Source organism: Streptomyces sp. NPDC037273 (assembly GCF_055603625.1).
Map to the genome: position 1 here is coordinate 513207 of NZ_JBVJVO010000004.1, position 56614 is coordinate 569820.

The 56614-nt window shown below is 72.7% G+C and carries 50 protein-coding genes (2 of these 50 only partly in view); 26 read left to right on the top strand and 24 right to left on the bottom strand.

Annotated elements, in window-relative coordinates; genetic code table 11:
* The 3 genes from ACZ7G1_RS14475 to ACZ7G1_RS14485 form a co-directional block, all read right to left on the bottom strand.
* On the bottom strand, positions 1–350 hold the beginning of the coding sequence (locus tag ACZ7G1_RS14475) for an ATP-binding cassette domain-containing protein (protein ID WP_470879674.1). 430 nt of this gene lie to the left of the window's left edge; the window shows 350 of its 780 coding nt (coding positions 1–350); it begins with the start codon at positions 348–350; the stop codon falls past the left edge of the window.
* A gap of 44 nt (positions 351–394) precedes the next feature.
* The gene (locus ACZ7G1_RS14480) at positions 395–1486 is read right to left on the bottom strand and encodes a substrate-binding domain-containing protein (protein ID WP_470879676.1); all 1092 of its coding nucleotides are present in this window, start codon (positions 1484–1486) and stop codon (positions 395–397) included.
* Between the two features lie 119 nt (positions 1487–1605).
* Entirely contained in the window at positions 1606–2367 is a 762-nt protein-coding gene (locus tag ACZ7G1_RS14485) for a hypothetical protein (RefSeq protein WP_470879678.1), read from the bottom strand.
* Between the two features lie 157 nt (positions 2368–2524).
* Between ACZ7G1_RS14485 and ACZ7G1_RS14490 the strand changes: the two genes are divergently transcribed.
* Complete coding sequence (locus ACZ7G1_RS14490) at positions 2525–2977, top strand: SRPBCC family protein (protein WP_470879680.1); 453 nt, start codon at positions 2525–2527, stop codon at positions 2975–2977.
* Between the two features lie 12 nt (positions 2978–2989).
* On the opposite strand, the gene ACZ7G1_RS14495 is transcribed toward ACZ7G1_RS14490, so the two are convergent.
* From ACZ7G1_RS14495 to ACZ7G1_RS14525, 7 genes are all read right to left on the bottom strand, one after another.
* Complete coding sequence (locus ACZ7G1_RS14495; protein ID WP_470879682.1) at positions 2990–4216, bottom strand: nitric oxide synthase oxygenase; 1227 nt, start codon at positions 4214–4216, stop codon at positions 2990–2992.
* A 93-nt stretch (positions 4217–4309) separates the two neighbouring features.
* Complete coding sequence (locus ACZ7G1_RS14500; RefSeq protein ID WP_470879684.1) at positions 4310–5554, bottom strand: cytochrome P450 family protein; 1245 nt, start codon at positions 5552–5554, stop codon at positions 4310–4312.
* Positions 5551–6780, bottom strand: a complete 1230-nt coding sequence (locus ACZ7G1_RS14505) for a cytochrome P450 (RefSeq protein WP_470879686.1) — start codon at positions 6778–6780, stop codon at positions 5551–5553. Before ACZ7G1_RS14505 ends, ACZ7G1_RS14500 begins: the two co-directional genes overlap by 4 nt.
* Positions 6777–7406 carry a GTP-binding protein gene (locus ACZ7G1_RS14510; protein ID WP_470879688.1) on the bottom strand — a complete coding sequence of 210 codons (630 nt, stop codon included), beginning with the start codon at positions 7404–7406 and terminating at the stop codon, positions 6777–6779. Before ACZ7G1_RS14510 ends, ACZ7G1_RS14505 begins: the two co-directional genes overlap by 4 nt.
* On the bottom strand, positions 7387–7740 hold the full coding sequence (locus tag ACZ7G1_RS14515) for a DUF742 domain-containing protein (protein ID WP_470879690.1): 354 nt from the start codon (positions 7738–7740) through the stop codon (positions 7387–7389). The genes ACZ7G1_RS14510 and ACZ7G1_RS14515 overlap by 20 nt, the downstream gene beginning before the upstream one ends.
* Positions 7737–8138, bottom strand: a complete 402-nt coding sequence (locus ACZ7G1_RS14520; protein WP_470879692.1) for a roadblock/LC7 domain-containing protein — start codon at positions 8136–8138, stop codon at positions 7737–7739. Before ACZ7G1_RS14520 ends, ACZ7G1_RS14515 begins: the two co-directional genes overlap by 4 nt.
* Complete coding sequence (locus tag ACZ7G1_RS14525; protein ID WP_470879694.1) at positions 8135–9739, bottom strand: sensor histidine kinase; 1605 nt, start codon at positions 9737–9739, stop codon at positions 8135–8137. Before ACZ7G1_RS14525 ends, ACZ7G1_RS14520 begins: the two co-directional genes overlap by 4 nt.
* Before the next feature lie 366 nt (positions 9740–10105).
* Here ACZ7G1_RS14525 and ACZ7G1_RS14530 point away from each other — a divergent pair, with 366 nt between their 5' ends.
* From ACZ7G1_RS14530 to ACZ7G1_RS14540, 3 genes are all read left to right on the top strand, one after another.
* Positions 10106–12112 (top strand): SpoIIE family protein phosphatase, encoded by a 2007-nt coding sequence (locus tag ACZ7G1_RS14530; protein WP_470879696.1) that lies wholly within the window; start codon positions 10106–10108, stop codon positions 12110–12112.
* A 91-nt stretch (positions 12113–12203) separates the two neighbouring features.
* On the top strand, positions 12204–14810 hold the full coding sequence (locus ACZ7G1_RS14535; RefSeq protein ID WP_470879697.1) for an MDR family MFS transporter: 2607 nt from the start codon (positions 12204–12206) through the stop codon (positions 14808–14810).
* Positions 14811–14935: 125 nt separating this feature from the next.
* Positions 14936–16009, top strand: coding sequence for a chitinase (locus ACZ7G1_RS14540; RefSeq protein WP_470879699.1), 1074 nt, complete (start codon positions 14936–14938; stop codon positions 16007–16009).
* Between the two features lie 25 nt (positions 16010–16034).
* Here ACZ7G1_RS14540 and ACZ7G1_RS14545 read toward each other — a convergent pair whose 3' ends face one another.
* The 6 genes from ACZ7G1_RS14545 to ACZ7G1_RS14570 all read right to left on the bottom strand — a co-directional run bounded on the left by ACZ7G1_RS14545 (position 16035) and on the right by ACZ7G1_RS14570 (position 23721).
* Positions 16035–17897, bottom strand: coding sequence for an ATP-binding SpoIIE family protein phosphatase (locus tag ACZ7G1_RS14545; protein WP_470879815.1), 1863 nt, complete (start codon positions 17895–17897; stop codon positions 16035–16037).
* Positions 17898–18045: 148 nt separating this feature from the next.
* On the bottom strand, positions 18046–19998 hold the full coding sequence (locus ACZ7G1_RS14550; protein ID WP_470879701.1) for an alkyl/aryl-sulfatase: 1953 nt from the start codon (positions 19996–19998) through the stop codon (positions 18046–18048).
* 57 nt (positions 19999–20055) lie between these two features.
* Positions 20056–20727: a TetR/AcrR family transcriptional regulator gene (locus tag ACZ7G1_RS14555; protein WP_470879702.1), complete on the bottom strand. Its 672-nt coding sequence runs from the start codon at positions 20725–20727 to the stop codon at positions 20056–20058.
* A 69-nt stretch (positions 20728–20796) separates the two neighbouring features.
* Positions 20797–21669 (bottom strand): DUF4436 family protein, encoded by an 873-nt coding sequence (locus tag ACZ7G1_RS14560; RefSeq protein ID WP_470879703.1) that lies wholly within the window; start codon positions 21667–21669, stop codon positions 20797–20799.
* 23 nt (positions 21670–21692) lie between these two features.
* A complete protein-coding gene (locus ACZ7G1_RS14565; RefSeq protein ID WP_470879704.1) occupies positions 21693–22856 on the bottom strand; it encodes an agmatine deiminase family protein in 1164 nt (387 codons plus the stop codon).
* Positions 22857–23136: 280 nt separating this feature from the next.
* Positions 23137–23721 carry a TetR/AcrR family transcriptional regulator gene (locus ACZ7G1_RS14570; protein WP_470879705.1) on the bottom strand — a complete coding sequence of 195 codons (585 nt, stop codon included), beginning with the start codon at positions 23719–23721 and terminating at the stop codon, positions 23137–23139.
* A 131-nt stretch (positions 23722–23852) separates the two neighbouring features.
* Here ACZ7G1_RS14570 and ACZ7G1_RS14575 point away from each other — a divergent pair, with 131 nt between their 5' ends.
* From ACZ7G1_RS14575 to ACZ7G1_RS14590, 4 genes are all read left to right on the top strand, one after another.
* Positions 23853–25421: a serine/threonine-protein kinase gene (locus ACZ7G1_RS14575; protein ID WP_470879706.1), complete on the top strand. Its 1569-nt coding sequence runs from the start codon at positions 23853–23855 to the stop codon at positions 25419–25421.
* A gap of 135 nt (positions 25422–25556) precedes the next feature.
* Positions 25557–26711, top strand: a complete 1155-nt coding sequence (locus ACZ7G1_RS14580; RefSeq protein ID WP_470879708.1) for an agmatine deiminase family protein — start codon at positions 25557–25559, stop codon at positions 26709–26711.
* Between the two features lie 100 nt (positions 26712–26811).
* Positions 26812–28233: a sensor histidine kinase gene (locus ACZ7G1_RS14585; RefSeq protein ID WP_470879710.1), complete on the top strand. Its 1422-nt coding sequence runs from the start codon at positions 26812–26814 to the stop codon at positions 28231–28233.
* Positions 28230–28889, top strand: coding sequence for a response regulator (locus tag ACZ7G1_RS14590; protein WP_470879711.1), 660 nt, complete (start codon positions 28230–28232; stop codon positions 28887–28889). The genes ACZ7G1_RS14585 and ACZ7G1_RS14590 overlap by 4 nt, the downstream gene beginning before the upstream one ends.
* Here ACZ7G1_RS14590 and ACZ7G1_RS14595 read toward each other — a convergent pair.
* The 3 genes from ACZ7G1_RS14595 to ACZ7G1_RS14605 are packed head-to-tail and all read right to left on the bottom strand — an operon-like array spanning position 28886 to position 31217.
* Positions 28886–29164 carry a hypothetical protein gene (locus ACZ7G1_RS14595; RefSeq protein ID WP_470879713.1) on the bottom strand — a complete coding sequence of 93 codons (279 nt, stop codon included), beginning with the start codon at positions 29162–29164 and terminating at the stop codon, positions 28886–28888. The genes ACZ7G1_RS14590 and ACZ7G1_RS14595 overlap by 4 nt on opposite strands.
* Positions 29164–30027 carry a sugar-transfer associated ATP-grasp domain-containing protein gene (locus ACZ7G1_RS14600; protein WP_470879715.1) on the bottom strand — a complete coding sequence of 288 codons (864 nt, stop codon included), beginning with the start codon at positions 30025–30027 and terminating at the stop codon, positions 29164–29166. Before ACZ7G1_RS14600 ends, ACZ7G1_RS14595 begins: the two co-directional genes overlap by 1 nt.
* On the bottom strand, positions 30024–31217 hold the full coding sequence (locus ACZ7G1_RS14605) for a 7TM domain-containing protein (RefSeq protein ID WP_470879717.1): 1194 nt from the start codon (positions 31215–31217) through the stop codon (positions 30024–30026). The genes ACZ7G1_RS14600 and ACZ7G1_RS14605 overlap by 4 nt, the downstream gene beginning before the upstream one ends.
* Positions 31218–31371: 154 nt before the next feature.
* Here ACZ7G1_RS14605 and ACZ7G1_RS14610 point away from each other — a divergent pair, with 154 nt between their 5' ends.
* Positions 31372–31950: a TetR/AcrR family transcriptional regulator gene (locus ACZ7G1_RS14610; protein ID WP_470879718.1), complete on the top strand. Its 579-nt coding sequence runs from the start codon at positions 31372–31374 to the stop codon at positions 31948–31950.
* On the opposite strand, the gene ACZ7G1_RS14615 is transcribed toward ACZ7G1_RS14610, so the two are convergent.
* Together ACZ7G1_RS14615 and ACZ7G1_RS14620 are read right to left on the bottom strand one after the other, a co-directional pair.
* Positions 31931–33142: a sensor histidine kinase gene (locus ACZ7G1_RS14615; protein ID WP_470879719.1), complete on the bottom strand. Its 1212-nt coding sequence runs from the start codon at positions 33140–33142 to the stop codon at positions 31931–31933. The two genes, ACZ7G1_RS14610 and ACZ7G1_RS14615, sit on opposite strands and share 20 nt — an antisense overlap.
* The gene (locus ACZ7G1_RS14620) at positions 33139–33795 is read right to left on the bottom strand and encodes a response regulator transcription factor (protein ID WP_470879721.1); all 657 of its coding nucleotides are present in this window, start codon (positions 33793–33795) and stop codon (positions 33139–33141) included. Before ACZ7G1_RS14620 ends, ACZ7G1_RS14615 begins: the two co-directional genes overlap by 4 nt.
* A gap of 197 nt (positions 33796–33992) precedes the next feature.
* Here ACZ7G1_RS14620 and ACZ7G1_RS14625 point away from each other — a divergent pair, with 197 nt between their 5' ends.
* The 16 genes from ACZ7G1_RS14625 (at position 33993) to ACZ7G1_RS14700 (ending at position 51526) form a co-directional block, all read left to right on the top strand.
* The gene (locus tag ACZ7G1_RS14625; protein WP_470879723.1) at positions 33993–34520 is read left to right on the top strand and encodes a hypothetical protein; all 528 of its coding nucleotides are present in this window, start codon (positions 33993–33995) and stop codon (positions 34518–34520) included.
* A gap of 2 nt (positions 34521–34522) precedes the next feature.
* Positions 34523–35650 (top strand): peptidoglycan-binding protein, encoded by a 1128-nt coding sequence (locus ACZ7G1_RS14630; protein WP_470879725.1) that lies wholly within the window; start codon positions 34523–34525, stop codon positions 35648–35650.
* Entirely contained in the window at positions 35647–36396 is a 750-nt protein-coding gene (locus tag ACZ7G1_RS14635) for an ABC transporter ATP-binding protein (RefSeq protein ID WP_470879726.1), read from the top strand. Before ACZ7G1_RS14630 ends, ACZ7G1_RS14635 begins: the two co-directional genes overlap by 4 nt.
* Before the next feature lie 101 nt (positions 36397–36497).
* Positions 36498–37691 (top strand): ABC transporter permease, encoded by a 1194-nt coding sequence (locus tag ACZ7G1_RS14640; protein ID WP_470879728.1) that lies wholly within the window; start codon positions 36498–36500, stop codon positions 37689–37691.
* A gap of 290 nt (positions 37692–37981) precedes the next feature.
* The gene (gene ureA / locus ACZ7G1_RS14645) at positions 37982–38677 is read left to right on the top strand and encodes an urease subunit gamma (protein ID WP_470879730.1); all 696 of its coding nucleotides are present in this window, start codon (positions 37982–37984) and stop codon (positions 38675–38677) included.
* The gene (locus ACZ7G1_RS14650) at positions 38674–40425 is read left to right on the top strand and encodes an urease subunit alpha (protein WP_470879731.1); all 1752 of its coding nucleotides are present in this window, start codon (positions 38674–38676) and stop codon (positions 40423–40425) included. Before ureA ends, ACZ7G1_RS14650 begins: the two co-directional genes overlap by 4 nt.
* Before the next feature lie 183 nt (positions 40426–40608).
* Positions 40609–41622, top strand: a complete 1014-nt coding sequence (locus ACZ7G1_RS14655) for an agmatine deiminase family protein (protein WP_470879733.1) — start codon at positions 40609–40611, stop codon at positions 41620–41622.
* 89 nt (positions 41623–41711) lie between these two features.
* Positions 41712–43388, top strand: coding sequence for an ABC transporter substrate-binding protein (locus ACZ7G1_RS14660; protein ID WP_470879735.1), 1677 nt, complete (start codon positions 41712–41714; stop codon positions 43386–43388).
* On the top strand, positions 43385–44344 hold the full coding sequence (locus tag ACZ7G1_RS14665; protein ID WP_470879737.1) for an ABC transporter permease: 960 nt from the start codon (positions 43385–43387) through the stop codon (positions 44342–44344). The genes ACZ7G1_RS14660 and ACZ7G1_RS14665 overlap by 4 nt, the downstream gene beginning before the upstream one ends.
* The gene (locus ACZ7G1_RS14670; protein WP_470879739.1) at positions 44341–45195 is read left to right on the top strand and encodes an ABC transporter permease; all 855 of its coding nucleotides are present in this window, start codon (positions 44341–44343) and stop codon (positions 45193–45195) included. Before ACZ7G1_RS14665 ends, ACZ7G1_RS14670 begins: the two co-directional genes overlap by 4 nt.
* Positions 45192–46187, top strand: coding sequence for an ABC transporter ATP-binding protein (locus ACZ7G1_RS14675; protein WP_470879741.1), 996 nt, complete (start codon positions 45192–45194; stop codon positions 46185–46187). Before ACZ7G1_RS14670 ends, ACZ7G1_RS14675 begins: the two co-directional genes overlap by 4 nt.
* The gene (locus tag ACZ7G1_RS14680; RefSeq protein WP_470879743.1) at positions 46180–46977 is read left to right on the top strand and encodes an ABC transporter ATP-binding protein; all 798 of its coding nucleotides are present in this window, start codon (positions 46180–46182) and stop codon (positions 46975–46977) included. Before ACZ7G1_RS14675 ends, ACZ7G1_RS14680 begins: the two co-directional genes overlap by 8 nt.
* Positions 46978–47110: 133 nt before the next feature.
* A complete protein-coding gene (locus tag ACZ7G1_RS14685) occupies positions 47111–48256 on the top strand; it encodes an agmatine deiminase family protein (protein ID WP_470879744.1) in 1146 nt (381 codons plus the stop codon).
* Positions 48257–48415: 159 nt separating this feature from the next.
* The gene (locus ACZ7G1_RS14690; RefSeq protein ID WP_470879745.1) at positions 48416–49867 is read left to right on the top strand and encodes a purine-cytosine permease family protein; all 1452 of its coding nucleotides are present in this window, start codon (positions 48416–48418) and stop codon (positions 49865–49867) included.
* Positions 49868–49914: 47 nt separating this feature from the next.
* Positions 49915–51084, top strand: coding sequence for an agmatine deiminase family protein (locus ACZ7G1_RS14695; protein ID WP_470879747.1), 1170 nt, complete (start codon positions 49915–49917; stop codon positions 51082–51084).
* A gap of 136 nt (positions 51085–51220) precedes the next feature.
* Complete coding sequence (locus ACZ7G1_RS14700) at positions 51221–51526, top strand: hypothetical protein (RefSeq protein ID WP_470879749.1); 306 nt, start codon at positions 51221–51223, stop codon at positions 51524–51526.
* A gap of 31 nt (positions 51527–51557) precedes the next feature.
* Here the strand turns inward: ACZ7G1_RS14700 and ACZ7G1_RS14705 are convergent, their stop codons facing one another.
* The 3 genes from ACZ7G1_RS14705 to ACZ7G1_RS14715 form a co-directional block, all read right to left on the bottom strand.
* Positions 51558–52358, bottom strand: coding sequence for a bestrophin-like domain (locus ACZ7G1_RS14705; RefSeq protein ID WP_470879751.1), 801 nt, complete (start codon positions 52356–52358; stop codon positions 51558–51560).
* A 201-nt stretch (positions 52359–52559) separates the two neighbouring features.
* Positions 52560–53576 carry a hypothetical protein gene (locus ACZ7G1_RS14710; RefSeq protein WP_470879752.1) on the bottom strand — a complete coding sequence of 339 codons (1017 nt, stop codon included), beginning with the start codon at positions 53574–53576 and terminating at the stop codon, positions 52560–52562.
* Positions 53577–53579: 3 nt separating this feature from the next.
* Entirely contained in the window at positions 53580–53939 is a 360-nt protein-coding gene (locus tag ACZ7G1_RS14715; protein ID WP_470879754.1) for a hypothetical protein, read from the bottom strand.
* 48 nt (positions 53940–53987) lie between these two features.
* Here ACZ7G1_RS14715 and ACZ7G1_RS14720 point away from each other — a divergent pair, with 48 nt between their 5' ends.
* On the top strand, positions 53988–56614 hold the 5' portion of the coding sequence (locus ACZ7G1_RS14720; protein WP_470879756.1) for a CHAT domain-containing protein. Its footprint extends 169 nt past the window's final position; 2627 of the gene's 2796 nt are visible here — the first part of the coding sequence; its start codon is at positions 53988–53990; its stop codon lies beyond the right edge, outside the window.

Consider the following 56614-nt stretch of genomic DNA (forward strand, 5'->3'; position numbering starts at 1 on the left):
ACCTCGTCCAGGACGCCGAAGCGCCGCAGTTCGCGTCCGAGGAACAGATTGGCGACCACGTCGAGGTTGTCGCACAGCGCCAGGTCCTGGTAGACGGTGGCGATGCCCAGGTTCTGGGCGTCATGCGGCCGGTTGATGGAGACCGGCCGCCCCTCCCAGGTGATGACGCCCTCGTCGGGCGGGTTCACTCCGGCGATCGCCTTGACGGCGGTGGACTTGCCGGCGCCGTTGTCGCCGACGAGCGCCACGACCTCGCCGGAGTGCACCTCGAGATCGAACCCTTTCAGCGCCTGGACCGCGCCGAACCGTTTGGAGATCCCCCGCAGTGTGAGCACGGGTGGCTCCGGCAAGGGAACCGCCTCCTCAACCAGCCCTGCGCGCCGGGCGCTTGTCGTTATTCGAGACCGGCCGCCTTGCAGGCCGCCGCGTACGTCGGAGTGCAGATCTCCTTGACCGTGTAGAGGCCGTCCTTGACGACGGTGTCCTTGATGTTGGTCTTGTCGACCACGACCGGGGTCAGCAGGTTCGCCGGGACCTTCTGGTCACTGCCGCTGGTGACGGTGGTGGGCGTCAGGTCGGACGGGAGCGGCTTGCCCTCGGCCAGGTTGACGGCCATCGTCGCGGCGATGTCGGCCTCCGGCTTGTACGGCTTCTCGACCGTGATGGTCTGGGTGCCGAGCAGGATCCGCTGGATCGCGTCGAGCTGGGCGTCCTGACCGGTCAGCGGCACGTTCATGCCGGCCGCCTTGAGAGCGGTCGCGATGCCCGCGGCCAGGCCGTCGTTCGCCGAGTAGACGCCGACGATCTTGTCCTTGCCCAGGGCGCTGATCGCGCCGGACATCTGCTGGTTGGCGTTGTTCGGGTCCCAGTTCGGCGTGTCGTACTCCTTGCCGATCTTCACCTTGCCGTCGAGGACCGAGTGCGCGCCGGCCTTGAACTCCGCCGCGTTCGGGTCGGTCGGCGAGCCGTTGTGCATCACGATCTCGCCGCTGTCGGCCTTGTCGCCCAGCGCGTCGAGGAGCGCCTGGCCCTGGAGCTCGCCGACCTTGCGGTTGTCGTACGAGACATAGGCGTCGACCGGACCCTGCGCGAGCCGGTCGTACGCGACGACCTTGACGCCCGCGTCATGGGCCTTCTGCACCGACGACTGGATCGACTTGGCGTCCACGGCGTCCAGGATGAGGACCTTGTCGCCCTTGGCGAGCGCCGTGTTGACCTGCTGCTGTTGGGTCGTCGCGCTCTCCGCGGCGTTGTAGTAGTCGATACGGGCCCCGGGGGCCAGCTCCTTGATCTTGGCCTCGATGTAGGGCCGGTCGAACTTCTCGTACCGCGTCGTCTTGCTCTCCGGCAGCAGCAGCCCGATCCGCACGTCGTCCTGCGCCGCCGATCCCGTGCCCGGCTGGGCCGCGCCGCTGGTCGCCACCGCGCCCAGGGAGAGCGCCGCGACTCCGGCCAGGGCTATCGCAGCCCGCAATGTACGGGTCATGGGAGGCTCCTTTCGTCCGCCCCCCTGGCCCTCACCGTGCCGCCTCGGCACCTGGAAGAACCTGTGGCCTCTCTATCGACACTAGTCGCAGTCTGAGGACCGGCAAGCGGGTGACGGCTCTAGGCCGCGGAGCCGTCCGCCGTGTCGGTGGCGCGCAGCAGTCTCAGGAAGGCCTTGAGGCCGGTGATGATCTCCTCGTTGTCGGTGAGCCGGTCCACCGTCGACTCGAACTCCCGGGCCAGGGCGGCGATCCGCCGGTCCGTGCGGTCGGCGCGCTCGTGGGCCGAGAGGGCGATCGCGTCGGTCGTGCGGCGCAGCTCGGCCAGCGCGCGGTACTGCTCCTCGGCCTTGCCGCCGAGGACCGACGCCCCGCTCTCCAGGGCGGCCACCCGGTCGCGCAGCGCCACCACGTCGTCACGCGGGTAGGTCACTTCCCTGAGCAGGGTGCCGAGTCTGCGCCTCAGCTGCCCGAAGTACGCCCCCGCCGGGCGGAAGAACGTGCTCAGGAGGAAGAAGCCGGCGCACCAGTAGCCCGCCGCGCGGCCCGTCGCCACGGCGGCCGCGAGCGCGGCGGCGGCGGTCGCCAGGTGCCCGGCGACGGCGGCCCGCAGCATCACCCGGGCGATCCGCCGCGCCTCGGCGTCCCGCTCCTCGGGGACGCCGATCCCCTTGCGGCGGCTCACCGCGATCTCGGCGAGCACCGCGTGCGCCCGGAAGTACAGGTTCCACGGCGCCGTGAGGAGCAACAGCAGCCAGAGCAGCCCGAGGACGCCCGCCCCGACGGCCAGGACCGTGCCGGGCGGCGCGCCCACCGCGTACGCGAGGACCAGTGCCCCGACCGCGAGCCCCGCCGCCACCAGACCACCCACGACCTTGCGCATGCCGCCCCCTCCGCACCCGTGCACCGCCGTCGGCGTCATGGTCCCGCCGGGGCCCGGCGCCGGCATGAGTACCGGTACTCAGAACGTGCGCCGCCTCTGGCGTGGGAACCGTACGGAGTGGGACAATTCGTACGAAGCGACAACCGAAGAAGGCATCATGGCCGCCATCACGGAATCCATCGACATCTCCCGCAAGCCCGCCGACGTCTTCGGCTACGTGACCGACCCCACGCACCTGCCCGAATGGCAGGAGAGCGCGGTCTCGGTCCGCAGGATCGGCGACGCCCCCCTCGGGGTCGGCTCGAAGGTCGCCGTCACGCGCCGCCTCGGGAAGCGGGAGTTCACCACCACCATGCAGGTCATCGAACTGGACCCGCCGAACCGCTGGCACGTGCACGGCATCGACGGTCCGGTACGCGGCGACGTCCAGGGCCGCATCGAACCACTCGACGACGGTGAGCGGTCCCGCCTCACCCTCTCCCTCGACTTCGAGGGGCACGGCATCGGCAAGGCCCTCGTCCCCCTCGTCGTCCGCCCCCACGTGCGCAAGGAGATGCCGAGGGACGAACGCACCCTCAAAGGCATCCTGGAGGGTTCCGGCACCGCCTGACCCCCGGGGAGTTCAGCTCGACCGGGGCAGGAACGCCGGCCGCAGCGAAGGGTCCACGGGGTCGTAGTAGCGGTGGAAGACCGGGGTGGCGGAGCCGGAGACCGGCGGGACGATCCAGCTCCAGTCGGCGGGCGTCGCCCGGCCCAGGCGACGCTCCCGGTCGATGTGGAGCAGGAAGCGCTCGGACTCGGTGTGATGGTCGGCCATCGTCACCCCCGCCTCCTGGAAGGAGTGCAGCACCGCCACGTTGAGCTCGACCAGCGCCCGGTCCCGCCACAGGGTCCGCTCGTTCGACCGGTCGAGACCGAGCCGGTCGGCCACCACCGGCAGCAGGTCGTAGCGCTCGGCGTCGGCGAGGTTCCTCGCGCCTATCTCCGTACCCATGTACCAGCCGTTGAACGGCGCCGCCGGATACCGTACGCCCCCGATCTCCAGCACCATGTCGCTGATGGCCGGCACCGCGTACCAGCGCAGCCCCAGGTCCGCGAACCAGGCGTGGTCGGGATGGCTCAGCGCCACCTCCCGTACGGCGTCGTCCGGGAGTTCGTACCACTCGGGCGCCGCGCCCGGACGCTCCTCGATCATCAGCGGCAGCACCTGGAACCGTTCCTCGTTCCGCTTCCAGCCCAGGTCGACGGCCCGCCCCGAGAGCGCGGCGCCGCGCGGATCGCCCGTCCAGCGGCCGTCGGGCGCGCGGTGCCCCGCGTACCTGACCAGCTGGTCGTTGACGATCCGCGGCCCGGGCCGGCCGGGCCGGTCCGGGGCGAAGACGGAGATCACCGGCCGGATCCGGCCGCCGTTGCCCGCCTGCCGCAGATGCGCGAAGCAGTGCGCGGCGATGTCGTCGGCGGCCGTGACGTGCCGCAGGTCCCGCACCACCAGGCTGCGCCAGTAGAGCCTGCCGATGCAGCGGGCCGCGTTCCGCCAGGCGACCCGGGCCCCGAACGCCAGCTCCTCCGCGGTGTGTTCATAGGTGCCGGTCCGCTCGATCGCGGCCCGCACCTCGCGGACCCTGCGCTCCACGTCGTCCGCGCCCGGCTGCTCGCGATGGAACTGGCGGACGAAGTCCTCGGCCTCCCGGCCGTCCACCGCGACTGCCCCGGGCGGCGCGCCGGCCTCGGCCGGCCCGGACAGGGGTCCGGACGCGGGTCCGGACATGTACGGACAGGCGGCGCTCGTGGGGGCGGACTTCCGGCGGCGGCTCAGGCTGAAGATCAAGGTGTTCCCTCCCGGGCTCATGACTACCGCATGAACACGCTCGGGCGCGGAGAGTAGGGCGTTCTCCGCCCGGGAGGGGAACCCCGCTGGTACGCTGCCGGGCGCCTGTGGCCGTCAGGCCAGCACGACCGGGAGCTCGAACAGGTCGTTCTGCGTCACGACCGGCTTGTTCCGCAGCTCCTCGCGCGGCACGGCGAGCCGCAGCCCCGGGAAGCGCGCGTACAGCGCGGGAAGCGCCACCGACGCCTCCAGGCGGGAGAGCGCGGCGCCCGGGCAGACGTGCGGGCCGTGGCCGAAGGAGATGTGACGGTTCGGCGTACGGGTCACGTCGAAGGCGCCCGCCGTCGGCCCGTGCTGCTCCTCGTCGCGGCCGATCGCGCCGAAGGAGACGATGAGCGCGTCGCCCTTGGGCAGGACCCGGTCGCCGACCTCGATGTCCTCGGTGGCGAACCGGATCAGCACGTGCGAGGTGGGCGTGGACCAGCGCAGGGTCTCCTCGATCACGTCCGCCCACGGCACCTCGCCGGCGAGGACCAGGGCGCGCTGCTCGGGGTGGGTCTCCAGGGCCACCACCGCGTTGACGATCAGGCTGATCGTCGTCTCGTGCCCGGCCGCCACCATCAGCTGGAGGGTGTTGGTGATCTCCTCCGTGCTGAGCCGGTCACCGCCCTCCGACGCCTCGATCAGCGCGCTGGTCAGGTCGTCGCCCGGCTTCTCCGCCTTGCCCGCCACGATCCCCGCGAACAGCTCGCCCAGGTCCGCCATCATCTGCGGCACCTCCTCGGGCGGGGTCTGCGTCGAGAAGAACTTCTCGAACAGCGCCTTCATCCGGGGGTGGTCGGCCGCGTCGACGCCCATCAGGTCGCTGACCACGTTCATCGGCAGCGGGTACGCGAACTCCGCCTTCAGGTCCACGACTTCGCCGGCCGGGCGGTCCGCGAGCCGGTCGAGCATGCCCTCGGTCAGGGCCTCGATGCCCTCGCGCAGCCGCTCCACCCGGCGGGCCGTCAGCGCCTGCGCGACCAGGGTGCGCAGCCGCCGGTGCTCGTCGCCGTCGACGGTCAGCATCGACTTGCCGGGGTTGGCGAGGCCGATCAGCGGCCAGTCCATGGGTATCTCGCCGCGCTGCCAGGCGCCCCAGACGTCGATGTCCTTGACGAGCCGGGCGTCGGTGAGCAGCCGCCGGGCCTCGGCGTGGTGGGTGACGGCCCAGCAGGCGACCCCGCCGGGCAGGACGACGCGGGCCAGCGGGCCCGCGGCGCGCAGCCGGGCGCTCTCGCCGTCGAGGTCGGCGACGAACGGGTCCAGGGTGATGGCGTCGGTGCCGGACGCGGCGGCGTGGGCGTGCGGGCAGGTCATCCGAGTGCTCCAAGTGCGGGGGTCGGGGTGTACGTCACGGGCAGCGCGGTGAGTCCGCGCAGCCAGGGGGAGGGCCGGCGGGCGAGGGAGTCCTCGCCGACCGCGAGGTCCACGTCCGGCAGCCGGTCGAGCAGCACCTCGATCCCGGTCCTGGCGATGGTCTCGGCGACCTCCTGGGCGGGGAAGGGGCAGCGGTGCTCGCCGTGGCCGAAGGACAGGTAGGCGTTGTTGCCGCCGGTGAGCCGGCCCGCGTCGGCCCGCACGTGCGGGTCCGAGTTGGCCGCGGCCAGGCCGAGGAGCAGCAGGTCCCCGGCGGCGACGCGGCGACCGCCGAGGTGCGTGTCGCGCGAGGCCCAGCGCCCGGCGACGTTCTGGGTGGGGGTGTCCTCCCACAGCACCTCGTTCATCGCCTCGCCGACGCTGTGCCGGCCGCCGGACAGCGAGGCGGCGAAGCGGTCGTCGGTGAGCATCAGCCGCAGCGAGTTGCCGATCCAGTCGGCGGTGGGCTGGTGGCCGGCGGCCATCATCACCATGAGGTCCTGGGCGACCTCCTCGACGGTGAATCCGGCGGTGTTGGCGAGCATCCGGGAGGCCACGTCGTCACCGGGCGCCTCGGCCTTCGCCGCGAGCAGCGCGACCATGGAACCGGCGAGATGGCGCTGGCCCTCCAGGGCGCCTTCCTGGCCGTTGATCATGTCGTTCATGGCGGTCACGAGGCCGGGGCCCTGCTCGTCGGCGAAGCCGTAGACGCTGGCGAGGACCCGTACCGGAAGCAGCATCGCGTACTCGGCGATGATGTCGCAGGAGCCCTTGCCGCAGAGCGCGTCGATGAGTTCGTCGGCGAACCGCTCGGCCCGTTCCTTCAGGACGAAGGGGTCGATCGCCTCCAGCGCGTCGGAGACGACCCCCGCGCGCTCGCGGTGCCGCTCGCCGACCGTGTAGAGGATCGACGGCTGCTTGCGGCCGATCATGGGCAGCAGAGGCCAGTCCGCGGGGACGGCGTCCCACTGGTTCCACAGCTCGGAGTCCCGCGAGAACAGGACCGGGTCGCTGGTGACCTGGTGCAGCTCGCGGTAGCCGAGGACCAGCCAGGCGGGGATGTCCCCGTCGAGGACGACGGGGGCGACGGCTCCGTGCTCGCGTCGGATCTGCCGGTACAGCTCGTTGGGGTCGGTCTGGAACCGCGGCCCGCTCAGCGGGACGGGCGGGTGCTCGGGGAGGGTCACGGGGCGGGCTCCGGGATCGGCTGCGGGACCGGCCGCTCGGCCGGGGCGACGACGGTCCGCAGGTGCTCGACGAGCGCGATGAGGACCTCCTTGCTCGACTCCCGCGACCTGGCGTCGCAGAAGACCAGCGGGACCTCGTCGGCGAGGTCGAGCGCCCCGCGGATCTGGGCGGGGGTGTGCTCGGGACCGCCGAAGTCGTTGCAGGCGACGACGAACGGCGTCCCGTGGTGTTCGAGGCGGTCGATGGCGTACCAGGAGTCGGCGAGCCGGCGGGTGTCGACCAGCACGACCGCGCCGAGCGTCCCGGAGAACAGCCGGTCCCACAGGAACCAGAACCGCTCCTGGCCGGGCGCCCCGAACAGGTACAGGACGTTGTGGGCGTCGAGCGAGATCCGGCCGAAGTCGAAGGCGACCGTGGTGGCCGACTTCGCGGCGACGCCGACGGTGTCGTCGACGCCCTCGCCGGCCTGCGTCATCGTCTCCTCGGTGTTCAGCGGACGGATCTCGCTGACCGAGCGGACCAGGGTGGTCTTGCCGACTCCGAAACCGCCGGTGACGACGATCTTCAGCCCGTTGTCGGCGGTGCTGCGCAGGGTACGGCGCTGTTCAGAGGTTACGGAGTCCAACGAGCACCTGCTCCAGGATGTCGTGATCGGGAAGGCGGTACGCGGCACGGGGATGCCGGGCGCTGATCCGGCCGGTGTCGTGCAGATCGGCGAGCAGGATCCGCGTGATGGACACCGGCAGACCGAGCCCGGCCGCCACCTCCACGACGGCCGTGGGGAGACGGCACATGCGCAGGATCGCCGCGTGCTCGGACTGCATGCCGGGGACCGGGTCGCTCTCGGAGACCACCAGGGTCACCAGGTCGAAGGCGTCGGAACCGGCGCGGCTGCGGCCGCCGGTCAGGGTGTAGAGCCGGTCGGGGGAGTCGTCCCGGCCCGGCCTGCCGCGGCTCATCCCCGGGGCCTCGCGACCAGGTGCTCGCCCAGCTGCTCCACCAGCTCGGACATGTTGTGCCCGACCAGGCCCGCGTCGGCGTCCTCGTCGGCGACGACCGCGAGATGGGCTCCCTCGCCGGCCTCCACGATGAACAGGATGCCGCCGTAGAACTCGGCGATCGCCGAGCGGACCCCGCCGGTGCCGTCGCCGAACTCCACCGAGGCGCCGTGCGACAGGCTCTGGATGCCGGCGGCGATCGCCGCCAGCTGGTCGGCCTGGTCGACGGAGAGCTCGGGGGTGCGGCACAGCTTGAGCCCGTCGCGCGACAGCACCAGGGCGTGCCGGGAGCCCGGGGTCCGTTCCAGCAGGCCCTCCAGGAGCCAGCTGAGCTTCTCGTCGGTGGTGGAGCCGGTCATGACGGGGTGCCTTCCGGGTACGGGGGGTTCGAGCGGTCGTCGGATACGGGGGTGGCGGCGAGTGTCTCCGCAAGGGCACCGGCACCGGCGTCTGCACCGGCACCAGGGCCGGCGCCTTCGCCGTTGTCGGCTGCCGGCGCCGCGCCGCGGACCGCGCGGCGGAAGGAGCCGAAGCGGCTCGCCGCGCCGGCGGCCGCGCCGGTGCGGGGGCCTTCGGCGGCTGCGGGGCCGGCGGCTTCCGGGCCGTCGGGGTGGGCGGCGGCCATCGCGCGGCCGCGTCGGCGCTGGGGGAGGCCGCTCTCGCCGAACGCCGGGTGCTCGCCGGTGCTTTCGGCAGCGCTGTCGTGCGTGGTCTCGGGCTCGGGGACCGGCGCGGGGGAGGGGACGGCCGGTGCGGGGGCGGGCGTGGCGACGCCTCGGCCCGAGACCGGGGGCAGCGGGTCGCCGGGGAGGGCGGCCGGCTCCACGGGAGTGTGGCTGATCAGCTCCTGCGGGAGCATCAGGAGCGCGCCGGTGCCGCCGCGCGCGGAGGGGCGGAAGGAGACGGTGAGGCCGTGCTTGCGGGCGAGGCGGCCGACGACCGCGAGGCCGAGGCGGGTGCCGGACAGGCCGGCGAGGTCCTGCGGGGCGGAGCCGACGGCGGCCTCCGCGCGGCGCTGCTGGACGTCGCTCATGACCAGGCCGCTGTCCTCGACGGCGATGATGACGCCGGCCGGGACCTCCTCCACGTAGACGTGGACCTCGGCGGTGGGCGGCGAGAAGTTCGCCGCGTTGTCCATGAGTTCGGCCAGGGCGTGCATGACGCCCTCGGCCGCGTGCCCGGCGACGGCCGCTTCGCTGCTGGAGTGCAGCCTGACCCGCTGGTAGCCGCTGATCCGCCCCATGGCGCCGCGCAGGATCGATTCCATGACGATCGGGCGGGCCCAGCGGCGGCCGGACCTGGCGCCGCTGAGCACGGCGACGGAGTCGGCGAGGCGGCCCGCCTGCGCGGTGCGGTGGTCGAGGTGCAGGAGGTCGGCGAGGACGTTCTCGTCGGCGTGCCGGTTCTCCATCTCCCGCAGGTCGGCGAGCATGCTCGTGGCGAGTGCCTGCATGCGGCCCGCGGCGTTGGCGGCGGCGGCCATGGCGGCGGACCGGCCGGACTCGGCGCGGCGCAGCCGGGCTTCGAGGAGTTCGGTGGCGGCGGCGGTCTTCCGGGCCAGTGCGGCCGTCTCGGCCGCGTGGCTCCTGACGAGGTCCTCGGTCCGCGCGGTGTGGGCGGCCTCGGCGGCCGCGGCCTCCGTGGCCTGCCGCTCCTCGCGCGCGGCCGCCTCGCGTGCGGCGGCGGCCGTGACGCGGCCGAACTCCGCGGCCTTCGCGGCGAGCTCGGCGGTGAGGGCCTCGGCCCGCCGGCTCAGCAGACGCGAGGTCCGCCCGTACCAGGTGACGGCGAACGCCGAGGCCGAGAGGAGCAGCACACCGCAGGCGGCGAACCAGCCGAGCGGGGTGCGGACCTCGCCGGGTGCCGCGGCGACGGCCGCGGCGGCGAGCGCGCCACCCGCCGCGGCGGTCAGCAGCGAGGCGATCAGGGCAGGGCGGAAGGGGGTGGGTGACGCCGGCATCGACCAGACTCTCGGGAGCGGGCAGACGGGGAAGGGGGGTCGCAACGACGGCACTATAGTTGCGCTCTTGATCACTTTGGAACTGTTGTGATCGGATCGGCATTCAGCCAGACGAATAGTTTTCCGCCGCTGCGCCCAGAACGTCCGAACTTGCTCACCCCTCAGGAAGTGCCCACGTCCCGGCCCTTCCTGATTCCCCGTCGCCCAGCACTGACGGCCTGTCCGGCCGCCCGCGCTCCGGCCGGCTTGAAAAGGTATTCGGCCCAGGTGTGTCGTCCGTTCGCGGGATGCGGCGGGGTGAGGGAGGCTCGGGGGAGGGACGGGAGCCGCATGGGTCACGTCCGGAGATCCCTGCGGGAGGGGCGATTGAACGCGGAACGGCCTCTGGTCACGGTGGACGCGAGCCCGTGGGGCGAGGCGGTCCTGGGAGCCGTCTTCACCCAGGCCGAGGTGGGACTGCACGTACTGGACCGGGACCTGCGCGTCATCAAGGTGAACAAGGTCGCCGCCGGTATGCGCGGCATCCCGGCCGAACGGATCGTCGGCCGTCCGGCGGCGGAGGCGTACGCCACCCTCGGGGTGACGTACGACGAGAGCGTGCTGCGCGAGGTCCTCGCCACCGGCCGCCCGGCCACCGACCGCCTGGTCGTCGGCCGGCCGCTCTCCGCGACGCACCGCCCGCTCGTCTTCTCCGTCTCCGTCCACCGCCTCCAGGACGGCGAAGGACACGTGCTCGGCCTGGTCGTCACCAGTACCGACGTCACCGACCGCGAACAGGCCCGCGCCCGGCTCGACCTCCTGCACGACGCCCACGAGCGGATCGGGACCGGTCTCGACGTGGAGCGCACCGCACGCGAACTGGTCTATGTGACGGTGCCCCGGTTCGCGGACTCGGTGGTCGTCGCGCTCACCGACGCCGTATTGCGGGGCAAGGACCCGGCCCTCGAATCCGGCGACACGGCCCCGCTGCTGCGCTGCGCCGCCGTGGGCCGCACCGCGGCGGGCCCGCCCGTACCCGACGTCGGACCGGTGCTGCTGCCGGGGATCTTCGGCGACGCACTGCCCGCCGAAGCGGCCCTGCTGCCCGCCACGGCGAAGGGCGGGGCGGGCAAGCCGGGCCCGGTCCTCGTGGCACCCCTGAAGGCGCACGGGCAGGTGCTCGGGGCCGTCGCCTTCCACCGTGCCGAGGGCCGCGAACCGTACGGCCGCGACGACCTCGCGCTCGCCGACGCCATCGCCGCCCGCACGGCGACCTGCCTGGAGAACGCGCTGCGCTTCACGCGCGAGCACATCGTGATGTACGCGCTGCAGAGCTGGCCGCTGCGCCAGCACGAGGCCACCCAGCGGGCCGTCGACGTCGCCCAGCGGCACCGCCCCGGCGGCACCGGCGCCGGATCCTGGTACGACGTCATCCCGCTGCCCGGAGCACGGGTGGCGCTCGTCGCCGGACAGGTCGAGAACCCGGGACTGAGCGCCGTCGCCACCATGAGCAGACTGCGGACCGCCGTGCACAGCCTCAGCACGCTCGACCTCGACCCGCACGAGGTACTCGCCCGGCTGCACACCCTCACCCGCCGGCTCTCCGGCGAGCAGCCGGCCGGGGCCGGCGCCGACGAGCCGACCGCGAGCTGCACGATCGCTGTGTACGACCCCGCCGTCGGCAGGCTCGACGTCGCCCGCGCGGGCACCTCCCTGCTCGCGGTCGTACGGCCCGACGGATCGGTGGACGACCGGCCCGTGGAGGACGGACCGCTGCTCGGCGCCGAAGGCCCGCCGTTCGCCTGCGCGACCCACCTGCTGCCCGAGGGCAGCACCCTCTGCCTGGCCTCCGCGCCCGCGCCCGGCGACGAGGGGGCCAGGACGGAGGCCATCATGGCCGCGCTCTCCCGCCCCGACCGCGACCCGGAGGCGATGGCCGACGACGTCGAACGGCTCCTCGCCCCCGACCGCGTCCTGCTGCTCGCCCGGACCCGGAGGCTGTCCGCGGACGAACTCGCGGCCTGGGAGATCCCCTTCGACTTCGAGGCGGTCGGCACGGCCCGGACGCTCGCCGAGGAACGCATCGCCGCGTGGGGACTCGCCGTCGACCCCTTCGCCGTGACGCTCGTCGCCAGCGAACTCGTCACCAACGCCATCCGCTACGGCGCCGCGCCGGTCACCCTCCGGCTCCTCAAGGAGGGCCACGGAATCGTCTGCGAGGTCAGCGACGCCGGCCAGGCCACCCCGCACCTGCGCCACGCGAAGGCCGTCGACGAGGGCGGTCGCGGGCTCCTCATCTGCGCCTCGCTCGCCGACGACTGGGGCGTGCGCTACTCGGACGAGGGCAAGACGGTCTGGGCGGAGATCGGCACGAAGGGCCCCGCGCTCCGCTGACGACGGCCGGAAAGGGCCGGCCACCCGTGACTTCGGCCCTGGTTCGCGCTGATCCGGTACGGGGAGCGGCGGCCTCAACTATGTTACTGGCGTGGACCAGTTGATCACCGAAGACCCGACGCGCATCGGCCCGTACCGCCTCATCGCCCGCCTGGGCGAGGGCGGGATGGGCCTGGTGTACCTCGGGCGGTCGGAAGCCGGGCGGACGGTCGCGGTGAAGGTGGTGCAGGCCGAACACGCCCAGCACCCCGAATTCCGGGCGAGGTTCGCGCGCGAGGTCGCGGCGGCCCGGCGGGTCGGCGGCGACTGGACCGCCGCCGTCCTCGACGCCGACACCGAGGCGCCGGTGCCCTGGGTGGCGACCCAGTACATCCCCGGCCCCGACCTGACGACCGTCGTCGCCAGGGACTTCGGGCCGCTGCCCGAGCACTCGGTCCGCACCCTCGCCCACCGGCTCGCCACCGCCCTCCAGTCGGTGCACGGCGCCGGCCTCATCCACCGCGACCTGAAACCGTCCAACGTCCTGGTGACGGTGGACGGTCCGCGCGTCATCGACTTCGGCATCGCGCGCGCCATGGACGGCCTGGGCGGCGACAACCTGCGCACCCGCACCGGGATGCTGATCGGCTCGCCCGGCTTCATGTCGCCCGAGCAGGTGCGCGGCCTCGAACTGACCCCGGCCAGCGACGTGTTCTGCCTGGGCGCCGTCCTCGTCTACGCCGCCACCGGCCGGCTGCTCTTCGGCGCCACGGACACCGGCCTCCACGCGCACCTCTTCCGGATCGCGGAGGACGAACCCGACCTGAGCGGCGTCCCCGACTCCCTCCTCGCACTCGTCCGCGCCTGCCTGGACAAGGACCCGGCGCGGCGGCCGACCCCCGCCGACGTGGCCGCGCACACCGTCCCCGACCGGACCGAGGAATGGCTCCCCGGCTCCGTACTCGCCCAACTCGGCCGCCATGCGGCCAAGTTGCTCGACTTCGCGCCCGAGACGCGGGTCACCGAGCCCGCGCGACCGCAGGACCCGCGCATTCCGTCCCAGCCGCAGCCGATCCCGCGGCCGCCCGCGTACGCCCCCACGGCACCGGTCGGCCACCAGTCACCACCCGGATTCGGGCCGCCCACCGGCGCCGCGCCGGACGCCGGGCCGGCCGTCACGACACCGGCCGGAGTGCCGGGCGCGTCCCTCAGGCGGTGGCGGGGACTCGCGGCGGTCGTCCTGGCCCAGCTCCTGGTGGCGATCGGTGCGTCCGCCGGCTACGCCGCACTGCCCGTCGCGACGCACGATCTGGGCATGAGCGCCGACGACCGGTGGACCATCATCCTCGCCGAGGTCCTGGCCTTCGGCGCGCTGATGCCCTTCGGCGGACACCTCACCGACCTCATCGGCCGCAAGAAGACCCTGATCGTCGGCCTCGCCGGTTCGGCCGCGGCCTCCGTCGTCGGCGGACTCGCGCCCGCCACCGCGCTGCTCGTCGCGGCGGAGATCCTGCAAGGCGTGTCCGCCGCCCTGGTCTCCGCCGCGGCCCTCGCCCTGGTCATCGCCGGCTTCCCAGAACCGAAGGAACGCGGCCAGGCCTTCGGCCTCTACGCCGCCCTCGCCGGCGGCGGGCTCGCGATCGGCCAGTACGCGAGCGGCTGGCTGATCGAGAGCATGAGCTGGCGCTGGTGCTACTACATCATGGTGCCGCTCGCCGCCCTCGCGATCGCCGTCGTCAACCGCCTCGACGAAGACCGCCGCCCGGGTGCGCCCGTCCGCTTCGACGTGCCGGGCGTCCTGCTCGGCACCGGCGGACTCGCGGCCCTCGCGTACGGCCTCGACGCGGCGCAGACGAGGTACGGCTCCGGCGGTTCGCAGGAGGGCGGCTGGGCCACGCCCCTCGCGGTGCTCCTGCTCGTGGTGGGCGCGGGCCTGCTCGGTGCCTTCGTCTGGTGGCAGAGCCGTACGAACGACTCCCTCGTCCCGCCTCAGGTGTTCCAGGACCGCGGGCGCCTCGGGTCCCTCTTCGCCCTGCTCCTCGTGGGCGTTGGCACCGAGGGCATGTTCCTGGTCCTCTTCCGCTATCTGACCAGTGGCAGGTTCTACGCGCCGATCCAGATCGGCACGGGCCTGCTGCCCATGGCGGTCGCCCTCCTGATCGTCTCCACCCAGGTCGCCGCCCGCCTGAGGCACCGCGTCGCGCCCGGCCTCCTGATCGGTTCGGGGCTGCTCGTCGCGGCGGTGGGCACGGCCCTGCTGAGCCGCCTCGAGCTGGACAGCTCGTACAGCGGGGTGCTCCTGCCGTCCCTCCTGCTCGTCGGGGCCGGCCTCGGCCTCGCGCTCGCCCCGCTCGTCGAGATCGCCTCCGGCCCGGCCCTCGCGCGCAACCCCGGCGGCACCGCCGCCGTCGTCCTCACCGTCCAGAACCTCGGTACCCTCCTCGCCGCCCCGCTGGTCGGCACCGTCCTCTCCACGGTGATCTCGGACCGGCTGATCGGCGTCTCGGCGGTACCGGAGGCGCTGCGGCGGGCGGCCCAGAGCGGCAACCTGCTCGACCCGTACGACTTCCCGGACTCCGTGGCCGCGATCGCCACCCACACCGACGCGGCGGTCCTCGCGGGCTACTCCGCCACCCTGTGGTGCGCGGCCGGCGTCCTGCTCCTCGCGGGCGTCATCGGCGCGGCGACCGGGGCGTCCCGAGGGCACGAGCGCACCTGACACCCCAAGGAGGTTCTTCCCACACCACTCCTTGCAAGGGCTGTTGACGAAAGGTCTGGACCAACCTACGGTCTGCTGGAGCGCGCGCGAAGCCTAGGAACACCCCACGTCCTCAGGAGCACCGCATGCCAGGTTCCCGGATCACCCGCGTCCTCGGAGCGGGTCTCAGCACCCTGCTCGCCGCCACCGCCCTCGCGGCCGCCGCCCTCGTCCCGTCCCCCGCCGTCGCGGCCCCGGCGGCCGAGACCTGCGCCCTCAAGCCGAAGCCCGCCGGAAAGGTGCTCCAGGGGTACTGGGAGAACTGGGACGGCTCGGCCAACGGTGTCCACCCGCCGTTCGGCTGGGCCCCCATCGACGACCCGCGCTTCGCCGCCCACGGCTACAACGTCCTCAACGCGGCCTTCCCCGTGATCCGTTCGGACGGCACCGTGCTCTGGGAGGACGGCATGGACAGCACCGTCCGCGTCCCCACCCCGGCCGAGATGTGCCGCGCGAAGGCCGCCGGAGCCACCCTCCTGCTCTCCATCGGCGGCGCCACCGCCGGCATCGACCTCAGCTCGACCGCCGTCGCCGACCGGTTCATCGCGACCGTCGTACCGATCCTCAAGACGTACAACTTCGACGGCATCGACATCGACATCGAGACCGGCCTCGTCGGCAGCGGCTCCATCAACACCCTCTCCCCCTCCCAGGCCAACCTCGTGCGCATCATCGACGGAGTCCTCGCCCGCATGCCCGCGGGCTTCGGCCTCACCATGGCCCCGGAGACCGCCTACGTCACGGGCGGCAGCGTCGCCTACGGCTCCATCTGGGGCGCCTACCTCCCCATCGTGAAGAAGTACGCCGACAACGGCCGCCTCTGGTGGCTCAACATGCAGTACTACAACGGCAGCATGTACGGATGCTCCGGCGACTCCTACTCCGCCGGCACCGTCACCGGTTTCATCGCGCAGACCGACTGCCTCAACCGCGGCCTCGTCATCCAGGGCACCACCATCCGCGTCCCCTACGACAAGCAGGTCCCCGGCCTCCCCGCCCAACCCGGCGCGGGCGGCGGCCACATGGCGCCGAGCGCCGTCGCCCAGGCCTGGAACCACTACGGCGGTTCCCTCAAGGGCCTGATGACCTGGTCGGCCAACTGGGACGGCTCGAAGAACTGGACGTTCGGCAACAACGTCAAGGCCCTCCAAGGGCGCTAGACCGCCCCGCGGCCCGGTCTTGTGGTCAGGAGTACAGGTTCTGCTCCGCCCACACGACCTTGCCGGTGACGGTGCGGCAGGAACCCCAGCGTCTGCACAGCATGTTGATGAGCTGGAGGCCGCGGCCGCCTTCGTCGCTCAGGTCGGCGTGCTGGATCTGGGGCAGGTCGGGGCCGGTGTCAGAGACCTCCACGACGAGGCGTTCGCCGCGCAGGAGCCGGAGTTCGCCGGGTCCGTTGCCGTAGCGGAGGGCGTTGCCGACGAGTTCGGAGACGACGAGCTCGCAGACGTCGGCGAGCTCGGTCAGGCCCCACGTGGCGAGCTGCTCGGTGACCAGGCCGCGGGCGACCGAGGCGGCGCGGCCCTCGCGGGGCAGTTGCCAGACGTGGAGGTCGACCGTGGTGCCGGAGACCGCCGCCAGCCCCGAGGGGGTGGCGGCGGTCGACGTCGTGGCCGTGGCCGTCGTGGTCACGGCGGTCGTCGCCGTGAGGAGCACCGCCTCGTCGAAGCGGGTGTCGCCGGCCGGCGCGCAGTCCACCAGGCCGCCGCCGGCGAGGGCGCCGGGGGCGAGGGTGCGCGCGGCCGAGCGCAGCAGGTCGAGCTGGTGGTCGATGTCCGCGTGCCGGGACTTCACCAGGCCGTCGGTGTACATGACCAGGTGGCCGCCTTCGGGGACCTTCACGCGGACCGGGTCGTACGGGATCACCCCCGCTCCGAGCGGCGCACCGGTCGGCACGTCCACGAGCTCGGCGGAGCCGTGTCCGTCGAGGAGCAGTGGGGGCAGGTGCCCGGCGCTGGCGAGGGTGTAGGTGGAATCGGCCGGGTCGTAGACCGCGCAGAGACAGGTGGCGACCTGTTCGTCCTCCAGGTCGCGGGTGGCGAGGTCGAGCCGGGCGAGGACCCGCTCCGGAGCCATGTCCAGGGTCATCAGGGTGCGGGCGACCGCCCGGAGCCGTCCCATCGTGGCGGCGGCGGGCAGCCCGTGTCCCATGACGTCGCCCACCATCAGGGCCGTACGGCCGCCGGGCAGCGCCATCACGTCGTACCAGTCGCCGCCGACCTCGTGGTGACCGGTGGAGGGGGCGTACTCGGCGTGCACCCGCAGGCCCGGGGTGACCGGGGTCGCGCGCGGCAGCAGGCTGCGCTGCAAGGACACGACGTGCTGGCGCTCGCGCCCGTAGAGCCGGGCGTTGTCGATGAAGACGGCGGCCTGCGAGGCGAGCTGCTCGGCGAGCGCGAGGTCGGTGGCCGAGAACGGCGGCGATCCCTCGCCGCGTACGAAGTCGGCGCTGCCGAGCAGCAGCCCGCGGGCGATCAGGGGCACCGCCAGATAGGTGTGCACCCCGGCGGCGCGCATCTTCGCGGCGGCACTCGGCGTGGGCGCCACCTTGATGAAGTCGTCGTTGCGCATGCGGCTGAGCAGGACCGGTTTGCCCTGCCGCAGGCAGTACTGGTGGAGCAGCGTCTCGTGCTGCTCCTCGGCCCGTACGAACGTCTCGCCCACCGGTGTCGGCTCCAGGGTGGACAGCGCCTCGATGGCGGACAGTGCGGCCGCCCGCATCGGCGGGACGCCCGTACCGGTCCAGCGTGAGCCCTCCTCGCCGCGCAGGACGCTCTCCAGGATGTCGACGGCGGCCCCGTCGGCGAAGCCCGGCACGGTGAACTCGGCCAGCTCCCGGGCTGTGCGCTCCAGGTCCAGGGTCGTCCCGATCCGGGCCCCGGCGGAGTTCAGCCAGGCGAGCCGCCCCCGGGTGGACAGCCGGTCAAGCGGAACGCCGCCGCCACCCTTGGCGGACCGCCCGCGGGCACCCCCCGACCGGCGCACCGCCGAGCTCCGCCCACCCGAAGCCCGGCTGCTCACGCGCCGCCTCCGGTTGCCGCCGTTCACTCTTTCGGCCTCCACACAGCAACTCGAACGCTCTTGCTGCACAGCATGCACCGGAAGCCGCCGGTATGCACCAGCCATGCGGAAGACGGCCCCTCATCCACCCGCACGATCACACGTGAGGACCGCTTCCGTACGCCGAGTGAGCGCATCAGGGCGTGACGATCGGGAAGTCCGTGTCAGGGGTGTCGAGGACGCCGAGGAGCCGGGTGAGGAGAGCCGGGTCGCCGGTCATGGTGATGCCGGCGGTGCCCTTCCCGGCGAGCAGGGTGAGGAGTTGGGGCTTGGTCATCGTCATGGTCAGACCGGCGTCGGGGGCGGGACGGGTGCCTGCGGTCCAGGTCAGCAGGCCGTTGCCGAGGCGCAGGTGCCAGTAGTCGGCGCCGATCCGCCAGTCGATCGCGAGCCGGAGCGACCAGGCCTTCGGCCCGTCGACGCGGACGGCGAGGCTGTCGATGATCTGGCCGATGGACAGGGCCATGTACATGTCCGGGCCGAGGGTGGCGGTGGCGTGCGGGGTGATGCCGTGCAGGAGCTCCTGGGCGCCGGTGAGGTAGAAGTTCCGCCATACGGCGTTCTCCACGGAGCGGCCCAGGCGGGTGTAGAGCCCGGCGAGCTGGCGCTTGGCCCGGGCGTCGTCCGGGTCGTTGAAGACCGCGTGGTTGAGCAGCGTGACGGCGAAGCGCAGATCGCCCCGGTCGGCGTAGTGACGGGCGCGGGCGCGGGTCGCGGCCTGGCCGCCGAGGGACTCCACCCAGCGACGGGCCTCCTCGACCGGGGGGTGCTGCCACAGATGGGCCGGGTTGCCGTCGAACCAGCCCATGTACCGCTGGTAGACGGCCTTGACGTTGTGGCTGAGCGAGCCGTAGTAGCCGCGGTTCGCCCAGACGCCTTCGAGCTGGGGAGGCAGCCGGAACGTCTCCGCGATCTCGGTGCCGGTCCGCCCCTGGTTGATCAGCCGGACCGTCTGGTCGTGCAGGTAGCCGTAGAGGTCGCGCTGGTGGGTGAGCAGGCCGACGATGGCGTCGTTGCCCCAGGTGGGCCAGTGGTGGGAGGCGAAGGCGACGTCGGCGGCGCCGGTGTAGAGGCCGATCGACTCGGTGAGGTAGCCGGCCCAGGCGTGCGCGTCGCGGACCTGGGCGCCACGGAGGGTGAGAATGTTGTGCATGGTGTGGGTGGCGTTCTCCGCCATGCAGACCGCGCGCAGGTCGGGGAAGAGGAAGTTCATCTCCTCCTGGCACTCGGTCCCCGGCGTCATCTGGAACCGGATGCGCACCCCGTCCAGGGTGACCTCCTCGCCGGTGGCGGCGATCGACCGGGTGGGCGCGATGAGCCCGACGGTGCCGAGCGAGACCGTGAGCCCGAGACCGCAGCCGACCTGGGCGCCCGCGTTCTTCGGCAGCGTCGAGCCGTACATGTAGGCGGCGCGGCGGGCCATCGCGGTGCCGACGTACACGTTCTCGCTGACCGCGTGCTCCATGAAGCCCTTCGGGGCGAGTACGGGCACGTCCCCGGCCCCGTTCGGCAGCACACCGCGGCAGCCGCCGAAGTGGTCGACGTGCGGATGGGTGTAGATCATGGCGCGGACCGGGCGGTCGCCGCGGTGGTCGCGGTAGAGCCGCAGGGCCGCCGCGGCCGTCTCCGCCGAGATCAGCGGGTCGATGACGATGATGCCGGTGTCGCCCTCGACGATCGTCATGTTGGACAGGTCCAGGCCTCTGACCTGGTAGATCCGGTCGGTGACCTGATAGAGCCCCTGGCGTGACAGCAGTCGCGCCTGTCGCCACAGGCTCGGGTCGACGGTGCCGGGGGCGGTCGCGTCGTCCTTCGCGTCGGCGAGGAAGCCGTAGGCGGCGGGGTCCCAGACGGTCTTTCCCGCGGCGTTGGTGATCGGCCCGCCGGTGAAGGCCGCGATGAAGCCGCGATCGGCGTCGGCGAAGTCGGCCTTGTCGTCGTAGGGCAGCCCGCCCGTCGCCGTGGGCGTCCGCGCGTCGAGGGGGAGGCGCCCGTCGAGGGCCTCGGCGGTCTGCGGGTTCAGCGATACGGCGGCCGCTGCCGCGCCCATCGCGGCGACGGTGAAGCCGCGCCGGTTCATCGGAGTCATGGCGGTGCGCCCCTTCTCGGTAGGGCGCCCACTATTGCAGTCGGACTGCAATACGAGTCAAGGGGTCGGCGCCTCCGGATGCCCCGCCGCCGACCCGGGACCCACCCCGAGCAGCGCCCCGAGGGTGCGCCCGAGCGCCTCCCTGGTCGCCGCCTCGTCCAGGCCCCGCCTGGTCCGCAGGTGATCCCAGGCCGCCCAGGACGAGGCGGCCTCCACCGCGTCGAGCAGCCCGCCGGCCCGCTCGGCGCCCGGATCCCCGGCCAGCTCCGGCGCGAACACCGCGGCGAGATCGGCCCGCAGCCAGGCGTCCCCCTCGGCCATCACCCGGCGCAGCCCCGGCGAGTCCGCTTCGAGACCGAGCCCGATCTTGCGGATCGGCGTCATCACCTCGTACATTCGGCCGCGCTGGACGAGCAGCGCCCGCACCTTCCGTGCCGTCTCCCCCGTGGAGGGCACGGGCTCCGCGTGCGCGCGCCAGCGCTCGGCCTGCCGCCGGGCCGCCGCCACGTACAGCGTCTCGCGGTCGGCGAAGTGCACGAACACCGTCCGCTCGGACACCCCGGCACGCTCGGCGATCGCCTTCCGGGTGGGCTCGCGCCCGGTCTCGGAGATCAGTTCGAGCAGCGCGTTCACCAGCGCCGCGTACGTCCACTCGGGATCGCGCCGGCGCCGCCGCACCGGCGCCGCCGACCCCTGGTCGTCGCCGCCGGCGGTCTCTGTGTCAGCCATCGGGCCATCGTGTCAGAGCCGGTGGACCCGGGCGCCGACGCGCCCGGGTCCACCGGCTCCGCACTCCGTCTAGGAGGCCTCCTTCGCCGCCCGGCGCTCGTTCCTGAAGCCGGTGGCCACCACCGTGACGAGACAGAAGGCGACGACGGTCTCGGCCCACAGGAAGGCGACGTAGTCCAGGAGGGAGCCGATGGGCGGCGCGCCCGGGGCCGTGTTGCGGAAGGCCGCGAGGGCGAAGAGCGTGGCCGCCATCCAGCCGAGCGCCGGCCAGGTCAGGCCCATCCGCCGGGTCACCAGGAACCAGGACCCGGTGAAGACCGCGAGGGCGAGCGCCCACATGGCGGCCATCATGAAGACGGCGAAGATCAGCACGCTGTTGGACCGCGCGAGCTCGACGTCGAAGACCGCGGTCCCCTTGTCCGACGCCGCGTCCACCCCGGCCGAGAAGAGGGCGTCGGCGTTGGTCAGCGTCATGTGGACCGGGACCTTCTCGCCGCCCTGGGTGGCACTGAACTCGATGGCGGCGGTGTACGCGTCGAAGGGGTAGTCCGTGATCGAGCCGCCCCTCAGCGAGACGGGCAGGTCCATGGTCGCGATCCTGCTGTGCGCCTTGAACGACAGGTCACCCCGGGTGGACGTCGAGGTCTGGAGCGTCAGGTCCTCGGTGGGGGAGACCCCGCCGGCCTCGGCGAGCTCCCCCCGCGGGGTGACGAGCACCCGGAGCGTCAGCTCCCGGCCGGCGGCGTCCACCCGCTGGATGGAGGCCTCGATGTCCACCCGGTCCGGCTCCGAACCGCCCGCGCTGTACACCCGGTCCAGGGCCTGCCGCTCGCCGAACTGCAGCCAGGACCCGAGGGCGATGGCGGCGACGACCAGACAGCAGGCCACCACGGCCGGGAGGATGCGGCCCCGGCTGGGCTTGATGCGTCGGGGGGAGGACATGGAGGCTCCTGGTGTTTCGTGGGTCAGTCGACCGGCTTGCCGGGCTGGTCGTGGGTGGCGCAGTGGATACCGCCGCCTCCGGTGGCGATGGTGTCGATGCTGAGCTGCACGATCTTCCGCTTGGGGAACTGGTCCTGGAGGATGCCGCGCGCCCGGTCGTCGGCCTTCCTGTCGCCGAACTTCGGCATGTAGAGGGCGTCGTTGCCGATGTAGAAGTTGGCGTAGGTCGACAGGAAGTCGTCGGTGTAGCCGGTGACCAGGTCGGGGTCGGGCTGCGGGAGGTCGATGATCTCGAACTCGCGGCCCTGGGCGTCGGTCGCCTCGCTCAGGACGGACATGGCCTGGTCCGAGGAGCGCGACCAGGAGTCGGCGGGCATGCCGGGGAAGGCGCGGTCCAGGAGGATCACGCCGGGCGCGGTGAACCGGACGAGACTGTCGACGTGGGCGTCGGTGATGTCCTCGCCGCGCACGCCCTTCAGCCAGATCACCTTGTCCATGCCGAGCAGTTCCTTGAGCTCGTCCTCGATCTGGGCGCGCGACTTGCCGCGGTTGCGGTTGTCGTTGACGATCGAGCTCTCCGTGATCAGGAGGGTGCCCTCGCCGTCGGTCTCGAAGGAGCCGCCCTCGGCGACGAGCGGCGCCTGGATGCGCGGGATCCCGTACTTGCGGAGCAGGAGCCGGCCGACCTGGGCGTCGTTGTTGTGGGTCTGCTTGTTGCCCCAGCCGTTGAAGTTGAAGTCGACTCCCTCGACCTTGCCGTCCTGCTCGACGAAGACGGGGACCGTGTCACGGGCCCACAGGTCGTCGACCGGCATGTCGATGACCTCGACGCCGGAGCCGCAGAGCTTCTGGGCGGCGGCCCGCTGGTTCGGCCGGGCCATCATCACGACGTACTCGTACTCGGAGATGGCGCGGGCGACCCGGGCGATGTCCTCGCGCACGTAGGGGAGGTCGTCCTCCCAGACGGACTCGAGCGCCGGCCACGACATGAAGGTGCGGGCGTGGCTCTCCCACTCGGCCGGCATGCGGCGGTCCTCGTCCGAGGGCGCCGCCTGGCCGGTGGAGGGGCCGGCCGAGCGGCCCGGGTCACCGGAGCCACCGGGGCCGCACGCCGTGGCGCCGAGCGTGAGCGCGCCGAGTCCGGCGAGAACGCGCAGGGTCGTGCGGCGGGAGGGAAGGTCGGACATGTGGGGTCTCCGATCGTGTGCTGGCGGGACCGGGCATCCGGCGGGGGAGGGGTGTCGGGTGGCGAGGCGAGTGGCCCGCGCTCGTGCACGCTCCGTGAACAGGGTGCACGTACCGTCCCGGGATTCGCCGGTACCGCGAGTGGGGATGCGGCTTTCGTGTCGTCACTCTGACACTGACTGAATATTCAGTCAAATTCCGGCGCGAGGCGGTGCCGTACGAAGCCCCCGTCACGGCACCCGGTCGCGGCCGGCCCCTCCCCGGTGGTCCGGCCCGCGCCCGTCAGCGGCTCAGCCGCTCCAACTCCACCGTGACCGCTTCCTTGGTCAGCTCGCGGGCGTGGGTCAGCGGCAGGGCGCCGCTCAGCCAGCGGGTGCTGAGGCCCTCAAGGAGTGCCGTGAGCCGTTCCGCGGACGCGGTCAGGGCCGGTGCGGGGACGGTCGGCCTGATGCGGCCCAGGAGGTCGGCGACATCGTGGATCCAGGCCAGCGTGGCCCTGGCCAGTTCGGCGCGGAGCTCGGGCTCGAAGACGGCGCTGGCGCGCAGTTCGCCCCAGGCCGTACTGTTCTCGCGGACCTCGGGGAGGTCCTGGAATTCCAGCAGCAGGGTCTGTTCCAGCTCCTGCCGGGCGTCGCAGGGCCCGTCGGCCTCGTCCTCGTCCTCGGACGTGTAGCGGTCGGCCCGGTCGCTGATGAACTCCAGGGTGTGGCGCAGGATGCCGGCCCGGTCCTTGAAGTGGTAATAGATCAGCGCGGTGGACACCCCGGCTTCGGTCGCCAGCTCCTCCATGCGGAGCCCGCGTACCCCTCGCCGGGCTATGACCCGGGCGGCAGCTTCCAGGATGGCTCTACGGCGGTCCGTCGACACGCGATCCCCCTTGTGAGTGGTCTGAACCAACAGTGTGGCATATTGACTGAATCTTTAGTTAGAGGGCACGATGCGCGAGTTCCGTCCGTCGACCCCGCGCCCACCGTTCCCTCCCTCGAAAGAGCCACCGCATGTCCGCTCAGCTTCCCGGTGTACAGCCTGCTCACGCGGCGCTGACGGCCGACGACCCCCGCGAGATCGGCGGCTACCGCCTCCAGGCCCGCCTCGGCTCCGGCGGCATGGGCGTGGTGTACCTGGCGCACACCCCCGGCGGCCGCCCGATCGCCCTGAAGGTCGTACGGGACGAGTTCGCGGGCGACCCCGAGTTCCGCATGCGCTTCGCCCAGGAAGTGGCCAGCGCCGAACGCATCCACGGACTGTTCACCGCCCAGGTCGTCGCCTCCGGTGTCGACGCCCCGACCCCCTGGTTCGCCACCGCCTACGTCCCCGGGCCCTCCCTCCACCAGGTCGTCCACCGGCACGGCCCGCTCCCGGTCCGCACGGTCCTGCTCCTGGTGGCCGGCATCGCGGAGGCCCTCCAGGCGATCCACGGGGCCGGCGTCGTCCACCGCGACCTCAAGCCGGCCAACGTCCTGATCGCCGAGGACGGCCCCCGGGTCATCGACTTCGGCATCGCCCGTGCGGCCGACGCCGTCGCCCTGACCGGCAACGGCCTCAGTGTCGGCACCGCCGCCTACATGGCCCCCGAGCAGGCCCTCGGCCGCCCGGTCTCCCCGGCCACCGACGTCTTCGCGCTCGGCGCGCTCATCGCGTACGTGTCGGGCGGCGAGACCCCCTTCGGCGGCGGCCCCGAGTCCGCGGCCCTCTACCGCGTGGTCCACGAGCACCCCGACCTCGACCGGGTGCCCCACGAGCTGCGGGACCTGGTCGCCTGGTGCCTCGCCAAGCGCCCCGAGGACCGCCCCACCACGACGGAGCTCATGGCGGCCGTGCACGCCCACCCGCTGGTCGGTCCCCGCCCCGAGTTCGGCGAGGGCTGGCTGCCGCAGTCGATCTCCAGCGAGGTGGCGGGACGGGCCGTACCGCCGGCTCCCGGTACGCCGATGCCGGGACGGTCGGGAACGGGAACGCCCGCGCCGGTCTACGCCCAGCCGACCCTCGCGGCCCCGCCCCCGGCCGCCCCTCCGGTCGCGGGGGAGGGGCCCGCCACCAGCGGACCGCCCTCGCGCCGCGCCCCGAAGCGGGGCCGCCGCCGGGCCGTGACGGTGTCGGTGGTGCTCGCGGTGCTCCTCCTGGCCGGTGGCGCGGTCTACGCGCTCACGGAGCCGGCGGGGGCGGACGGTCACGACGGGCCGGACAGCGCGGCCGTCTACGTCCCCGGCGGCAAGAGCGTCGAGCTGACCTCGCCCGACGCCACCTACGAGTTCGACCTGAAGGCGGGGAAGGTCGTCCCCTCGGACACCGCCACCTGGTACCTGGCCCGCGAGAAGTCCGAATTCGTGCTCCCCGAGGACAGCGACGCCTTCGTCGCCTCGGGGGACGACCTCAGCCCCGCCGACTGCGTGCGCGGGATCGAGACGGAGCCGGTCACCAAGGTCGCCTTCGCGGACGTCGCCGACGAGCGCCCCTTCTGCGTCCGGAGCGCCGACGGCCGGGACCTCGTCGTCGTACGGCTGATCGAGGCACAGACGGACGGCGGCCCCGTCACGGCGGCGTTCGACCACTACCGACGGGCCTGACACCCCCTAGGCGCGGCGTCACGCCGGAGCGGGTCCCGTCCCGCATGGTCCTCCCGGGATTATTGACTGAATTTTCAGTCTGCGTCAGCATGCGGGGGAGCACCTGACTCCACTTCCCCCACAGCAGGAGTTCCCATGGACACGCCCACGACCACCCGGCGCCGGCTGCTCCAGCTCGGCGCGGCGGCCCTGCCGCTCGCGGCCCTCGGATCGGCGTTTCCCACGGTGGCCCGCGCCGCCACCGGGACCACCGCGCTGCGGATGCCCGCGGAGACCGGCCGGCACGTGCGGACCTTCATGGCGTGGCCCGCCCTCTCGTCCGTCTGGGCCGGCGGGCTCGGCCGGGTCCGCGGCGACATCGCGAGAGTGGCCGACGCGATCTCCCGCTACGAGCCGGTCGTGATGCTCGCCCGGCCCGATCAGGCCGCCGACGCGCGCTACACCTGCGGGGCAGGGGCCTACTACGGCATCGACGTGGTGGAGATCCCCGACGACGACCTGTGGATCCGGGACTTCGGCCCCACCTTCGTCGTCGCCCCCGGCGCCGTCGCGGGCGTGGACACCCGCTTCAACGGCTGGGGGAAGACCGGCACCCCGTACGCCCAGCCCCACACCGCCGACGCGGCCGCCGCCGCGACCCTGCTCGGCCAGTACGGCGTCCCACGCGTCCAGGCCGGCTTCGTCGGCGAGGGCGGCTCGCTGGAGACCGACGGCCAGGGCACCCTGCTCGCCACGGTCAGCTCCCTGGTCAACGACAACCGCAACCCCGGCATGAGCCAGGACCAGGTCGAGCAGGCACTGAAGACGGCCCTCGGCATCGACCAGGTGATCTGGGTGCCGGGCCTCGCCGGCCAGGACATCACCGACTGCCACATCGACTGCCTGGCCCGCTTCGTCGCGCCCGGCCACGTCCTCCTGGACCGGCCAGGCCCCGGCACCGACGCCCCATGGGCCGCCGTCCACGAAGAGACCAAGCGGATCCTGCTCGGCGCGACCGACGCACAGGGCCGCCGCCTCACCGTCACCGAACTCCCCGGCCCCGACCGGGCCCGCATCCGCGGCCGGGGCGACGACTTCCTCGCCGGCTACACGAACTACTACACGGTCAACGGAGCAGTGATCATGCCGCAGTTCGGCGACGCCCACGCCGACGCCGTCGCCTACGGCATCCTCCGGGCCGCCTACCCGGGCCGGACGATCGTCCCGCTCGACATCGACAACATCGCGAGCGGCGGTGGCGGCATCCACCGCGCCACCCAGTCGCAGCCGGCCGTACCCCCGGCCCTCTGACCGGACGGCTCCGGCCGCCACCCACCACCCGAGACCACCACGGAAGAACCGCCGGTCGCCGCCTCCCCAAGGGCGGCGACCGGCGCATGAGGAGAGTGATATGACACGCCGGCTGTATCCGCTGATCGCCGATCTCGCCCTGATCGCCTTCACCGGCGCGACCATCCTGGCCCTGCTCGACTGGGACAGCTGGAGCTCCGAACAGGGTGCGCTGCTCGGCCAGGCGGGCCAGCTCGGCGCGGCCTGCGGGGCGGTGGCGGCGATCCTCGTCCGCCGGCGATGGCCCGCGACGGCGCTGGTCGTCGCCGCCACCCTCATCGCCTTCGAGCCGCTCACCGGCGGAGCGCTGACAGCGACGGCCTACACCGCGGGCCTGAACTGGACCCGCGTGCACCACCGCCTCCTCGTCCTGACCGTCGCCGTGGCGGCGCCCCTGGCGATCACGGTGGCCTACTCGGCGGTGGAACCGGCGCCGATCCTCGAGTACGACGTCATGGTCGTCCTCGTCACCGGCATCGTCTGCGGCGTCCTGCCCGGCCTCGGCGGAGCCCTGGCGGGCCAGCGCGAGCGTCTCGTCGAGGCCCTGGAAGAGCGCAACGCCTTCCTGGAACGGGCTCACCGCTCGGCGGAGGACCAGGCCAGGTCCCGCGAACGCTCCCGGATCGCCGGTGAGATGCACGATCTGCTCGGCCACCGGCTCAGCCTGATCGCCCTGCACTCCGGCGGCCTGGAGATGGCCAGCGAAAGGGGCGACCCCGAAGTCCGCCGCAGCGCCCTCCTCGTGCACAGCACGGTCCGCCTCGCGATGGCCGAACTGCGGGACGTCCTGGGGGTCCTGCGCGCCGAGGACCCCCAGTCCGTCACGTCGGAGCCGCTGACCGCGAAGACCGGCACCCACGCGGAGATCTCCGCCCTCGTGGCCCAGTCACGGACCGCCGGGATCGCCGTACGGCTCGAATGGGCCGGCGACGACCTGACGGGCGAGAGCCCGACCGCCCGGCGCGCCGTCGACCGGGTGATCCGCGAGGCGCTCACCAACGTGCACAAGCACGCGGCGGCGGCCGACGTCCAGGTCGTCGTCCACCGTGAGTCCCGGGAGGTACGGGTCGACGTGCGCAACGGCCCCGAGCACTCCGCGGCCCGGCCGGTCAGACTGCCCGGCGGCGACCTCGGCCTCGTCGGCCTGCACGAACGCATCCGCCTCCTCGGCGGCACGCTGAGGGCCGAACCCGAGTACGGCGGCGGTTACGCGGTCGACGCCCGCATCCCCCTCGGCGCCGGACCCGCCGTGACGAGCACACCCGCGCCGGAGGGCCCCTCGCCCGTATCGGCGGCACAGACCTGGTGGCACTGGCTCGCGGGCGCCCTCGGCATGGCCCTCGGCGCGGCGGCCGTCGTCGCCCTGCAGTTCGTCACCCTCGCGTTCGTCCCCTTCCCCGAGGTGGACGAACTTCCCGAAACCGAGGAGATCACCGCCTCGTCGACTCTCCTGCCCCCCACACCCCGAGGCCTTCCCCTGTGATCCGTGTCCTCCTCGCCGACGACCAGGAACTGGTCCGCGCCGGCATCAGACTCGTGCTCAAGCACGCCGACGACATCGAGGTCGTGGCCGAGGCCTCCGACGGCCCCGAAGCGGCCCTGCTCGCCGTCCGCCACCAGGTCGACGTCGCCATGCTCGACATCCAGATGCAGGGCACGGACGGACTCTGCGCGGCGGAACGCATCGCCGAGCGGGCGCCGAACGTCCGCGTCGTCATGCTCACCACCTTCGGCGAACACGCCTACGTGGACCGGGCCCTGAAGGCCGGAGTCGTCGGCTTCCTGCTCAAGGACAGCACCCCGCAGGAACTCATCCAGGCGGTCCGCCGGGTCGCCTCCGGCTCCCCGGTCGTGTCCCCGCAGGTCACCCGGCACCTCATCGACCGCTACCTCGACAACGACGAGAAGCCGGCCGACCCCCGCGTCAGCCGGATCGCCGACCTCACCAGCCGCGAACGGGAAGTCCTGGCGATGGTCGGCACCGGCGCCTCCAACGCGGAGATCGGCAAGCGACTTCACCTGGGCGAGGGCACCGTCAAGGCCTACGTCAGCCGCATGCTCACCAAACTGAGCTGCGCCAACCGCGTCCAGGCGGCGATCCTGGCCCACGACGCCCGGCTCCACGACAGCGCCGGCTAGGACTGCCCCGGCGAGGGATCAGAGGGATCAGAGGGATCGGCGGAGACCGGGGACGTGGACGCGGGCTTCGGCGTCGATGCGGCCTTCGGTGTCGGTGTGGGTGTGGGTGTCGGCTTGGGCGTCGGCGTCTCCGGCCTTACGTCCGCCGGGGTCTCGCGCCCCGGAACGGCGTCGGAGGCCGTCCGCGGGGCCTCCGCCCCCGCCGCGCTGAAGGCGAGGTAGGCGCCGGCCGCCCCGGCGATGACGGTCTTGGTCACGAGCGCGGTCCAGCGCATCAGGGCCTCCCGGGCCGGGTGGGGGCGGCCATCAGACCGTGGCCGGTGACGTTCTGGATCTGAAGGCCGGGACGTGCGTTGACCTCCAGGATCAGGGGCCCGCGGTCGGCGTCGACGACGATGTCGGCGCCCAGATAGTGCAGGCCGGTCGCGGCGGCACACCGGCGGGCGGCGTCGAGGACCTCGGGCCAGTGGGGAACGGTCGCGCCGATCAGACGCGCGCCGGTGTCCGGGTGGGTCTCCGTCGGCTCCTTGCCGACGAGCGCGTGCGTGATCCGGCCGGTGGGCAGGTCGACGGCGGCGCCGATGGCCTTCTGGTGCAGATTGGCGCGCCCGCCGCTGAACCTGGTCGGCAGCCGCAGCATCGCGAGCTGCGGCCTGTCCCGGTCGCAGATCACCCGGATGTCCGGCAGCCCCTGGTGCGAGAGCCGGGCCAGGTCGGGGTGGGCCCGGATGAGGGGTTCGAACAGGGCCCAGTCGGTGGGGCGGGGCGAGAAGTCCCCGTCCAGGATGCGGCGGAGCTGGTCGGCGACCAGGTCCCGGGAGATCCGCTTGCCGGAGGACGACGTCCAGTGCAGGCGGCGCCGGCCGAAGGCGAGCAGGATGCCGTTGCCGCCCAGGCTCTGGTTCGGCTTGAGCGCCCAGCTGTCGGGCAGGCCGTCCCAGTCGAGGGCGGCGATCTCCCGGCGCGAGCGCAGCAGGGCCAGGGTCGGGGAGGTCGGGGCGCCGACCGAGGCCAGCGCCTCCTTCGTCGCGTGCTTGTCGTTGACGAGCCGGATGGCGGCCGTCGAGTTCTGCCGGGCGATCCGGGCGTTGCGCAGGTTCATGCCCATCACCGGGTCCCAGCCACGGAGCCGTATCACGCCGATGCCTCCTGTGCCTTGGCCGCCGGGGCGAACCGGAACAGCTCGCTGAGCCGCAGGCCGCGGTAGGTGCCGGCGATCGCCGTCCACACCGCGCAGACCAGCGCGAGCTGGAGCGGTACGGCCTCGGCGATCTCCCGTACGTACGGCGTCAGGAGGAGCAGCGCCACCAGGACCGCGGTGCCCAGGGTCAGGGCGGCGCCCGAGGCGGCGGCCTTGACGCCGTCGAGGTCCCACACCTCCCACAGGCGTTCGGTGACGATCGCCGTGACGACGACCGGCAGCGACATCCCCCACGAGTCGGAGAGCCCGAAACCGCCCAGGGTGAGCTGGGAGGCGATCAGACCGGAGGTGACCACCGCGATCAGGACGCCGAGCCTGGCCACCCGTGGCAGGTGCAGGCGCTGCAGCAGCGGCTGCATGGCGAAGCCCAGCACGAACATCACCAGTGTCAGGGGGACGCCGAGCGGCAGGCCCGTCTGCGCGTACGCGAGCGCGAGCAGGACCGGGCTGAACGTGCCGAGCGTGTTGAGGCCGACGACCACCCGGAGCACCACGATCAGCAGGGCGGCCAGCGGCAGCAGCGCCATCATCGACACCGGGTCGATCGCCGGCGCCTTCGCGAACAGGATGCGCAGGGCCGACGGCGCGGCGGTGGAGTCCGGCTGGGTCAGCAGCCGCTTCCCGACCGCCACCTGAAGGCCCTGGACCTCCTGCCGGCCGAGCAGGACGGGGGTCTCGCGCTTCGAGCGGTTGTTGACGCTGAGCTTGGCGACGAACGACCGGCCGGACAGCCGCACGGTGGAGTCGATCACCGGGCGCTTCTCACGGCCGAGCGCCGAGGCCACGGTGATCCTGGGCGCCGCGTCGAGGTCGAAGCCCAGATCGCGCGCCAGGGCCGTGTCCACCGAGGACGCCGACGCCCCCGTGTCGATCAGGGCGAGGACCTCGGCCGACGCCCCGGACGGTCCGGTGATCCGCACCATCTCCCGCTCGCCGATGACGTCCCCGGACCGGCTCAGCGGCCGGTCGGGCGAGCCGAGCACGGCCATCAGCAGGAAGCCGAGACAGGCCACCGCCGCGAGCACCTTCAGGAACACCGGCACCCCCAGGCGCCGCCCGCCCCGTCGGCGGCCGGGCGCCCGGCCACCGCTCTCCACACCTTCTTCGTACTTCTGCAGGTCATGCATGAGGACAGCCTTGGACAGCGGACCCGGGGGCCAGTAGTACCGATCGGCCATGCCGGGGCAACGAAAGTTGCCCGTTCACCGCCGCCGAGCCCGCCCCGACCCCTCGTCAGGCCCGTGATTCCTCTGAAGGAGACCGCCCGGTAAGGTTCGGGCCATGGCGTCTCGCAGCACTCAGATCCTCGAAGCCGCCGCCCGGGTGATCGCCCGGCGCGGGGTCCGCGGCCTGCGCGTGGAGGAGCTCGCCGCCGAGGCGGGCGTGTCCACCGCACTGATCTACTACCACTTCAAGGACCGCGCCGGGATCCTCAGCAAGACGCTGGAGTTCATCAACGACCGCGCCGAGCGCTACACGACCGACCGCGACCCGGACGCCGAGCCGCTCACCCCGCGCGAGGAACTGGACCAGACGCTCCTCCTCGAACTCCAGGACTCCACCGAGGTCAGGGAGAACAGCACCGCCTGGGGCGAGCTCCGCGCCAGCGCCGTCTTCGACGACCTCCTGCGCGAGGACCTGGCCAGGGCCACCCTCTCCTGGGTCCAGGAAGTCGCGGCCCTCCTCGGCCAGGTCAGGCCCATGGCCCCCGCCGCCGCCCTCGCCGCCTCCGCCGAGCGCCTCACCGCCCTCCTCGAAGGCCTCAGCATGCGCTGGCTCAGCGGCACCCTCCAGATCTCCCACGCCCGGACCCTGATGCGCGAGGCCATCGACGCCGAGGTCACCCGCCTCGGCGGCTAGGTCCCGTCCGGCGCGGCAGGTCGACCCGCACGGTGAGTCCACCGGCGGGGCGCGGTGTCGCGGTCACCTCGCCGTGGTGCGTGAGGGTGATCGCGCGGACGACGGCAAGGCCGAGACCCAGGCCTTTGGCCCGCTGCTCCGCGCCGCGTCGGAAGGGCTCGAACAGGGCGGGTACGTCCGCCGGGTCCAGTACGGGACCGGTGTTGGCGACCTCGACGAACGCGTGCTCCCCGTGGACGCCCGTCGTCACCGTCGCCGTACCGCCCGCGTGGTTGTGGCGTACGGCGTTGGACAGCAGGTTCAGCGCGATGTGCCGCAGCAGGGACGGGTCACCGGCCACCAGGGCGGGCGCGAGATCGGTGCCGACCCGGACCCGCGCCGTCCCGGCCTCTCCGGCGAGATCCGCCACGGCGTCCCCGGCGACCTCCGCGAGGTCGACCGGCTGCGGGGTCAGCGGCGCGCTCTCGCCCCGGGCCAGGGTCAGCAGGGCGTCGATCAGGCGCTCGGAGCGGGCGTTGGCGTCGAGGGCGCGCCGGAGCGCGGGCCGTAGGTCGGCGGGGACGCGGCCCTGGGCCAGCGGGATCTCGAGAGCCGTGCGCTGAAGGGTCAGCGGTGTGCGCAGTTCGTGCGAGGCGTGGGCGGTGAAGTGCCGCTGGGCGGTGAAGCTGCGGTCGAGCCGGTCGAGCATGGCGTCGAAGGTGTCGCCGAGCTCGCGGACCTCGTCCCGCGGCCCGGTCAGGCCGAGACGTTCGTCGAGGGCGTCACCGGAGCCGATGCGGCGGGCGGCGGCGGTCACCCGGTGCAGGCGCTCCAGCGACCGGCGCGCCGCCCACCACGCCAGCAGCGCGGCCAGGGCGGTGAAGACGGCGAGCAGCAGCAGCGAGCGGACGAGGAGGTCGCCGAGTACACGGTCCCGGAAGTCCTCGAAGGCCTCGGACGGGGTCGTCGGCACGGCCTGGGTGGTGTCCGGCGGCACGGGCGCCGCGCTCCGCACCGGTGCGAGGGGCTCGGCGGGGAGCGCGGCGGGCGTGACCACCGCGGGGATGATGACGGAGCGGTTCTCCTCGATGAGCTGCCGCGAACTCAGCCAGTTCAGCACGAGCAGCCCCGCGCCGAGCACCACGAAGACGGACGTCGTCACCAGGGTGAGCCGGCCGCGCAGCGGCAGCCGGTACCGCGCCGGGCGGCTCACAGCCGGTACCCGAAACCCGGGTCGTGGCTGATCGGCGAAGGATCGCCCAGCTTGCGGCGCAGCGCGTGCACGGTGACCCGGACGGCCGTGGTCGCCGGGTCGAGCGCCGCGTCCCACAGCCGGTCCCTGAGTTCCTCCGTGGTGACCGGCGCGCCGTCCGCCGCCAACAGCACTTCCAGTACGCCGAGTTCCCTGGGCGTCAGTCTCAGCGGCCGCCCGTCGCGCTCGGCGACCCTGCGGACCGTGTCCAGGCTGATGCCGTGGCGGCTCAGCACGGTGGCGCCGCCGCCGGCGGGGGAGCGGCGGCCGAGGGCGCGCAGCCGGGCGACGAGTTCGAGGTACGAGAACGGCTTGGCCATGTAGTCGTCCGCGCCCTGCCCCAGACCGTCGACGAGGTCCGACAGCGCGCCGGCCGCGGTCAGCATCAGGATCCTGGCCGGATACCCGGCCGTGTTCAGCGCCCGGCAGACCGCGTCGCCGCCGAGCACCGGCAGGTCCCGGTCCAGGATCAGCACGTCGTACGAGGCGGCCGCCGTCATCTCCAGCGCGCGGGCGCCGTCGGAGGCGACCTCGCAGAGCATCCCCTCGCCGCGCAGCCCCTCGGCGAGCATCGCGGCCAGCTCCGCCTCGTCCTCGACGATGAGCACTCGCATCCCGTCCCACTCCACTCGTCCGCGCCGTCCCCGGACCGTCCACGAACCCGCAGGTCAAGGATGCCCGCCCGGACGTTAGCCGACGGTTAGGCGCACGCTCACGGACCGCTCACCGGACGCTTCGTAGAACTGGCTCTCGTCATCGACCTCTCGTCATCGACCTCTCGCCATCGTCGAGAACCAGCAGGGAGCAGAACATGCGCAGTCGAACCGGGCGGGCCCTCATGGCCGCGGCCGCCCTCACAGTGACCCTGGTGATGAGCGGATGCTCCGCCGAGGACTCCGCCCCCCGGGTCGCCGGGGACGACGGCTCGGGCACCGGCAAGCCGCAGGACGACAACGCGGTCCGCCGCTCCTGGGTCACCTGCATGCACGCGCAGGGACAGAACCAGGTCCAGCAGGACAAGGACGGCAACATCTTCGTACCCGCCAGCGGGACCGGCGCCGAGGGCTCCGCCGCCGGGTACGACGCGGCGGTCAAGGTCTGCGACGCCAAGAACCCCGGCATCCAGCAGATCAACGACCGCAACTCGCGCAAGTTCGTCGAGATGGCCCGTGCCTGGGTCGCCTGCGGCCGTAAGAACGGCTACCCCGAACTCCCCGACCCCGACCCGAAGGACGGCATCCTCGTCATCCCCCGGCTGTCCTTCGACCCCGCCAAGTGGGACGCGATCCAGCCCGCGTGCAGCAAGCTGCCGCTGCCCGGCTACCGGATCGGCGAGTGACGATGCCCCAGTACCGACAGCCCACCGGGCTCACCCCCGAGCCGGCCAGGAAGCGCCGGAAGGTCCTCGTCCCGCTGGTCCTCGTCGCCGCCGTCGGCGCGTCCGCCGCGCTGGGCGCGACGCGGCCGTGGGAGCGGGAGAGCGCCGTGGCGGAGCGGCCGGCGCTCGGACACGGCACCGTGACCGTGGAGAAGGGCTCGCTGTCCAGCGCCATCCAGGTCGCCGGTTCGCTCTCGTACGACGCGATCACCCCCGTGGTGGCCGCCGGCCGGGGAACCGTCACCGCGCTCCCGGAGGCGGGCGCCGTCGTGAAGGCGGGCGGGCGGCTGTACGAGGTCGACGGACGGCCCGTCGTCCTCATGACCGGAGACCGGCCGCTCTGGCGCGACCTGGGACCCGGCGCCGCCGAGGGTCCCGACGTGCGGCAGCTGAAGCGCAACCTGGTCCGGCTCGGGTACGCCGACGGTCTCGGACTCGCCGTCGACGACAAGTTCACCCCGGGGACCGCCACCGCCGTCAAGCGCTGGCAGAAGGCCCTGGGCGTGCCGGAGACCGGGACGGTCACGCTCGGCAGCGTCGTCATGCTGCCGCTGGCCGCCGCCCGGGTGCACAAGGTGGGCGCGCAACTCGGCTCGGCCCTGGGCGCGACGTCGGTCCTGACCGTCAGCGGCACCGACCTCGTCGCGGTCGTCCAGCCCGCCGAGAACCAGCTGTCCCGCTTCAAGCCGAACGGCTCCGTCGTCGTCAGGCTCGCCGAGGGCGGCACCGTCAAGGGGCGCATACGGTCCCTGATCCGCGGGGCGGGCGGCGAAGGCGAGGGCGGGGCGCAGGGCGGCTCGGGCGAAGGGCAGCAGAAGACCGTCGTCACCATCGTCCTGGACGACCAGGGCCAGGTCCGGAAGGCCGGGCCCTCCGCGGTGACGGTCAACGTCGTCGGCGACACCGCGACCGACGCGCTCATCGTCCCCGTCACCGCCCTGCTCGCCCTCGACGGCGGCGGCTACGGCGTCAAGGTCGTCACCGGCGCCACCACCCGGCTCGTCCGCGTCCGGCTCGGCCTGGTCGCCGACGCCAGGGCCCAGATCACCGGGGACGTCAGGAGCGGCGACCAGGTGGTGATCCCCACGTGACGCCACCGACCCCTCCGGCCGAGGGCGGAGCCGTACGCGCCTCCGCGCCGGTCCTCGAACTCGCCGGAGTCACCAAGGAGTACCCGGGATCGCCGCCGACGCGCGTCCTGCACGGCATCGACCTCACCGTCGAAGCCGGTGAGCTGACGGCCGTCGTCGGTCCCTCGGGCTCGGGAAAGTCCACGCTGCTCGCCCTGCTCGGTTCGCTCGACCGGCCCACGGCGGGACGGCTGTGCTTCGAGGGCCGTGACCTGTCCGGACTCTCCGACGTGGAGCTGGCCGCCGTACGGGCGAGGCGGATCGGCTTCGTCTTCCAGCAGTTCTTCCTGCTCGCCGGCCTGACCACGGTGGAGAACGTCGCCACCGGCCTGCTCTACAGCGGCGTCCCCGCCGCGCGGCGGCGCGAAGCGGCCGTGGAGGCGCTGCGCGAGGTGGGCCTCGGGCACCGGCTCGGGCACCGTCCCGACCAGCTGTCCGGGGGCGAGAAGCAGCGGGTCGCGATCGCCCGCGCGCTGGTCGGCCGTCCCGCGCTGCTGCTCGCCGACGAGCCGACCGGGGCGCTCGACAGCGCCTCCGGCGCGGCCGTCGTCGACCTCCTGCGGGCGCTGAACGACGACGGCACCACCGTCGTCGTCATCACCCACGACCGCGAACTCGCCGCCTCCTTCCCCCGGCGCGTCGGCATCCGCGACGGACGCGTCGACTTCGACGAACGCCATCCGCACCCCGCTGGAGCCGCCTCATGACCGCCCGCCCGCACCCCGCTGGGGCCGCCTCATGACCTCCCGCCCGCACCCCGCTGGGGCCGCCTCATGACCTCCCGCCCGCACCCCGCCGGAGCCGCCTCATGACCTCCCGCCCGCGCCGCGTCCGGCTGCGCCCGATGGACCTGCTGCGGCTCGGCATGATCGGGCCGCGGACGCGCAGGACGCGCTCCGCGCTCTCGGCCCTCGGGATCTGCCTGGGCATCGCCGCCGTCATCGCGGTGACCGGCATCTCCTCGTCCAACCAGGCGCACCTGCTCGCCCGGCTCGACCAGCTGGGGTCCAACCTGATCACCGTGGCGCCGGGCAAGGACGCCGAGCAGCGTACGGTTCCGCTGCCGCCCACCGCCGAGAAGATGCTGGCCGGCATCGCTCCCGTGCGGCAGGTCACGGCGACCGGCGCCACCACGGCCGAGGTCTACCGGAACGACCTGATACCGAAGCAGCAGACCGGCAGCATCAGCGTGCTCGCCGCCCGGCTCAACCTGCTCGACGTGCTGCGCGCCGAGCTGCTCAGCGGGCGGTGGCTGGACAAGGCGTCCGAGCGCCTCCCCATGACCGTCCTCGGCGACCAGGCCGCGCAGCGGCTCGGCGTCACCGCGCCGGGCGAGCGGGTGTGGCTGGGCGGTCAGTCCTACGTCGTCCGGGGCATCCTCGCGCCGAACGACCTGGCCCCCGAGCTCGGCACGGCGGCCCTGGTCGGCTGGCCGCAGGCGGTGGCGCACCTGGGCGCGGACGGCACCGCGGCCACCGTGTACCTGCGCTCCCACCCCGAGCGCGTTCCCGACGTGCAGGCGGTGGCCGGTGCGACCGCCAATCCGGCCACGCCGAGTCTGGTCGCGGTCAGCCGGCCGTCCGACCTGCTCACGGCACGGACCGAGGCGAAGGGCGCGCTGACCGGGCTGGTCCTGTCGCTGGCCGGGGTCGCGCTGCTGGTCGGCGGGGTCGGCATCGCCAACACGATGGTGGTGGGGGTGATGGAGCGGCGCGGGGAGATCGGACTGCGCCGCGCGCTGGGTGCGCGGGGCGGGCAGATCACCGTCCAGTTCCTCCTTGAGGCGGTGCTGATGGGTCTCATCGGCGGAGTCGGCGGTCTGGTCGTCGGGGGCCTCGCCGTCTACGGCTACGCGCTGGCGCAGGGCTGGCCCGTCGCCATTCCCCTCTATACGGTCGTCGCCGGACCGGCGGTCGCCGTCCTGGTCGCCGCCGTCGCCGGCATCTACCCGGCCTTGCGGGCGGCCGGCGCGTCCCCGACGGAGGCCCTGCGCTCGGCCTGAGCCGTGCCGGGGGAGCCGTGCGCGGCACGGAGGCGATTCGGGGCCTTCGCAGGCCCGGTCAGGATTTTCCTGCCCGGCTCGTGACCTCACGGGCCGGGCCTTCGGCGTACCCGGATGTGGGGGGAGTACGGGGCTGGCCTCGGGTGTTTCCGTGCCCGGTCCGAGACCTCCCCGATCTTGACTGACATTTCAGTCAGGTGTCACAGTGAGCGGCACACCCCCGCTTCCGGCTGGCCGGAGAAAGGAAGGGACACCATGCGTGTGACCAGGCTCGTGCGTCGGGGGGCGACATGCCTCTGACGCCCACTGAGCGGGACCGGCTGCTGCTCTTCACGGCCGCCCAGCTCGCGCGGACGCGCCTGGAGCGCGGGCTGCGCCTGAACGTGCCGGAGGCGACCGCGCTGATCGCCGACACCGTGTGCGAGGCCGCGCGCGACGGCCTCCACCTGGCCGAGGCCCTCGACCGGGGGCGCACCGTCCTCGGACCGGACGACGTGCTTCCCGGTGTCACCGACATCGTGACGGAGATCCAGGTCGAGGCCGTCTTCGACGACGGCACGCGGCTCGCCGTCATCAGCGCGCCGTTCGGCGAGGTGGAGGAGAACGAGGGCGCCCCCGGCGCGGTCCTGCCGCACACCGACGTCCTTCCCGAGCCGGAGCCCGAGGTCACCCTCTGGGTCCGCAACGCGGCGGCCGTCCCGATCAGCGTCACCTCGCACTTCCACTTCTTCGAGGCCAACCCGCGCCTCGACTTCGACCGGGCCGCCGCCTACGGCATGCGGCTCGCCGCCCCGGCCGGCTCGTCCACCCGGTTCGACCCCGGCGCGGTCGTCGAGGTCGGACTCGTACCGATGGGCGGGGGCCGGATCGCGATCGGCTTCGCCGGTCTGGTCGACGGGCCGCTGGACGCGGCGGGCGCGAAGGAGGAGGCCCTGCGGCGCGCCGCAGCCTGCGGCTACCTGGGAGCGAAGGGGGCCGAGGGATGAGCAAGCCCACCCGACACAGTGACCACTGCGCGCCGGGCGAGAGCCGGCACATCGATCCGCACGAGTACGCCACCGTGCACGGGCCCCGCGCGGGGGACCGGGTCCGGCTCGGTGACTCCGGGCTCGTCGTACGGGTCGAGTCGGACGCGCAGGCGTACGGCGACGAGTTCCTCGCGGGCTTCGGCAAGACCGCCCGCGACGGCATGCACCTGAAGGCCGCGGCCGTCCGCGAGACCTGCGACGTGGTGATCACCAACGTCCTGGTGATCGACGCGGTGCTCGGCATCCGCAAGGTGTCCATCGGCATCCGCGAGGGCCGTATCCACGCCATCGGACGGGCCGGCAACCCCGACACCCTCGACGGCGTCGACGTGGTCGTCGGCACCGGCACCACGATGATCCCCGGCGAGGGCCTCATCGCCACCGCCGGCGCGATCGACACCCACGTCCACCTCCTGTCGCCGCGGATCATGGAGGCGTCGCTGGCCTCCGGCGTCACGACGATCATCGGGCAGGAGATCGGCCCGACCTGGGGCGTCGGCGTCAACTCGCCGTGGGCCCTGAAGCTCGGGTTCGACGCCTTCGACGCCTGGCCGGTGAACATCGGCTTCCTCGCCCGGGGCTCCGCCTCCGACGAAGCCCCCCTGGTCGAGGCCCTCGCCGAGGGCGGTGCCTGCGGCTTCAAGGTCCACGAGGACATGGGCGCCCACGCCCGGGCCCTGGACACCGCGCTGCGGGTCGCCGAGGAGCACGACGTCCAGGTGGCGCTGCACAGCGACGGCCTGAACGAGTGCCTCTCGGTCGAGGACACCCTCCGCGTCCTGGACGGCCGTACGATCCACGCCTTCCACATCGAGGGCTGTGGCGGCGGACACGTCCCCAACGTCCTGAAGATGGCGGGCGTGCCGAACGTCATTGGCTCCTCCACCAACCCCACCCTGCCCTTCGGCCGCGACGCCATCGCCGAGCACTACGGGATGATCGTCTCCGTCCACGCGCTCAAGACGGACCTGCCGGGCGACGCCGCCATGGCACGTGACCGGATCCGGGCCGGGACGATGGGCGCGGAGGACGTCCTGCACGACCTCGGCGCGATCGGGATCACCTCCTCCGACGCGCAGGGCATGGGCCGCGCGGGGGAGACCATCCGGCGCACGTTCGCGATGGCCGGGAAGATGAAGGCCGAGCTCGGGCCCCTGGAGGGCGACGGCGAGCACGACGACAACGCGCGCGTGCTCCGCTACATCGCCAAGCTCACCATCAACCCCGCGATCGCCCACGGCCTCGCCCACGAGGTCGGTTCGATCGAGGTCGGCAAGATGGCCGACATCGTCCTGTGGCGGCCGCCGTTCTTCGGCGCCAAGCCGCAGGTGGTCATCAAGAACGGCTTCCCCGCCTACGGCGTCACCGGCGATCCCAACGCCGCCACCGACACCTGCGAGCCGCTCGTCCTCGGCCCGCTCTTCGGTGCCCACGGCGCCGCTCCGGCCGAGCTCTCGGTGGCCTTCGTCAGCCGCGCCGCCGCCGAATCCGGCGGCCTCGGCTCGCCGTACGACACCCTGGGCACCCGGCGCAGGCGCGTCGCCGTACGGGGCACCCGGGGCATCGGCCCGGCCGACATGCTGCGCAACGCCCGCCTCGGGCAGGTGGACGTGGACCCGCGCAGCGGTCTCGTCACCCTCGACGGCGAGCCGATGCGCTCGGAGCCGGCGCAGCAGGTGTCGCTGAGCCGTCTGTACTTCCTCTGACACCCCGTACCACCGCTGACACCGGCCGAGCAGCCGAATCCGTAAAGCCGCGTTCATCCTCTTGACTGAATTTTCAGTCGGGAGGAGGATGCTGTTCACACCGCGTACCCGTCCCGCGCCTCCGCCAGGCAGAGCCGGCCACCGCCGACGGGTACTTCTGGCGAAAACGAAGAGAGACCCGAGATGACTGCATTCCGTATGCCTGCCGAGTGGTCCGCCCACGAGGGCTGTCTGATGGCCTGGCCCGTACGCGAGGACCTGTGGGGCAGCGTCCTGGAGGACGTCAAGGAGGAGTACGCGAATGTCGCCCGGGCGATCAACGCGTTCGAGCCCGTGACCATGGTCGCCCCGCCCGGCCACGGCGACGAGGCCCAGGCCAAGTGCGGTGACGGGATCACCGTCGTGGAGATCCCGCAGGACGACTCCTGGTTCCGCGACTCCGCCCCGATCTTCGTGCTCGACGCCGACGGCAACCGCGCCGGCGTGGACTTCCGCTTCAACGCCTGGGGCCGCAAGCACAGCCCGTACGACTCCGACGACCGGATCAGCGCCCTGATCCTGGAGCACCTCGGCGTCGACCGCATCGGCTCCGACATGATCCTGGAAGGCGGCGCCATCACGGTCGACGGCGAAGGCACCCTGATCACGACCGAGCAGTGCCTCCTGCACCCCAACAGGAACCCCGGGATGAACCGGGACGAGATCGAGACGGAACTGAAATCCCGGCTCGGCGTCGACAAGGTTGTGTGGCTTCCGTACGGAGGCCTCCTGGACACGGAGACCGACGGGCACGTCGACGGCGTCGCCGCCTTCGCCGCTCCGGGCAAGGTCGTCGTCTCCCTGCCGGACGACCCCGCGCACCCCGACTACGCCCGGATGCGCGCGAACCGCGCCGTCCTGGAGGCCACGACCGACGCCAAGGGCCGTCCGTTCGAGATCGTCGACGTCCCGCAGACCGTGTTCGTCGACATAGCCGGCGGAGAGGTCGAGGTGTCCTACCTGAACTACTACGTGGCCAACGGCGGAGTCGTGGTCCCGGTGGCCGGCCTGCCCAAGGACGACGAGGCCCTCGCGGTCATCGCCGAGGCCTACCCCGGCCGGAAGGTCGTCGGGGTGCGGGCGCCCGGCATCGCGTACGGCGGCGGCGGGGTCCACTGCATCACGCAGCAGATCCCCGCGGTCCCCGCCACCGCCTGAACCGCGAACGGAACGCTCCCGGAGGGCCGCACCAGCGGCCCTCCGGCCCCCGCCACCCCGCACGGACATCACGGAAAGAGAGCGCGACGATGACCCCAACCACGCCCCCCGGCAGCAGACGCCTCTTCGGCAGGCGCGGACGGATCGCCGTGACGACGGCCGCCCTGACCTCCCTCCTGGCCCTCGCGGCCTGCTCGGGGCCGCCGAAGGACTCCGGGATCACCGGCGCCGAGGCCAAGCTCTCCGCCTCCACGCCCCCGGCCCGCGGCGACATCGAGTCCTTCACCTGGGCCGTCTACGCCGAGCCGCCCACGCTCGACTACACGCTCGCGTTCGACTACCCGCAGAACACGATCCTGTCCAACGTGTGCGAGAGCCTCATGCGCTGGACGCCGGACCTCAAGCTCGCGCCCGGCCTGGCCCAGAAGGCTTCCAACCCGGACCCCACCACCTGGGTCTACGACCTCCGCGCCGGCGTCCGCTTCCACGACGGCAAGACGATGTCCGCCGACGACGTCGTCTACAGCTTCGGCCGCCAGACCGACCCGGACAACGCCGCCGCGTGGGCCCAGAACTTCCAGAACGTCGCCTCCGTCCGCAAGACCGGCCCCCTCCAGGTCACCGTCAAGCTCAAGAAGCCCGACTCCCAGTTCCCGCAGTACATGGCCACCGCGGCGGGCGTCGTCGCCTCCAAGGCGGGCGTCGAGGCGGCCGGCAAGGACTACGGCACCAGCGGCGGCCTCGCCTGTACCGGCCCCTTCAAGCTCGGCACGTGGAGCAAGGGCCAGTCGATCGAGCTCGAGCGCTTCGACGGCTACTGGGGCACCAAGGCCAAGGCGAAGAAGGCCGTCTTCCGCGTCCTCACCGACCCCTCGGCCCGCACCAACGCCATGCTCAGCGGCGAGATCGACGGCGGCTACCTGATCCCCACCGAGAGCTACGGCCGGCTGCGCGACAGCGGCCTCGGCACCCTGTACTTCGGCGAGGGCCTCAGCACGGTCAACGTCAACATCACCAACATGAAGGGCCCGCTCGGCGACGTCCGCGTCCGCAAGGCGCTCTCCCTCGCCCTCGACCGCTCCGGCTTCGTCAAGGCCGGCCTCGGCGGCGCGGGCACCGTCACCTCCTCGCTCACCACCCGGGCCGCCTGGGCCGGAGCGTCCGAGCCGACCCTCAAGGCCGCCTTCGACACGCTGCCGCCCACCGGCCAGGACCTCGCCAAGGCCAAGGCCCTCATCACCGAGGCGGGCGCCACCGGCAAGACCCTGACGGTCGCCACCAGCTCCATCGGCCAGGACGTCTCCCTGCTCGCCACCGCCGTCCAGGCAGCCGGCAGCCAGATCGGTCTGAAGATCAACCTCAAGACCATCGCGCCCAACGCCTTCACGGCGCTCTTCACCGACCCCGAGGCCCGCGAGGGCATCGACATGTTCCCGCTCACCTACTACGACTCGATCACCGACCCGCTGGACCTGCTGCAGAACTTCAAGACCGGCGCCTACATGAACTTCGCCGGCTACAGCGACAAGGGCTACGACGCCCTCGTCGACAGGGCCACCGGCGTCTACCCGCACGACGAGCGGCTGAGGGTCGAGGCCGAACTGCAGAAGCGCGCCGCGGACCAGCTGCTGTGGATCCCGGTCGCCGAGTGGCCCACCGCCGTCTTCATGAACAAGCGGATCACCGGCGCCCCCACCACCATCTCCTACATGTACTACCCGTGGGCTGCCGACGTCGGCGCCGCCGAGGCGGGGGCCACGCAGTGAACTTCCTGAGATTCGCCGTACGCCGGGTGGCGGAGATGGCCGCCACCCTGCTCGGTGCGTCGTTCGTGGTGTTCGGCGCCATGTACCTGGCGCCGGGCAACCCGGCCAGCTTCCTGCTCTCCGGACGCTCCGCGTCCCCCGAGGCGCTGGCCGCGATCAACGCCCAGTACCACCTGGACGACCCGTTCTTCGTCCGCTACCTCAGCTGGCTGAACGACATCCTGCACGGCGACTTCGGCCGGTCCATCACCTACCGCACCGACGTCTCCCGGCTCCTCGCCGACCGCCTCCCCACCACCCTGCTGCTCGTCGTGATGGCGCTCCTCGTGGTCGTGGTGGCCGGTCTCGTCCTGGGCTGGATCTCCGCCGTACGCGGCGGCCGCACCGACTCCGCCATCCTCGTCGGCACCACCTTCGCCGTCGGCACCCCGTCCTTCGTCGCCGCCGTCCTGCTCCAGGGACTCTTCGCCGTCAACCTCGGCTGGTTCCCCAGCAGCGGCTCCGGCGACGGCTTCCTCGACAAGATCTGGCACCTCACCCTGCCCGCGATCGCCCTCGCGCTCTACCTCATCGGCATGCTCGCCCGGGTCACCCGCTCCGCCATGGCCGATGCCCTCGACAGCGAACACGTCACCGTCGCCCGCAGCCGCGGCGTCCCCGAGCGCCAGGTCATCCGCCGCCACGTGTTCCGCAACTCGCTCGGCACCGTCCTCACCACCGGCGGTCTGATCGTCTCCACCCTCCTGGTCTGCACGATCCTCGTGGAGACCGCGTTCAGCATCGGCGGCGTCGGCCAGCTCCTCGAGCTGTCCACCACGACCAAGGACTTCCCGACCGTCCAGGCCATCTCCTTGATCATCGTCGCCCTCTTCATGACCGTGAACCTGATCGTCGACCTGCTGCTGCCGGTGGTCGACCCGCGGATCACCCTCGGAGCGAGGAGTTCCTCCGTATGACCGCCGTCCTGACCCGCCGGCCCGGACTCGCGAAGATCCGCACCGCCCGGTCCCCGCTGTACCTGGTCTGCCTCGGCTTCGTCGGCCTCGTCACCGCCGCCGCGCTCCTCGCGCCCTGGCTCGTGCCGTACGACCCCAACGCGATCGACCTCGGCAACGCGCTCGCCGCACCCTCCGCGGAGCACCTCCTCGGCGTCGACGCCGCCGGCCGCGACACCCTCTCCCGGCTGCTCCTCGGCGCCCGCACCTCCCTCCTCGGACCCCTCGGCGTCGTGGTCTTCTCCACCGTCGCCGGAGTCGCCGTCGGCATGGCGGCCGGCTGGCGGGGCGGCTGGCTCGACTCCGTCCTGTCGCGCAGCACCGAACTCGTCTTCGCCTTCCCCGGCATGCTCCTCGCGATCCTGATCATCTCGATCTACGGCGAAGGACTGCTCGCCCCCGTCATCGCCCTCTCCATCGCCTACCTGCCGTACGTCAGCCGGCTCACCCGCTCCCTCGTGCTGGCCGAACGCAAACGCCCCTACGTCAGCGCCTACCAGGTCCAGGGACACTCGGCCCTCCAGATCTGCCTGCGCCACGTCCTGCCCAACATCGCCCCCATCGTCCTCGCCCAGTCCACCATCAACTTCGGCTACGCACTGATGGACCTCGCCGGCCTGTCCTTCCTCGGCCTCGGCGTCCCCGCGCTCACCCCCGACTGGGGCCGCATGGTCTTCGACGGCCAGACCGCGATCCAGCACGGCTACCCGCTGTCCGCGATCCTGCCCTGCGTCTTCATCGTGCTCACCGTCGTCGCCTTCAACGTGGTCGGAGAGCGCTGGGCCGACCGCGTCGCCAGGAGAGACCGATGACCTCCAAGACCACCCCGCACACGCTCGACGTCCAGGGCCTGCGGATCACCCTGCCCGGCACCGCCCGCCCCGTCCTCGACGGCGTCGACCTGCACGTCGGCGCCGGCGAGACCGTCGCCCTCGTCGGCGAGTCCGGCTCCGGCAAGACCCTCACCTCACGCAGCGCCCTCAACCTGCTGCCGCCCGGCGCCGTCGTCGAAGGCGCCGTCCGGGTCGGCGGCGAGGACGTCCTCACCATGAACGCCGACCAGCTGCGCGCCCTGCGCACCGGCAAGGTGTCCATGATCTTCCAGGACCCCCGGGCCGCCCTCAACCCGCTCCGCCGCATCGGCGACTTCCTCATCGAGAGCGTCACCCTCACCGGCACCATGAACAAGGCGGACGCCACCGCCCGCGCCGTCGAACTCCTCAAGGCCGTCGGCCTCGACGAGACCGCCCTGCGCAAGTACCCCGGCCAGGTCTCCGGCGGCATGCTGCAACGCGTCATGATCGCCGCCGCCCTCATGGGCGACCCCGCCCTCGTCCTCGCCGACGAACCCACCACCGCCCTCGACGTCACCACCCAGGCCGAGGTCATCGCCCTCCTCGCCGAACTCCGCGCCGCCTTCGGCACCGGCCTCCTCTTCGTCACCCACGACCTCGACCTCGCCGCCGCCATCAGCGACCGCGTCTACGTCATGTACGCCGGCCGGATCGCGGAGAGCGGCCCCGCCGAAGCCCTCTTCGCGCGCCCCCGCCACCCGTACACCGCGGCCCTGCTCGCCTCCACACCCCGCCTCGAAGCCCCGCAGGGCAGGCTCGCCGCCATCGACGGCCAGCCCCCGGACCTCCGGCAGGAACTCGTCGGCTGTCCGTTCGCCGCCCGCTGCCACCTGGCCACCGAGATCTGCGACCAGCAGGCCCCCGAGCCGCGCCCCGCCCCCGGCCGGCCGCACCACCAGGCCGCCTGTCACCACAGCGACCGCCTCGAAGGGAGCCCCGTCGATGCCTGAGAACGTCCTCGAGGCCGTCGGCCTCCACCGCGCCTACGGCACCGTCCAAGCCGTCGACGACGTGTCCTTCGCCCTCCCCGAGGGCGGCTCCCTGGGCATCGTCGGCGAATCCGGCTCCGGCAAGACCACCACCGCCCGGATCATCGTCGGCCTGGAGACGGCCGACACCGGAGACGTCCTGGTACGGGGCAAGGCCCGCGACACCCGCGGCCGGGGGCGCGCCCGGCGACTGGCACGCGCGCGCGAGGTCCAGATGGTCTTCCAGGACCCGCTCCTCTCCCTCGACCCCAGGACCAGCGTCGAACAGGTCCTGCGCGAGACCCTGCGCCTGCACTTCCCCGACACCGACCACGACCGCCGCATCCGCGAACTCCTCGACCAGGTCGGCCTCGGCACCCGCGCCGCCGACGCCCGGCCCCGGCAGCTCTCCGGCGGCCAGCGCCAGCGCGTCGCCATCGCCCGCGCCCTCGCCGTGGAACCCGCCGTGCTCGTCCTCGACGAAGCGGTCGCCGCCCTCGACGTCTCCGTGCAGGCGCAGATCCTCAACCTCCTCGCCGACATCCGCGAGGAGACCCGCATCGGCTACCTCTTCATCACCCACGACCTCGGCGTCGTCCGCTGCGTCACCGACGACGTCATCGTCATGCGCAAGGGCCGCGTCGTCGAGGCGGGCCCCACCGCCGAGGTCCTCGCCGAGCCCCAACACCCCTACACCCGGCTCCTCCTGGAGTCCGTGCCGCGGCCCGGCTGGGACCCCGAGGCGATCGCCGCCGCCCGCCGGGCCCTCTGACCACACCGTTCCGCACCGTCAGCGCACCGAACTCGGCGGCGGGGGCACCGGACGGCAGCCACTGCGCCCGCCCCACCCCACCCCCGTCGCCGACACCCCCACCGCGCACGCCCGTTGACACAGGAGGTCAACCATGAAGCATCACGCCGTCGCCCGCCACGCGGGTCCCGGCCTCAACAGGCGCCGGTTCCTCGCGGCCGCCGGCCTCACCGCCGCCGGCGCCGCCGTCGCGGCGACCGTGCAGAGCCGCGCCGGTGCCGCCCCGTCCGCGCGGTCCTTCCGGGTGCCGGTCGAGGACGTCCGCCACACCCGGACGTGGATGGCGTTCCCGGACAGCACCTCGATCTGGGGCAACAAGCTGAGCGGTGTGCAGGCCGACATCGCGCTGATCGCCCGGACGATCGCGAAGTACGAGCCGGTCGTGCTGTGCGCCAACTCCGGCAGCGCCGCCAAGGCCCGTACGCTGTGCGGCCCCACGGTCACCGTGATCAGCACGATCCCGGTCGACGACTGCTGGATGCGCGACACGGGTCCGGTCTTCCGCACCGACGGCTACGGCGGCCTCGACACCGTCGGCCTCAACTTCAACGGCTGGGGCAACAACCAGGCCCACGCCAAGGACGCGCTCGTCGCCGAGCGGATCGCCGCCCACGTGGGCGTGCCCTTCGCCTATGCCGACCTGGTCGGCGAGGGCGGTGCCATCGAACAGGACGGCGCCGGCACGCTGATGGCCACCCGCAGCAGCCTCGTCAACCGCAACCGCAACCCCGGGATGTCGGAGCGCCAGCTCGAAGCGGCGATGTGCGAGGCCTACGGCGCGTCCAAGGTCATCTGGTTCGACGGCGTCAAGGGCCAGGACATCACCGACGACCACGTCGACGCGACCTCGCGCTTCCTCTCGCCGGGCGAGGCCCTCGTCCAGATGCCCGTCGCGGGCGACAACGACGCCTACGCCAAGGACGCCCGCAAGCAGTACAACGTCCTCTCCGTGTCGACGACTTCGGCCGGCCGCGCGATGGACGTGATGCGTCTCCAGGGCCCGGACTACAACAAGATCCGTTCCACCAACCGGGACTTCCTGGCCTCCTACGCCAACTTCTACCTCTGCAACGACGCCGTGATCTCGGCGCAGTTCGGCGACCGCCGGGCGGACGAGGCGGCGCGGGCTACCCTCGCGCGGCTGTACCCGGACCGGCGCATCGAGCAGCTCAACATCGACCGGCTGGGCACCGGTGGCGGTGGCATCCACTGCGTCACGCAGCAGCAGCCCGTCGCCTGATTTCCCCCGACGGAGCATGACTGAAATTTCCGTCAGTCAGTTTGGTCTCGGCCATTGACTGAAATTTGAGTCAGTCCCTAATGTGAGCGCACCGCACAGCGCCCGCGGCCACGCGGGCGCTGTGCCGATTCATGGACACATCCCTGAACAGGAGCCCACATGGGGCCAGTTGACGCCCAGACGCATGAAGCCGCTTCGCACGCGGGCATCGAACAGCACTCGATCGACTGGGTGCCCCTCTCGGAACGACACGGGAAACCGTCGAGCGTCGGGGCCATCTGGTTCGTCGGCAGCCTCAACCTCACGGGCCTCGCCACCGGCGTCGTGACCCTCTCCATGGGCGCCTCGCTCGTCTGGACGGTCATCGCCACCGTCCTGGGCTCCCTCTTCGGCACGTTCTTCATGGCGTTCCACTCGGCCCAGGGCCCCCAGCTCGGTCTGCCCCAACTGGTCCAGTCCCGGCCCCAGTTCGGCTACCTCGGCGCCGCCCTCACCGTGTGGGTCTTCGCCCTGGTGAACTACATCGCCTTCAACACCTCCGACGCGCTGCTCTCCGGCCAGGCCATGAACCTGCTCACCGGGATACCCAACAGCGTCGGCTACCTCCTCGCCGCCGCCGTCGCCACCGTCATCGCCCTCTTCGGGTACGACTGGATCCACAAGCTCAACAAGTGGCTCACTTGGCCCTTCGTCGTCGTCACCGCGGCGATCACCGGAGCCGCCCTCTTCGGCGGCGGCCTCCCGGACGGCGTCTGGACGCCGGGCCCCTTCGAGCTCGCCCCCTTCATGCTGGTGTTCGTCTTCGTCGCCGGCTTCCAGCTCGGCTGGGCGCCGTACGTCTCCGACTACTCGCGCTACCTGAGACCCGACGTCCCCGTCCGCAGCACCTTCTGGTGGACGTACCTGCCGAGCGCGGTCTCCGGCATCTGGGTCTTCGTGCTCGGCGCCGTCGTCTCGGCCGCCGCCCCCGAGGGCACCGACCCCGTGACCGCCCTCAAGCTTTCGGCCGACCGGCTCTTCGACGGCTTCGGCACCATCGCGGTGATCGTCCTCCTGATCGGCCTGCTCTCCATCATGGCGATCAACCAGTACGGCGGCAGCCTCACCATGATCTCCATCGTCGACTCGTTCCGCCCGGTCAAGCCGACCAAGACGATCCGCATCGCCACCATCGGCATCATGCTGGCCGCCGTCGGAACGGTCTCCACCCTGGTCGGCATCGACCAGTTCAACTGGTTCTTCGCGAACGTGGTCGTGGTCCTCACGTACCTGTTCATCCCGTGGACGGCCATCAACCTGGTCGACTTCTTCTTCGTGCGACGCGGCCTGTACGTCGTGAAGGAGATCTTCAACCCGCGCGGGATCTACGGACGCTGGGGCTGGCGGGGCAACCTCGCCTACCTGATCGGGCTGGCCTGCATGGCCCCGTTCATGGTCATCACCGGCCTCTACGTCGGGCCCGTCGCGAAGCTCCTCGGCGGCGTCGACTGCTCCGTCTTCGTCGGCCTGCCGGTGGCGGGCGCCCTCTACTGGGCCTTCGCCCGAAGCCTCGACCTGACCACCGAGCGCCGGATGGTCCGGGAGGAGGGGCTGCTGGACCACCTGCACTGAACCACCCCGGCCCGCACGTACAGAACCTTTGCGAGAAGGAGCACCACGTGAACACAGAGCACAACGGCGAGCGCCCCGGCATCAGCCGCAGAACCCTCCTGGCCCGGACCGGAGCGGCCGCCGCCGCCCTGGCCGTCGGACCGGTCCTCGGCGGCATCCAGCCGGCCATGGCCGCCGGCTGGCGCGTGCCGGGCGAGGACGCCCTGCACAAGCGGACCTGGATGGCCTGGCCGTCCAGCTACACGATCTGGGGCAACCTGCTGTCCAAGATCCAGGCCGACATCGCCAAGCTCGCCAAGGAGATCGCCAAGTACGAGCCGGTGATCATGTGCGCGGACGGCTCCACGGCCGCCTCGCAGGCGCGGACCGCGTGCGGGTCCACCGTCACCGTGATCAGCTCCATCCCGGTCTCCGACTGCTGGATGCGCGACACCGGCCCGCTGTTCCGCGTCGACGACGCCGGCGGCCTCGACTCCATAGGCCTGAACTTCAACGCCTGGGGCGAGAACGCCACGACCTTCTACGGCCTCCCCGCCTCCGCCTACGACAAGGACCGCCTGGTGGCAGGCCGGGTCGCCGCCTACGCGGGCGTCTCCTTCGCCAAGTCCTCCGTGGTCGGCGAGGGCGGTGGCGTCGAGTACGACGGCGACGGCACCCTGATGGCGACCGAGAGCTGTTGGGTGAACAGCAACCGCAACCCCGGCAAGACCCGCGCCCAGATCGAGGCGGAGCTGCTGGCCCGGTTCGGCGCCCAGAAGATGATCTGGCTCCCCGGCGTCAAGGGCCAGGACGTCACCGACGGCCACATCGACGGCACCGCCCGCTACATCAAGCCCGGTGTGGTGATGGTGCAGCTGGCCGGCGCCGTGCGGCCCGACGTGTGGACCCAGAACGCGCAGGCCATGTACAACGTCCTCGTCAACGCCACGGACGCCAAGGGCCGCCGCCTCCAGGTCATCGCCATCGAGGGCCCCGACACCCTGCCGCGCATCTCGGCCGGCAAGCGTGCCGACTTCCTCAGCTCCTACATGAACTGGACGGTGACCAACCAGGCCATCATCACGACGCAGTTCGGCGACACCGCCAAGGACGCCGCCGCCAAGGCCGCCATCTCCGCCGCCTACGGCCGCCCCGTCGTCCAGCTCAACCTCGACAACCTCTACGGCAACGGCGGTGGCGGTGCCCACTGCGTGACCATGCAGGAGCCCGTGCGCTGAAACTGAATCGGCAGGTCATCCACTGAACCACCAGCCCGGGTCCCGTCCGACGGGACCCGGGCTGTCCGGTGGCCGCACCAGGTGTCACGGACCGCGCAGCGGGTACTCGCGGCCACGCGACGACGAGGAGGCCGCCATGTCACGCACGCAGCCAGGACCCCATGACTCCGGCCGGCCGGACCCGTCGGCCGCCGACCGCGCCCTGACCGACTCCATCGGCGCCGAGGAACTCGACGACATGCTCGACCAGGGCTACACCACCCCGGGCCGCCCGCCGCCCGTCGAACCCGAGACCGACGACACCGAGGCCGACGACACCGAGGCCTACGACACCGAGAGGGGCGACGCCGAGAAGGGCGACGCCGAGGCCTCGCACCAGGCGGCCGAGCGGCCGGAGGACGGCGAGACCCGGGGCCAGGCACCCCCGGAACCCCCCGACTGAGCGCGGAACGCCCCCGCGGCGAGCGGCGGCCTCACGCCGCGCGCCGGTTGCCCTGGGCGTCGCACGGCAGGGCGGCGGCCGGCTGATGGGACAGGAAGTCCCGGTGGGCCTGCCGCTCGGCTTCGGCCATGGCCGTGGGCTTCACGTTGATGATGCCGCCGAAGGGGCGGTCGACGTCACGGATGATGCACAGGGTTGTCGTGAGCAGCGCCGTGATCACCGCGAGGGTGAGGATCTGGCCGCGGTTGTTGCGGCGTGGCAGGCAGATGCCCAGGGCCACGACCGTGATGGTCAGCGTCGCGAGCAGGAACCAGAAGATGGCGCTGGGAATGCTCGCCGTGGCCTGCGTCAGGCGTTCCTCCCGCTCGTCCGACCGCTTGTTGTCCGACGCGACCAGCATGCCGAACACCGGCTTGCCCTCCAGCTCCCGGAACACCCGCCGGACGTCGGTGGACCAGACGCTCGGAGCCCGCGAGCCCTTCCCGTCCGCCATCGCGGGCCACTCCTGCTCCTCCACGGCCCGGGCGTAGCACACCGCGTCGGCCTGGATCCTGGCCCGCTGCACCGGAGGTGCGTACTCGGCGGTCTCGACCATCTGGTCGAGCGCGCGGGCCTCACCCCGGGACGCGACCTCGGCCTTCCCGTACGAACCGTTGGCGGTGACGAGAACGAAGGCGAGCAGCAGCACCGTGAGCGTCAGCAACGGCCCGACCAGGTCCTTCACGGCCATGCCCGTGTCGTCGTCGTCCGTGAGCAGCCGTGGCCGCAGAAAGCGGTTCGCGGCCAGGCCGGCGAGCAGGGCGAGCACGGCGACGGTGATGACGAGGAACACGGAGGCACCTTCACGGCTGGGGGCAGGGGCTGCCCCGTGAAGCCGGGGCTCCATGATCCCTTCCGTACGGGAATCCCCCCGCAACCGAAGAAACGGTTGATCATCCTCGAACGAGGGACCCCCCTCCGCCGGTGAGCCGGTGGGACGACCGGCGCGCGCGGGCGGCGCGAGGCGGCTTGTGCGACCGGGGGCGGGGACCGGTCACACTCCCTTGCGCAGCGCCCGCGTGATCTCGAGACCCTCGGCCGCCGTGAACCGCTCCTCGCACGGAATGCCGAGGGCGGTGGCGAGGTCGCGGCCGTGGAGGTCGACGACCGATTCCACGAGCTCGCCGAACTCGTGCACCGCCAGCCGTCCTTGCCTCCACGCGGACGCCCAGATGACGGCCGCGACGGCGGCGGCGGGCCACCACCACAGCGCCGGCAGGACGTACAGCGCTCCCCAGCCCGCGCGGCGGGCCGCGGCGGTGAGGGCGGCCCGCGCGGCCCGTATCTCGGCGTGTGTCGTGTCCGGCAGCAGCAGCCACAGCCGGGGCCAGGCCGTGGTGAGGTCGAGCCGGTACGCCTGGTGGACCCGGACGTCGACCGAGACCAGCCGGTCGCCCATCCAGGTGGGACGGGAGGGGTGGGTGAGCGCGATGAGATTGCGGCGCGCGTTGAGGGCGACGGTGTCGTACGCGCTCGCAGCGCCGCCGATCTCGCGGTCGGCGTCCCGGCCCACGGAGGCGTCGAGCCCGTCCGGGCCGTGATCGCGGCTGCCCCGTGGGCTCGTCCGCGGTGCCCCCGGCAGGTCCGCCGGCGGGTCGCCCGCCGCGACCCGCAGCGCCCTGGCGGTCAGGGCCCGCCGGTACCGGGCGTCGGCGGCGATCCACCGTTCGGCACGGCGCCGGGTCAGTGCGCGGCTCGCCGCGTGCAGCGGCCAGTCGCCGAACCAGAGCCGCTCGACGCCGCCGCCGAGCGCGGCGGCCAGCCGGCTGACACCGGCCGAGGCCACCAGGACCAGCGTCGCGAGCAGCACCACCGAGCCGGGGGAGTGGGCCGTCGGGCCGGCGGCGATGCGGTCCACGCGCTCGACGACGAGCGCGTGGTCAGTGGCGTGCCGGTGGCCGAGGACCGACCCCGCCGACGCCACGGCGAGATACAGCAGGCCGGGCAGGACGAGCAACGACAGCCAGGTGTCGGCGAGTTTGCCGCCGAGCGTGGTGAGGAACGCGGTCATGGCTCACAGCCTCACCAGGCGAAGCTCCGCGGCGAACAGCTCACAGCTCCCGCCGCCTTCGAGCACCACCCGATCGCACCGGCCCGCCGGGCACACCAGCGCCTCCTCCACGGGATGCCCGCCGCCGAGGTGAGGGAGCACACCGCCGCCGGGGGAGCGGTGCTCCCCGAGGCCCCGGGCCACACCCCAGGTACGCAGCAACTCATCGACAGTGGCAGTCAGTTGACGGGCATCGGAGGTCTCCCTGAACGCCGCGAGCGCCGCTTCCAGATCAGTCGACCCTCCCCGCCGATCCGCGACCCGGCGGATCGCGTCCAGCTGCTCGCAGAGCCGCGCCAGCCGTATGGAATCGTCCCCCGCCATCCCGCCGCCCCTCGATCGATGCCGACCCCGGTGAGTACGGTAACTCCTGTGACACCTGCGAGGCGGGACGAGTTGGTGCGGGCGCTCGGGGCCCGTGTGCTGATGTACCGGTCCTCCATGGACCGTGCCGCGGTGATGGACCCTCAAGCTCTGCTCTGGATCAGGGAGTTGATGGCCGGAATCCCTGACCCTTCGACCGACCCCGAGGCCGTGCGGACCATCGCCGACCTGCACCTGTGCCGCAGCCTGGTCCTCGGCGAGGAGCGGGGGCGCCAGGACGCGGCCGTGGCCGCGGCGCTCGAACGGTACGTCACGCGCGAGACGCCGACCGCCACGGACGACAACCGGCGGGCGATCGCCGCCTACCTGGAGGCGTGCGAGGCGGCGGCCGCCGCCCAACGCGACCCGGACCCTGGGCTCCTGGAGCGGGCCCTTCGCGCCACCGCGACGGCCGTCGACCTCATCCCCGCCCAGCTCCGCCCCCTGCGAGCGACCGCACTCACCCTGCGCGGGATGACCCTGCGGCAGCGGTACGAGCGAGTCGGCGACGCCCGGGACCTCAGCGAGGCCATCACCGCGCTCCGCGAAGCCGAGGCGTCGGCGGGCGACGGCCACCCGGACCGGGCCAGAATCCTCACCACCCTGGGCGCGGCCCTGCGCGAGCGTCACGACCACGGCGGAGGGTTCGAGGACGCCCTCGAAGCGGTACGGGTGACCCGCGCGGCCGTCGAAGCCGGCGAGGAAACCGAGCGTGCGGGCAGGCTGCACAACCTGGGGCTCGCTCTCCGGCGACGCCATGAACGTACCGGCGATCCCGCCGACCTCGAAGAAGCCGTCGCCGTACACCGCGAGGCCGTCGCCCTCACCCCCGCCGACCACCCGGACCACGGCCTGTTCCAGCAGGGACTGGCCAACGCGCTGCACGTCCGGCACGAACGCGAAGGCCACCCCGACGACTTGGCGGACCGCATCGCCGCCCTGGAGGCGGCGGCCGACCCCGCCCGCGCCGGCACGGACGGGCGGTCGCCCCACGGTGCGGTCCGGAAGGCCGCACTCCTCACCCTCGCCACCGCCCTTGCCGAACGGCACCGGACGACAGGCCAGGACGCCGACGCCCACCGTGCCGAAAGCCTCCTGCGACAGGCCTCCGCCGGGCTGCCGCCCGAACACCCCCACCACGCCCTCGTCCACCACGAACTCGGCCTGCTCCTCGCCCCCCGCGACCGCACCGCCTCAGCCGCCGCCCTGCGCGCCGCCGCCTTCCACACCGCCGCCACACCCCGCCAGCGCCTCCAGGCCGCCCATGCCTGGGCGCACGGGGCGATGGAGGCGGGCCATCCGGAGGAGGCCCTCGCCCCGTACCGGCACGCCGTCACCCAACTGCCCGCCCTCGTCCCCCGCCACCTGACCCCCGCCGACGCCGAGCGGGCGCTCGCCGACACCCGCGGTCTCGCCAGTGACGCCGCCGCCTGCGCCCTCGCCGTCGGCGACGCCGAGGAAGCCCTCGCCCTCCTGGAACTCGGGCGCGGCATCCTCCTCGGCCAGGGCATGAAGCACCACGACGAACTTGCCGAACTCCGCGCCCAATCCCCGGAATCGGCCTCGCGCCTGGAATGGCTGCGCGCACGGCTCGACACGGGCGGCGCGGGGGAGGAGGAGTCGTCGGACCGCCGGCACGAGCTCGCCGCCGCATGGGACGCACTCCTGGACCACGTCCGTACCCGCGAGGGCTTCGAGGACTTCCTGCGCCCCAGACGCTCCGCCCGGCCGCTCCCGCCGGACGCGGAGGGCTCCGTCGTCCTCGTCAACGTCAGCCGCTTCCGCTGCGACGCGCTGACGATCACCGCCGAGGGCGTGAGGGCCGTACCCCTCCCCGGTCTCACCCTGGGGGAGGCCGTCGACCGTACGGTGTCCTTCCTCGGCGTCCTCGACCGGCTCGGCGACCCCGATGCCACCGACTTCCTCGCCGAGCAGTCGGCCGAGGAAGAACTCGAAGGCCACCTCGCCTGGCTCTGGGACCGGGTGACCGGCCCCGTCCTCGACGCCCTGGGCCTCACCGGACCCTGCGGAGACCGTCCGCCCCGCATCTGGTGGATCCCCACCGGCCCGCTCGCCTTCCTCCCCCTGCACGCCGCAGGACACCACACGGACACAGCCGGGCGCACCGTGCTCGACCGCGCCGTCTCCTCCTACGCCCCCACCCTCCGCGCGCTCACCCGAAGCCGCCGCCGTACGGAACGGCCGCCCGCGCCCTCCGCCCTCGTCGTCGCCGTCCCGGACGCCCCGGCGGCCCGCCCGCTCCCCGGCGCGGCCCGGGAAGCCGCCGCCATCGCCGGAACGCTCCCCGGCTCCCGGCTGCTCAGCGGCGCCGCCGCCACCCGCGACGCCGTGATCGCGGCCCTCGGCGACCACACCTGGCTCCACTTCTGCGGTCACGGCGCCGCCGAACCCACCACGGCCTCCGGCAGCCGGCTGCTCGTGCACGACCACCTCGACCACCCCCTCACCGTCGCCGCCGTCTCCCGCCTCGACCTCCCCGCCGCCGAGCTCGCCTACCTGTCGGCCTGCGCCACCGCCAAGAGCGGCTTCACCGCCCTGGACGAGGCACTCCACCTCGCCGGCGGCCTCCACCTCGCCGGATTCCGCCACGTCCTCGGTTCCCTGTGGGAGATCGA

Excerpts from the sequence above, each read along its gene's own strand:
- ACZ7G1_RS14565 (WP_470879704.1), bottom strand. The coding sequence starts at position 22,856 with ATGTCCGACCTTCCCTCCCGCCGCACGACCCTGCGCGTTCTCGCCGGA.
- ACZ7G1_RS14520 (WP_470879692.1), bottom strand. The coding sequence starts at position 8,138 with ATGACCGGCTCCACCACCGACGAGAAGCTCAGCTGGCTCCTGGAGGGC.
- ACZ7G1_RS14555 (WP_470879702.1), bottom strand. The coding sequence starts at position 20,727 with ATGGCTGACACAGAGACCGCCGGCGGCGACGACCAGGGGTCGGCGGCG.
- ACZ7G1_RS14610 (WP_470879718.1), top strand. The coding sequence starts at position 31,372 with ATGGCGTCTCGCAGCACTCAGATCCTCGAAGCCGCCGCCCGGGTGATC.
- ACZ7G1_RS14490 (WP_470879680.1), top strand. The coding sequence starts at position 2,525 with ATGGCCGCCATCACGGAATCCATCGACATCTCCCGCAAGCCCGCCGAC.
- ACZ7G1_RS14485 (WP_470879678.1), bottom strand. The coding sequence starts at position 2,367 with ATGCGCAAGGTCGTGGGTGGTCTGGTGGCGGCGGGGCTCGCGGTCGGG.
- ACZ7G1_RS14620 (WP_470879721.1), bottom strand. The coding sequence starts at position 33,795 with ATGCGAGTGCTCATCGTCGAGGACGAGGCGGAGCTGGCCGCGATGCTC.
- ACZ7G1_RS14595 (WP_470879713.1), bottom strand. The coding sequence starts at position 29,164 with ATGCGCTGGACCGCGCTCGTGACCAAGACCGTCATCGCCGGGGCGGCC.
- ACZ7G1_RS14480 (WP_470879676.1), bottom strand. The coding sequence starts at position 1,486 with ATGACCCGTACATTGCGGGCTGCGATAGCCCTGGCCGGAGTCGCGGCG.
- ACZ7G1_RS14625 (WP_470879723.1), top strand. The coding sequence starts at position 33,993 with ATGCGCAGTCGAACCGGGCGGGCCCTCATGGCCGCGGCCGCCCTCACA.
- ACZ7G1_RS14690 (WP_470879745.1), top strand. The coding sequence starts at position 48,416 with ATGGGGCCAGTTGACGCCCAGACGCATGAAGCCGCTTCGCACGCGGGC.
- ACZ7G1_RS14560 (WP_470879703.1), bottom strand. The coding sequence starts at position 21,669 with ATGTCCTCCCCCCGACGCATCAAGCCCAGCCGGGGCCGCATCCTCCCG.
- ACZ7G1_RS14500 (WP_470879684.1), bottom strand. The coding sequence starts at position 5,554 with ATGACCTGCCCGCACGCCCACGCCGCCGCGTCCGGCACCGACGCCATC.
- ACZ7G1_RS14715 (WP_470879754.1), bottom strand. The coding sequence starts at position 53,939 with ATGGCGGGGGACGATTCCATACGGCTGGCGCGGCTCTGCGAGCAGCTG.
- ACZ7G1_RS14585 (WP_470879710.1), top strand. The coding sequence starts at position 26,812 with ATGACACGCCGGCTGTATCCGCTGATCGCCGATCTCGCCCTGATCGCC.
- ACZ7G1_RS14495 (WP_470879682.1), bottom strand. The coding sequence starts at position 4,216 with ATGAGCCCGGGAGGGAACACCTTGATCTTCAGCCTGAGCCGCCGCCGG.
- ACZ7G1_RS14710 (WP_470879752.1), bottom strand. The coding sequence starts at position 53,576 with ATGACCGCGTTCCTCACCACGCTCGGCGGCAAACTCGCCGACACCTGG.
- ACZ7G1_RS14675 (WP_470879741.1), top strand. The coding sequence starts at position 45,192 with ATGACCTCCAAGACCACCCCGCACACGCTCGACGTCCAGGGCCTGCGG.
- ACZ7G1_RS14605 (WP_470879717.1), bottom strand. The coding sequence starts at position 31,217 with ATGCATGACCTGCAGAAGTACGAAGAAGGTGTGGAGAGCGGTGGCCGG.
- ACZ7G1_RS14525 (WP_470879694.1), bottom strand. The coding sequence starts at position 9,739 with ATGCCGGCGTCACCCACCCCCTTCCGCCCTGCCCTGATCGCCTCGCTG.
- ACZ7G1_RS14575 (WP_470879706.1), top strand. The coding sequence starts at position 23,853 with ATGTCCGCTCAGCTTCCCGGTGTACAGCCTGCTCACGCGGCGCTGACG.
- ACZ7G1_RS14550 (WP_470879701.1), bottom strand. The coding sequence starts at position 19,998 with ATGACTCCGATGAACCGGCGCGGCTTCACCGTCGCCGCGATGGGCGCG.
- ACZ7G1_RS14630 (WP_470879725.1), top strand. The coding sequence starts at position 34,523 with ATGCCCCAGTACCGACAGCCCACCGGGCTCACCCCCGAGCCGGCCAGG.
- ACZ7G1_RS14685 (WP_470879744.1), top strand. The coding sequence starts at position 47,111 with ATGAAGCATCACGCCGTCGCCCGCCACGCGGGTCCCGGCCTCAACAGG.
- ACZ7G1_RS14680 (WP_470879743.1), top strand. The coding sequence starts at position 46,180 with ATGCCTGAGAACGTCCTCGAGGCCGTCGGCCTCCACCGCGCCTACGGC.
- ACZ7G1_RS14700 (WP_470879749.1), top strand. The coding sequence starts at position 51,221 with ATGTCACGCACGCAGCCAGGACCCCATGACTCCGGCCGGCCGGACCCG.
- ACZ7G1_RS14660 (WP_470879735.1), top strand. The coding sequence starts at position 41,712 with ATGACCCCAACCACGCCCCCCGGCAGCAGACGCCTCTTCGGCAGGCGC.
- ACZ7G1_RS14640 (WP_470879728.1), top strand. The coding sequence starts at position 36,498 with ATGACCTCCCGCCCGCGCCGCGTCCGGCTGCGCCCGATGGACCTGCTG.
- ACZ7G1_RS14540 (WP_470879699.1), top strand. The coding sequence starts at position 14,936 with ATGCCAGGTTCCCGGATCACCCGCGTCCTCGGAGCGGGTCTCAGCACC.
- ACZ7G1_RS14515 (WP_470879690.1), bottom strand. The coding sequence starts at position 7,740 with ATGAGCCGCGGCAGGCCGGGCCGGGACGACTCCCCCGACCGGCTCTAC.
- ACZ7G1_RS14670 (WP_470879739.1), top strand. The coding sequence starts at position 44,341 with ATGACCGCCGTCCTGACCCGCCGGCCCGGACTCGCGAAGATCCGCACC.
- ACZ7G1_RS14650 (WP_470879731.1), top strand. The coding sequence starts at position 38,674 with ATGAGCAAGCCCACCCGACACAGTGACCACTGCGCGCCGGGCGAGAGC.
- ACZ7G1_RS14580 (WP_470879708.1), top strand. The coding sequence starts at position 25,557 with ATGGACACGCCCACGACCACCCGGCGCCGGCTGCTCCAGCTCGGCGCG.
- ureA (WP_470879730.1), top strand. The coding sequence starts at position 37,982 with ATGCCTCTGACGCCCACTGAGCGGGACCGGCTGCTGCTCTTCACGGCC.
- ACZ7G1_RS14655 (WP_470879733.1), top strand. The coding sequence starts at position 40,609 with ATGACTGCATTCCGTATGCCTGCCGAGTGGTCCGCCCACGAGGGCTGT.